Below are 54,931 nucleotides of genomic sequence, written 5' to 3' on the forward strand. Positions count from 1 at the left end.
GACGCTGGTGGTGCCGCCACAGGCGGCGGAGCGTGTGGCGGTGAACAGGTCATCCGCATTCACCACGCCGCCGCTCATTGATTGCTCGGCATGGCAATGGCTGTCGATGCCGCCGGGGATCACCAGTCTGCCGCGCGCCTCGATCTCCGTGCGGCCCGACAGGCGCGGGGCGAGGGCGGTGATGACGCCGCCATCCACGCCGATATCGGCGCCGAACATGTCGCTCGCGGTCACCACCGTGCCGTTGCGGATCACCAGCTCATGCATTGGTCGGCACCAGGCGGGTCAGCCAGTTGTCGCGGATCTCGGCCAGCAGGATGCGCCCCGCGCCGTCGCGCGCCAGCCCATGCCCGGCATTCAGCACCGGCCGGCAGCGGCCGATCAGCTTGCCCTCCGGCGAGAACATCGACAGGCGCGGGATCTGGTCGCTGACCAGGATGCGGCCCTGCGGGTCCACCACGATGCCCATGGGGTGGTACAGGTCCCCCGCCTCCCACAGGTATTTTCCGTCGATGTCGAAGGCCTGGATGCGGTTGTTCTCCCGGTCGCAGACGATCACCTCGCCCTTGATCCCGAAGGCGAGGTCGTGCGGCGTGGTGAACTGGCCAGGGCCGGCGCCTGGCTCGCCCCAGGTGACCAGAAGTTCGCCGCGCGGCGAAAAGCGATGCACCAGGGAGTTGCCGTAGCCGTCACTGACGAAGATGTCGCCATTCGGATGGATGGCCGCGCCGGTCGGGTGGCTGAAGGGCTTGCCGGGCCCGTTGCGCTGGCCGAGGCGCAGGACCGTATCGCCCTGCGGGTCCATGATGCGGATTTCGTGCCGGTCGCGGTCGGTCAGCAGGATCTCGTCGCGCGGGCCGATGGCGATGCCATGGCCGTCGCTCACCTCCGGCAGCACCAGCTCGCGCCGCACCGTGCCATCGGGCGCGACGACGACGATCACCGGCAGGCCGGTGGGATCGGAATAGCGATCGTAGCGCACCAGCACATGCGCCCCGTCCTGGCTGTCCACCGCCACATCGGTGATGCGCCCGCCGCGATAGCGGGCGCCATCCAGCGCCCAGGGGCGCTCCACGCTGTAGGTCGCGGCGCCCAAAGCGACGACCAGCCTCTCCTCGATCATGGCAGTGCTGTCCTCAGCTTTCCGTCAGCCGGCGCAGGATGCCGGCGCGGGTGTTGTCGATATGCGTGCCCATCGCCACCCGCGCGCCATCCCGGTCGCCGCTCTCCAGCGCATTCAGGATCGCAAGGTGTTCGGCGCAGACCGGCTCCAGCCGTTCCGGCAGGCGGCGCGTGGCAAACAGGAAGGTGCGGCGGCGGAGGTCGGCGATGGTGCTGGCCAGGGTGCGGTTGCCGCAGGCCTCCCCGATCAGGCGATGCAGCGCGAGGTCCACCGCCTCCCGCTCCGGGCTTCGGGGCTCGCGCGTCGCAGCCAAAGCGGAGACGCGTTCGCGGAGCTCGGCGAGGGCGGCGGGGTCGATGCGGCCGGCGGCGGTGGCGGCGGCCTCCACCTCCAGCAGCTTGCGGACCTGCAGCACCTCCAGCATCTCCTCCACATCCAGGCGGCGGACCGCCAGCGTGCCGTCGGAACGCCGGCCGAGCCAACCCTCGCCTTCAAGACGGCGCAGCGCCTCCCGCAACGGGGTGCGGGAGACGCCGAGCTCGGTCGCGAGGCGGCGTTCCGCCACGGCGGTATCGGCGGGCAGGCGGCGCGTCTCCAGCATGTCCAGCAGCCGCTCATGCACCGCATCGGCGAGGCCTCGGGGGGCGGCGGTAATCGGGTCCAAGCGGAATTCCTCAGGTGATTCGCGATGATCGCGCAGTGTCGCATGACGGCGCGGAAGCACATTGCACAAATCGGCGTGCCGGTGGTATGCCAGTTGCGCGCCAGCAACACCGCCACAGAGCGGGGGGCGGCGCGAGGGACGCTTCTGCCTTTGCCGGCAGCCACGGCTGGAACCGAGATGAGACGGGGACCGCCCATGTCGCGACGATCCTGCCTGGCCGGTTTGGCCGCCGCCTTCACGTCACTTGCCCTGCTGGCTGCCATGCCGGCCCGCGCCGCCTGGCCCGAACGACCGGTGCAGATCGTGGTGCCCTTCGGCCCCGGCGGCGGCACCGACCTGACCGCGCGGCTGCTCGGCCGCTTCCTGGAACGCCATACCGGCGGCCGCCCCGTGGTGGTGCAGAACCGCGCCGGCGCGGGCGGCGAGATCGGCATGACCGCGGTGGCCGATGCGGCGCCGGATGGCCATACGCTGGTCATCCTGAACACACCCAATGTCCTGACGATTCCGATCGAGCGCGCCGCGCGCTTCCGGCTCGACAGCTTCGTGCCCATCGCGAACATCGTCGATGACCCCGGCACGCTGTCCGTCCACAGCAGCAGCCCGATCCGCTCGATCGCGGAGCTGGTGGCAAGCGCCAAGGCGCGGCCGGGGATGCTGACCTATGGCACCGCGGGCGTCGGCTCCGCCGGGCATATCGCCATGCTGCTGGTGGGCCGCTCCGCCGGCATCAGCGGCACGCATGTGCCCTTCAACGGCTCCGCCGCCGTCGCCACCGCGCTCGCCGGCCAGCAGATCGAAGTCGCCACCGCCAATTTCGGCGAGGCCATCGGCTTCGCCGGCGCCGGCGGCAATTGGCGCATCCTCGGCGTGATGGGGCCGGCCCGCATGGCCTCCCACCCCGATATCCCGACCTTCGCCGAGGCCGGCATTCCGGTGCAGACCGGATCGCTGCGTGGCTTGGGCGCGCCGCGCGGCACGCCGCCCGAGACCATCGCCGCCATCACCACCGCGCTGGATGCGGTGATGGCCGACCCGGACTACCGCGCCGCCATGACCCAGGCGACGCAGGTCATCCGCTACGTCAAGGGCGCGGAATACCAGGCGCTGCTGCGCGGCATGGAAGCCGATCTGCGCAGCCTCTTCGCCGCCACGCCCTGGAACCGCTGAGCAAGGAACGCAGACATGACCATCACCCGTCGCGCCGCCCTCGGCGCCAGCCTCGGCCTTCTGGCCGCCCCCCGTCTTGCTCGCGCCGCCTGGCCGGAACGTGCCGTCACCATCGTCGTGCCCTTCGCGGCCGGCGGCGGCACGGACATCTCCGCCCGTGTCATGGCGCAGTATCTGGAACGCGAGCTGGGCCAGCCCTTCGTCGTGCAGAACCGCGGCGGCGCCGGTGGCGCCATCGGCCTGTCCGCCGTCGCGAACAGCGCGCCGGATGGCTACACCATCGGCATCATCAACACCCCCGGCATCGTCACCATCCCGATCGAGCGCAGCCCGGGCTGGAACATGGACAGCTTCACCTTCATCGCCGGCGTGGTCGAAGACCCCGCCACGCTGTCGGTGCATCCGGACAGCCCGATCCGCAGCATCGCCGATCTGGTGGAAACGGCGAAGCGGGAGCCGGGGCGCGTCACGGTCAGCACCCAAGGCGTCGGCTCCGCCGGCCATATCTCGACACTGCTGCTGGAACAGGCGGCGGGCATCAGCTTCGAGCCCGTGGCCTATGCCGGCGCCGCGCCGGCAGCCCTCGCCTTGATGCGCAAGGAGATCACGGTGGCGACCGCCAACCTGGGTGAGGCGCTGACCTTCGCCCGCGCGCAGCCCTGGCGGACCTTGGGCGTCATGTCGGAAAGCCGGCATCCGATGGCACCCGACGTGCCGACGCTGAAGGAATCCGGCTACGACCTGCGCGGCGGCAGCCTGCGCGGTGTCGGCGGGCCGAAGGGGATGCCGGCCGATGTGGTCGCGCGGCTTTCCGCCGCCGTGGCGCGCGTGGTCGCCAATCCGGAATTCCAGGCCACCAGCGAGCGCGCCTTCCAGCCGCTGCGCTACCTGAATTCCGCCGACTACGTCGCCTATCTGAAGGCGGCTGACGAGACGCATCGCCGGCTTTGGGCGGTGCGGCCCTGGAACCGCTGAGGCAGGCGGCGTTCTGAACGACAACGACAGCAAGAGAAGCCATCACACATGCGCACCGACCGCGTTCCCTATGCCGATGTCGCCGCCTATCTCGAAAACAAGGACACCGTCCTGATCCCCGTCGGCGCCGTCGAGTGCTACGGCCCCCACCTCGCCATGGGGACGGAGCTGCGCATGTGCGAGCAATATGCGGTGGAGGTGGCGGAACGCGCCGGCTTCGCCAGCGTGCCGATCGTGCCCTTCAACTACTCCCACATGTTCCTCGACTATCCCGGCACCTGCTCCGCCGAGATGGCGACGATCGAGGCCTATCTGACCCAGGTCTGCGACGGCCTGGCCAGCCAGGGCTTCCGGCACTTCCTGTTCATCAACATCCATGCCGGCAGCCTCGGCCCGCTGGAAAGCGTGTGCCGCTTCCTGCGCGCCAATCACGGTGCGACCGGCGCGGTGCTCGACATCTTCTCCGTCATGCGCGACGTCGGCGGCGTCACCTATGCGGCGAAGCAGGCACCGACCGGCCATGGCGGGGAGATGGTGACCAGCGTGGCGCTGCATATCTCGCCGGAACTGGTCTTCATGGACCGCGCCGTGGCGCCCGGCCCGCTGAAGGATTTTGCGGAGGGGATGAAGACCGTCTCCTCCGGCAAGGTGTCCATCGGCAAGTCCTCGATCATGCTGTTCACCGATATCTCGGACTACTCACCCTCCGGCATCCAGGGCGACCCGACCGGCGCGACGGCGGAGAAGGGCGCGCAGATCTGGGAGAATGCGGTGGCCTTCGGCGTTGATGCCGCAACGCGTCTCGCCACCGTGGAGCTGGAGGCATGAAGGCGGTCGCCGACTACCGGCCCTATGGCTGGCGCGGCAAGATCGGGTTGATCGTGCCCTCCACCAACACGATCAACGAGCCGGAATTCTGGCGGCTGGCGCCGAAGGGCGTCACCATCCACACCGCCCGCGCCACGCTGCTCGGCAAGATGACCGAGGACAGCTACATCCGCATGGCGGAGGCGGTGAAGCAGGCGGCCGACGACCTGGCGACGGCGGAGGTGGATGTGGTGGCCTATGGCTGCACCTCCGGCTCCTTCGTCTGTTCGCTTCAGGACATCGTGGCGGATCTGCACCAGCGCACCGGCGTGCCGGCCATCGCCACCTCCGGCAGCGTCGTCGCGGCGCTGCGGGCGCTGGGGGTGAAGCGCGTGGCGGTGGCCACGCCTTACGTTGATTTCGTCAATGAGGCGGAGCGCCGCTTCCTGGCCGATTACGGTTTTGAGGTGACCTCGCTGCACGGCCTCGGCATGGGCGAGACGCAGGAGGAGCGGCGCGGCATCGGCCGCGTGCCGCCCGAGCACCTGTACCGCATGGCGCGCGCCTGCGACCGGCCGGAGGCGGAGGCGATCTTCCTCTCCTGCACCAATGTGCCGACCTTCGACGTGATCGCGCAGATCGAGGCGGATCTCGGCAAGCCGGTGGTCACCAGCAACCAGTCCTGCTTCTGGGCCTGCCTGCGCATGCTCGGCCTGCCGGACCGCATCGAGGGACATGGCCGGCTGCTGAGCGACTGCGTCGCGCCGATCGGCATGGACAGTTTCGCCCTGCCGAAGTCGGTGCGCGCGGCGTAGCCTGGGATGCGTCCACGGCTTCTGAAGCCCCCCTCACCCAACCTTTGACGCATGCGTCAAACCCCCTGTCAGGGGGAGAGGGCTTTTTGACGGTGTGAGGACTCAGGCGGCCTTGCGGAAATGCGCGAGGCCGCCGCTGCGCAGCAGGGTGCTCGGCAGGCGGCGGCCGACCACCTCCTCCGCCAGCCGGCCGGCCGCGACCAGCACATCGAGGTCGATGCCGGTGGCGATGCCCATCTCCTCGCACAACAGGGCCAGCTCCTCCGTCGCGATATTGCCCGGCGCGCCGGGCTGGCCGGCGAAGGGGCAGCCGCCCAGGCCGCCCACGGTGGTGTCGAAGCGGGAAATGCCGAGACGCAGCCCGGCATGGGCATTGGCGATGCCGAGGCCGCGGGTGTCGTGCAGATGCAGGATGATGGACAGGTCCGGCCAGCGGCTGCGGACCTCGCCGATCACCCGCTCGATCCGCGCCGGGGTCGCCCAGCCCATGGTGTCGGCCAGCGTGGCTTCCGTCAGCGTCAGGCCCTGTTCGGCGCCGATGGAGAAGGCATCGGCCAGCGCCTCGACCACCTTGGCCGGCGGCACATCGCCTGAATAGTTGCAGCCGAAGGCCGCCTGCACGCTGATCCGCGGTACCGCCACGCCGGCCGCCAGATGCGCGGTGACATTGGTGCGCTGCGCCTCCAGGTTCTTGGCCCGGTCACGGTTCAGGTTCTTCAGGCTGAAGGCCTCGGACGCCACGACGGTGATGGCACCCTCCACCTTCAGCCGGTCCCGAAAAGCCAAAGCCCGGTTCAGCCCGGCGGCGTTGAACCACAGCGCGGTGTAGGTCACGCCCGGCTTCGGTGCGAAGCCGGCGACCACAGCCTCCGCATCCGCCCAGCCCGGGACCAGCTTGGGCGAGACGAAGGAGCAGACCTGGATGTGATGCAGCCCGGTGGCGGAAAGCGCGTCCACCAGTGCCACCTTGCGATCCGTGGCGATGGGGCCGGGCTCGATCTGGAAACCCTCGCGCGGGCCTTCCTCACGGATTTCGACGGATGTGGGCAGATCGGTCATGGCGCGTTCTCCTGAACCGGCAGGATAGACCCCCGCCCGGGGGATGCGGAACCCTGGCGCCGTTCCGATCAGGGTGGCGCGAAGCGCCGAGCGGCCGCCGCGGCCTATGCCGCGCAGCCAAGCCGCCGGAGGCGGCGCCCGTCACGCCTTTGGCGTGCCTACGGCACGACTGAGGGCATGAAAAATTACGCCCAGGAGGGCAGGTCGATCCACGCCAGATGCCCGCCCTTGCCGGCGCCGCAATCGAGAAAGATGCAGCGGCCGCCCAGCGCGCCCTCGGCCACGAAGGGGCGCCCGTCCAGGCTGCGCCGGTCATGGCCGCAGACCACGGTGACATCGGCCGGGATCTTGTCCACCCAGTCATGCACCCGGTCCGGGAAGCCATCATGCCGCATGCGTCCCGTCACCTGGCCGAACAGCGCCCGCGTCACCAGCCCCTGCGCCTTCTGCGTCCCCGCATCGGGCGGCGGCGCGCTGTGCAGCATGCCGGGATGGTAGCCGCCATGGACGAAGATGCGCCCGCCATCGCGGATCCAGGCCGGGGCGCGGCCGATTTCCTCGATCGCGCGCGCCTTCAGCACATCGCCATCCGGCGCGGCATCCAGCTGCGCCAGGGTCTTGCCCAGCCCATCGGCCTGGATGCGCAGCTGCGTGCCGGTCAGCGCCCGGCGCAGCTTGTGGTCGTGATTGCCGAGCAGGAACAGCCCCTGGCCGGCATCGATCAGCGCGAACATCCGGCGCAGCACCTCCGGACTGTCCGGCCCGTGATCGACCAGGTCGCCGAGCTGGATGACGAACATGTCGGCCGCCAGCGCGCCTTCCACGGCATGGATGAAGGCCGCCGCATCGCCATGCACATCGGCCACCACACGCAGCCCGGCGAAGCCGCGCCACAGATGTTCGGGGCGCGGCATCATGCGCGCAGCGCCTCGAAGGCCGCGAGCGCCCGGGCGCGGCCTTCCGCATGGTCGATCACGGGGCGGGGATAGGTCTGGCCCAGCCGCACCCCGGCGGCGGCGAGGATCTCCGGCGGCGCCTCCCAGGGCTTGTGGACATAGGCATCCGGCAGCTTCGCCAGCTCCGGCACCCAGCGGCGGACGAAGGCGCCGTCCGGGTCGAACTTCTCGCCCTGGAGCATCGGGTTGAAGACCCGGAAATAGGGCGCCGCATCCGTGCCGCAGCCCGCCACCCATTGCCAGGAGGCGCTGTTGGAGGCGAGGTCCGCATCCACCAGCGTGTCCCAGAACCAGGCCGCGCCGTCCTGCCAGGGCTGCATCAGGTGCTTCACCAGCAGGCTGGCCACGATCATCCGCACCCGGTTGTGCATCCAGCCGCTGCGCCAGAGCTGGCGCATGCCGGCATCGACGATGGGATAGCCGGTGCGCCCCTGCTGCCAGGCCGCCAGCAGCTTCGCATCCGGCTGCCAGGGAAAGCGGGCGAATTCGGCGCGCAGCGGTGCCTCCGGCATTTCGGGGCGGTGCCACAGCAGGTGATAGGCGAATTCACGCCAGAGGATTTCCTTCAGGAAGGTCTCCGTGCCCTTCGCCCCCGCCTTGGCGGCGCGCGCCGCATGCCAGACCTGGCCTGGCGAAATCTCCCCCCAGCGCAGATGCGGCGAGAGGCCGGAGGAGCTGTCGCGGCCCGGCAGGTTGCGCTCGGCATCGTAGCGGTCGAGGGCCCGGGCGGTGAAACGCGCCAGCCGCGCCGCGGCGCCATCCTCCCCCGGCTGCCAATGCGTGCCGAATTCCGCCGCCCAGTCGGGCTCGTCCGGAACGGGGTAGAGCGGCAGATCGTCCAGCGCCTCGCCGCCCGCGGGCAAAGCGGGGCAGGAGATGCGCGCGGGCGCCGGAAGGGGCGCCGCTGGCTCACCGAGCGCAAAAATCGCCTTGGCGAAAGGGCTGTAGACGGCATAGGGCGTGCCGCTGCCGGAGGTGACGAGGTGCGGTTCCCGCAGGATGGCCGTGGTGTGCAGCACCAGGCCGGCACCGGCACCCTCCAGCGCCTCATGCACCCGCCGGCTTTGCCCCCGCGCCCAGGGCTCATAGGCGCGGCCGGCATGGACCTGCCGGGCGCCGACCGCCTGGGCCAGGGCCGGAAGCACGACCTCCGCCCGGCCGCGCGCCAGCAGCAGCCCGGCGCCGCGCGCGGCCAGGGCCTCACGCAGGGAGGCCAGGCTGGCGCGCAGCCACCAGCGCGCCGCGCCGCCCAGGCCATGTGGGCCGGCGGCGTCCTCGTCCAGGATGAACACCGGCAATACGGATCGCCCCTCCGCCAGGGCGGCGGTCAAAGCGGGGTGGTCGGTCAGGCGCAGGTCCTGGCGGAACCATAGCAGCGAAGTCTCGGTCATTCCCTCCATGTAGGGGCATTCCGCCCGGAAGGCAGCCATCACTGGTTCAACAGCGAACGAACCAATCCTGAGACAGCGCGTTCTTCCCCCGACCGCTTGATACCTGTCCAACCTCGCGGGCGGGCATCGCGGGCCATTGTTGAAGGATATTCCGAATGATCCAGACCCGAATGATGCGTCGCGGCTTCCTGACGATCGGCACCATGGCCGCGGCCGGCACCATCGCCGCGCCCGCCCTCCTGCGTGCCCAGACCGTCCCGCCGACCCGCACCCTGGCCGACACCATGGCCGCCGACCCGCGCTTCGCGCGCTTTCTCGACCTGATTTCGCGCGCGGCGCTGGTGGAGGAGTTCCGCTCCGCCCAGCCGATGACGGTCTTCGCGCCGACCGATGCCGCCTTCTTCGGCGCGCCGGCCAATCTGCTTCAGCAGCTGACCGGCACCGGCGGCAGCCAGGACCAGGTGGACCGCCAGCGCCTCGCCGCGCTGATCAACTACCACGTCGTCCCGGGCGCCTTCCGCGCCTCGGAACTGATGGGCAATGACCGCCGCCTGCGCACGCGCAACGGCGCCGACATTTCCATCAACGGCACGACCGAGGGTGTGTTGGTTCGCAACCCGGCGCCGGCGCAGCAGATCGCGGGCTTCGGCGCGGCGGGTGCCAACCTCAACGCGCAGCCGGCGCGTGTGGTGGCGGCCGATATCGTGGCGAGCAACGGCGTGATTCACGCCGTCGACCAGTTGATGTGGCCGTGATTTCGGCGACTTCGGCCGGATAGCGCAGCGCGCCGCTCCTCACGGGGGCGGCGCGTTCGCCGCTTCAGGGGCCCGCGCCAGCATCCGCAGCGGCCCGGTCGGGAAGCTGTAGAGCCGGTCCGGCCCCAGCAGGAAGGCCCGCCCGCCGCGCGGGAACAGCCCGGCGATGGCCGGGTCGCGCAGGTCGAGCCCCCCCGTATAGGCGCCGAAGGCCGGCAGCATCATCCGCCGCCCATCGGTCATGAAGCAGGGCCGCGTCACCGATCCGGCGCGGGTCGGCATGCTCGCCTTGGGGTGGAAATGGCCGGAGATCTCACCCGGCGGCACCGGCTTTCCCATGGCGGCGGGCTGGGCGATGTGCCGAAAGGTGAAGGGGCCGAGGCGCCATTCCTCCGCCGCGATGCCGGCAAGACCCACCGGAGGTTCCGGATCGTGGTTGCCGAGCACCCAGACCACCTCCTCCAGCCCCGCCAGCATCCGGGTCAGCGCCGCGCAATCGGCCGGCGGCAGCCGGGCGCAGCCATGCCGGTCATGAAAGCTGTCGCCCAGCAGCACCAGGCGGCGGGGCTTCCAGCGGCGCAGGCCCAGCGCCAGCCGTTCCAGCGTTTCCCGCGTGTCATAGGGCGGCAGGAATCGGCCGGCGGCGGCGAAGCTGCTGCCCTTCTCCAGGTGCAGATCGGCGACCGCCAGCAGTTTCTCGGCAGGCCAGACCAGGAAGCCGGCGGGGTCCAGCATCAGGCGCTGGCCGGCGATATGGACGGGGGCGGCGGCGGTCACTTCGGCGCCCCATAGTTCTTCGGCGCGCTGCGGATGAAGCGGCTGTTCCGGCGCTTGGCGTCCCGGGGCTTCCGGGCACGGTCGCGATCGCCGCGTGGCGGGATGGATTCGGTCACCTCGGCCAGCAACTCCCCAAAGATCTCGGCGCCATCGGTGGCGTCCGCGACCAGCGCGGCCGCTTCCGCCAGCAGCGCATCCTCCGCCCCGCCGGCCACCCATTCGCGGCCCTCCTCGATCAATGCGGGGACGGAAAGCGGGGAGGGGCGGGGCAGGGCCATGTGGCGGATGCCGCCGGCCCGCGCGCGGGCCAGGATCAGCGCGATGCGCGCCACATCGGTGAGCCCCGCTGAGGCCTCCCGCCGCGTGGCGCGCAGCAGGATGTGGTCGGGTTCGTGCCGGCGCAGCACGTCGTAGATCAGATCGGCATTCATCGTCATCGCGCGGCCCGACTTCTCCTGCCCCGGGTGGTTCTTCTCGATCAGCCCGGCAATGGTGGCGATATTGCGGAAGGTGCGGCGGAGCATGCTGCTCTCGGCCATCCATTCCTCCAGCTCCTCGCCCAATATGTCCTCCTCGAACAGGCGCTCGATGCCCTGGGGCTCGAAGGCGCACCAGGCGGCGAGGACGTAGTCCGTGGCGAGATAGCCCAGCGGCGCCATGCCGAGATGTTCCATCCGCTTGGTCACCAGCATGCCGAGCGACTGATGCGCCAGCCGCCCCTCGAAGCAATAGGCCACCAGGAACCAGCGTTCGCCACGCGGAAAGGTCTCCACCAGCAGCCCGTCGCGCGGCGGCATGATGGAGGCGTGCTGTTGCAGCCGCAGCCATTCGCGCACCGATTCCGGCAAAGCGGGCCAGGCGGCCGGGTCGTGCAGGATGCCGCGCACCCGGGCGGCGAGATGGGTGGTCAGTGGCATCCGGCTGCCGGCATAGGCGGGCACGCGAGGCTCGCCCTCCCCACCGCGGGAGACGAGGCAGGCCAGCGCGTCCAGCCCCTCGAAGCGCAGAAGCTGCCCGGCGAAGATGAAGCAGTCGCCGGGGCTGAGGGTGGAGACGAACCATTCCTCCACCTCCCCCAGCACCGGCCCACCGCGCAGCCGCACTTTCAGCAATGGCGTCTCGACGATGGTGCCAAGATTCATCCGAAGCTGGCGCGCGGCGGCGGGGCCGCGGATGTGGATCAGGCCTTCGGAATCGCGGAACAGGCGTCGAAAGCGGTCGTAGGATTGCAGGGCATAGCCGCCGTCCTCGACGAAGCGCAGGGCGTCGTCGAAATCCTTGCGGGTGAGCTTCGCATAAGGCGCGGCACGCAGGATTTCGGCGTACAGGTCATCCGGGTGGAACGGGCCGGCGACCGCGCAGGCCAGAATGTGCTGGCAGAGCACGTCGAGGCCGCCCTCGCGCGGTGGGTCGCCATCCAGCTCATGCGCGTCGATCGCCTGGCGGGCGGCGACGCATTCGATGACCTCGAAGCGGTTGGCCGGCACCAGCACCGCCTGGCTGGCCTCGTCCATGCGATGGTTGGCGCGGCCGATGCGTTGCAGAAGTCGCGAAACGCCCTTCGGCGCGCCCACCTGCACCACCTGGTCCACCGCACCCCAGTCGATGCCGAGGTCCAGCGAGGCGGTCGCCACCACGGCGCGCAGCCGCCCATCCGCCATCGCGGCTTCGACCTTGCGGCGCTGTTCAACGGTCAGCGAGCCGTGATGCAGGCCAATGGGCAAATTGTCGTCGTTCAGCCGCCAGAGCGCCTGGAAGCACAGCTCCGCCTGGGCGCGGGTATTGACGAAGACGATGGTGACGCCGGCGCCGCGGATGCGGCGATAGACCTCCGGCATCGAGGCGAGGCCCATATGCCCGCCCCAGGGCAGGCGGCCCTCCGGCAGCAGGATGTCGAGGCTCGGCGGCGCCCCGGGCGCGCCCTGCACCAGCGCCACATCCTTTGCGAGCCCCGTGGGGGAGAGATAGGCGCGCAAAGGTCCTGGGTGGGCCACGGTGGCGGAGAGGCCGATGCGCCGCGCCTCGGGGGCCAGCGTCGCCAGCCGCGCCAGGCCGAGTGCGAGCTGGTCGCCGCGCTTGCTGCCGGCGAGCGCGTGGATCTCGTCCACGACGATGGCGTGCAATCCGGAAAACATCTCGGCCGCATCCGGCAGCGTCAGCAGCAGCGCCAGGCTTTCGGGCGTGGTCAGCAGGAAGTTGGGCGGGTCCACCCGTTGGCGGGCGCGGCGATTGGCGGGGGTGTCGCCGGTGCGGGTCTCGATGCGGATGGGCAGGCCCATGGCCTCGACCGGGGCGGTCAGGTTGCGGGCGATATCGACGGCCAGCGCCTTGAGCGGCGAGATATAGAGGGTGTGCAGGGACCCCATACCCTCGGGGCGCGGGTTCTCGTGCAAGTCGACCAGGGAGGGCAGGAAGCCCGCCAGCGTCTTGCCGCCGCCGGTCGGCGCCACCAGCAGGGCACTGGACCCGCCTTGCACGGCATCGAGCAGCGCCAACTGATGCGGCCGCGGCGACCAGCCACGCGCGGCGAACCAGTCGCGGAAAAGTTCCGGCAATGTTCCCATTCCTGGGGGAATATGCTGGCGCTTGGGCGAAAGGGGAAGGGGCGTCAGCCCAGCGCCGCGCGCAGTTCCGCCAGCGAGGCGTCGAGGCTGCGCCCGGCCGTGTCGATCCGCAGCGTCGGCCGGTCCCAGACCTCGTATTCGCGTCGTTGCACCGCGGGCCAATCCGGCGGAACCAGGCCGGCGATGTCGACCTGACGGGTTTCGACGCGGCGGCGATGCTCGTCGGGGTCGGAGCAGACCACCTCCACTTCGACGAAGCCCGCGCCTGTTGCCCGCGCCACATCGCGCCAGGCATCCCGGGTGATCCGCAGCGGGTTCACCGAATCAGCCACCACCGACAGGCCGAGCGACAGGTTCGCGCGCGCCACCACATAGCCCGCCATGTAGCCAGCCGGCCCGACCTCGGTGATGCCGCCATCGCGCATGGCCTGTTCGAGATGGTCGATGCGTATCCAGGCGGCGCCAAGCGCCTGCGCCAGTGCGCGGGAGAGGGTGGATTTGCCCGTGCCCGGAAGCCCGGCGAAGGCGATCAGCCGGCTCACACCCGCTCCAGCGCCAGATGCGGTTCCGCCGGCAGCACCACCCGCACCGCATCCCCCGCCGCCAGCTCGCCGCCCTCCAGCACCACCGCCATGATCCCGGCCCGCAGCAGCAGCGCCCCATCCGGCGCGCGTTCCAGCGTCGCCTTCATCAGGCCCTTTTGAAAACTGTCAAGCTGGTGGCAGGGGTTGCGCAGGCCGGTCACCTCGACCACGGCCGTTTCGCCCAGATGCAGCCGGGTGCCGCGCGGCAGGGCGAAGAGGTCGATGCCCTCGGTCGTCACATTCTCGCCCAGCGCGCCGGGGGCGACGCCAAAGCCCTGCGCTGCCAGGGAGTCCAGCCGCTCGGCCGGGATCAGATGGACCTGCCGCAGATTCGGCTGGTTGGGGTTCGCCTTCACGCGGGACCGGTGTTTCACCGTCACCCCGCAATGCGCGTCACCCTCCACGCCGAGGCCCGCCAGCAGCGTGATCCGCGGCACAACCGGCTTTGAAAAGTCATGGCCGGACGAAGCCGCCACCGCCACCACACGTCCGTCCATTCCGAATCTCCGCCTGAGGCGGCGATTATTGCAGGAATCCGATCCAGCGTCCCGCCAGCAGCGCGCCGAGCCACGCCGCCAGCGACACCGCCGCCGCCAGCCGCAGCCGTGCCCCCACCGGGCCGTCTGCCAAAGCCTCGCGCCAGGGCCGCCCGGCATGCAGCAGCGCCAGGTTGCCCAGCGCCAGCACCAGCAGCGCCAGCTTCGCCAGGAAGGCCGGATTTTCCAGATAGGTCCCCGGCCGCGTGCTGAACAAGGCGAGGCCGGTCACCGCCGCCAGCCCCAGCCCGGTCGCCGCCACGCGCACCAGCGGCGGCGCCAACTGCCCCAGCGCCGAGGCCCGGAACAGCCCCAGCAGCCGCAGGTCCAGCGTCGCGATGGCGCCCACCAGCAGCCCGATGCCGAGCACATGCGCGGCATTGACCAGGAGATAGAGCGTCACCGAGCCGCGCAGCGCCGCCGCGGGGGCGGAGGCCGCGATCAGGTCCAGCAAGCGGTGTCAGCCGCCCTGGATACGCTCGGGGTAGAAGTCGAAGCGGCGGTTGCCGACGGTCAGCCGCACCGCCTTCAGCCGGCGTTCCGAACTGTCGCGGGACCGGTTGCCCAGCGCCACCACCTCCTGCCCCGGACGGAGGGAGGCTTCGGTGAAGCCGGCGCGGGCGGTCTGGCGCGGATTGCCCAGCTCCACCGTCCACATCTCGCCCTCCGCCTCGACACGCAAACTGGGGTGCGGTGGGCCGACATAGACCTCCCGCACCGTGCCGGTCAGCGTGCCCTGGTCGCCCTCGGCCCAGGACCAGCCGTGATGGGCGCGGGCGCCGGTGGCGACGGCGAGGCCGCCGATCAGGCCGAGCGCGCCGCGCCGGCCCAGTGATGTGAAGCGCATGTCATCTTTCTCCGTGCCTGCCGGGCAAGTTGGGTGCCGTGCCGCCCCTGTCGAGCGCGCGGCGATGACATCCTGTTCAGCCCCCCCGGGTCAGTTCGGCTGGCGGGCGGCGACGAAGGCGACGAGGTCTCCAAAGGTGGCGCATTCGGCCAGTTGCTGGGCGTCCACCTCCGCCCCGCTGCGGCCCTCGATCTCCACGCTGATGAGGGTGTGGTTCAGGCTGTCCCAGCCTGGCACATCGGCGGCCGCCATCTCCGCCGTCAGGGCGATGTCGCGGTCGCCGATCACCTCCCGCGCAATGGCCTCAAGATCGGCGAGGGTGAAGGCGGGCATCAGCTGTGCTCCCGGAACTGGGTGAGGTAGCGGCGGCGGTTTTCGTCACGGCTGATCTTGCCGCTGGTGCTTTTCACCAGCCAGCGTTCCGCGACGATGCGGACGTCGCGCGGCTTGACCAGGAAGGTCTCGGTGACGAGGCGGCTGATGGCGGCGCGGCATTCGGCCTCCGTCACGCCGGCACCGGCGTCGTATTCGGCGACGATCACCAGCTCCTCGCTGCCGGTCATCTCGCTGCACACGCCGAAGGCGACGGCGCGGCCGGCGCGGACACCCGGGATGCCAGCCAGCAGCGCCTCCACGTCACCGCCAAAAATGTTCTTGCCGTTGACGATGATGATTTCCTTGAGCCGGCCGAAGACGAAGACCTGCCCTTCCAGCACCGCGCCGAGATCGCCGGTGCGGAAGAAGCCATCCGCGCCGATGCCGGAGGATGCGGCGTCGCGGCCGCGATAGCCGGCGAAGAGGTCGGCGCCGCGCAGCCCGATCTCGCCGTAATGGCCTTCGGGAAGGCGTTGCGCGCCATCGAACACCGCCAACTCCATCCCCGGCAGCGGCTGGCCGCTGGAGAGCACCAGGCGATGACCTTCCGGCACTTCGTCCATGACCAGCCGCGCGGAGGTCGCGGCCATCGCCGTGCCCGGCGGAATGGCCGGCGGCACGGCGAGGCCCAGGCGCGTGGCGGGCCGGCCCTGGCTGACGGCGAAGACGGTCTCCGCCATGGCGTAGCAGCCGACCACGCTGTCGGGCCGCACGCCGAAATCGGCGAAGGCCGCCTCGAAGTCCCGCGCATCCTGAAGCCGGCAGGGCTCGGAGCAATCGACCCAGAGCCGCATCGTGTTCAACTGGGCCGGCTTCAACGCCCGCCGCAGCCGGACAAAATGCCGAAAGGCGAAATTCGGCATCCAGGCGATGGTGCAGCCATCCGCCGCGATCATCTCGAAGAAGCGGCCCGGCGCGCCGATCCACTCGAAAGGGTCCATCAGCGACAGCGTATCACCGCCCAGCATCGGCAGCAGGAAGCCGGCGATCAGCCCCATGTCGTGATACAGCGGCAGCCAGGAGGCGATGGCCAGCCGTTCCGCCCCCACCTCCGCCCGCAGCCCGGGCCAATAGGCCCGGAACTGCGCGGCCAGCATCAGGCCGCTGATCTCCACCGCCTTCTTGATGCCGGTGGTGCCGGAGCTGTGCTGCACGAACAGCGGCGCGTCGCTGGCCAGCCTGTCGCGCAGCGCGCCCAAAGCCGCCACCGAGTCCCCCGTCGCCTCCGCCGGCGCCAGCCGCACGCGCGGCGTCAACGCCGGGTCGATGCGGCCCACCATCGCCGCCATCGCCGGGTCCAGCACGCAGATCGCCGCCGGGTCGATGGCGCGCAGCGCGGCGCGCTGCTGGTCGAAGAAATGCCGCTGGTCCTGGATCGGCGAGGCCGGCGGGAAGAAGGCGCCGAGCCTTCCGGCGGCGGCGATGCCGAGGAACAGGGCCATCGCCTCCACCCCCGTCGTCGCCACCACCAGCACCAGCCCGCCGGGGGGCGCCTGCCGCGCCACCCATTCGGCGCGCGCCGTCACGCGCTGCCAGAAGTCCCGCCCGGTCACATCCCGGCGCTGGCCGCCGCGCCAATGGCGCAGCACCGTCACATCGAGCAGCGAGGCGGGCAGCAGTTCCGTCACGATGCTTCGCCCGGCCGTGCGGCCAGGCCCCAGCGCATCAGGCAGCGCAGCAGGGACACGGCATAGCCATGCTCATAGGTCAGCCCCTCCGCGCTGTCGGCCTGGTCGTCATCCGCCCAGATGTAGCGCGGACGCGGATAGGGGGCGGAAATCAGCGCGGTCTCCCGATCGAGCCAGCTCACCGCGTCGCGGCCACCGCGCCGGCTCTGACTGGTCAGGATCAGGCGCGGGCGGTTCTGGCCGGTGGCGGCGGCCAGCGCGGCGCGCAGCGGGTCCAGGAAGGGGATCGGCGCGGCGGGATCGTCGATGCGGCAATCGCCCATCAGGAAGACCAGCCCCTCCGCCCGGCAGGACTGGCGGAAGGCCTCGGCTTTGGCGGCGATGGCGGCGCGCAGCCCGGCATAGTCCTGCGCCATCCAGGGCTCGCCACGATTGTGGTTCCACACCGCGCCGCCATCGCGCCGCATGGCGATGCGCTGGCCCTGCGGGGTCACCGCCTCCCGCATCTCCGCCGGATCGGCGTAATGGGCGAAATCCGTGGCGATGGTCGCGGCCACCGTCTCTGCCTTGTGGACGGCGAGGCAGAAGGGGTTGTGCAGCGTGGCGAATTGCCCGGCCTCCCGGAACCCCCAGCGGTTCACCAGGGTCCAGGGCAGGCAATGCAGGCCAAGGGAGACAAGGGTCAGCGGCCCCCGCCGCAGCCCATGCAACCGCCCGCGAAACACCTGCCGCCGCGCCACTGCCTGCCAGACCGGCCGCAGCGCATCATCCGCCATGGCGCGTGGGCGAAGTTGGCTCAGCACCTGCTCGATCGCCGATGGCGGCAGGCAGGCACGCTCCCCGAAGCGCAGCAGGAACAGCAGATAGGCCTGGCTGGGCTCGGCGATCTCCGCCAGCCGCGCGCCCGCCTCGGCGATCAGCGCGTGGAATTCGCCATAGGCTTCGATATGGAACAGATGCCGCAGACGCGGGCCGATGGCGGATTCCCGCGTGAAATCCAGTGGCGCGGGCAGCGGTCGGGGCGCGAGCAGCGACACTCAGCCCGCCTCCGGCATGGCCGTGTCTCGCACCAGGCCCCAGCCGGCCAGTGCTTCCAGCAGCGCCTCTACATAGGCGCCCTCGAAGGCGAGGCCGGCCTCGCTGTCGGCATAGTCGTCGTCATGCCAGACGTAGTCGGCGGCGGGGTAGGGGCAGTAGTGGAAGCTGGTGCTGGCATCGACCACATGGCGCCCGGGTGGATGCCGGCGGGCGGTCTGGTTGGTGATGACGATGCGGTTGCCTTGGCGGCCGGTGTACCGCGCCAGGGCGGCGTCCAGCCGTGGCAGGAAATCCAGTGGCTCCTCCGGATAGGCCACCTGGCAGCCGGCCAGCAGGAACACCGCATCCGGGCGGCGGCAGGCGGTGGCGAAGGCCGCCGCCTTCACGGCCAGGCCGGCGCGCAGCGGCGCCAGGTCCTGGCCCAGCCAATAGGCGCCGCGATTGTGGTTCCAGTGCGCCGAGCGGTCGGTGCGCATCGCCAGTTCATGCCCGCGCTGGGTCTTCACCAGCCGCACCGCCTGGGGTGCGCAGAAGGCCTCGAACCCGCCTTCCAGCGCGGTGATGACGCCGGGGATGGTATGGCCGGCCAGGGAGAAGGGGCCGAACAGCGGCGTGAAATCCGCCATCGCGCGCAGCCCCCAGCGCGCCGGCAGGGTCCAGGGCAGGCAGTTCAGGCCGAGGGAGAGGATGGCGCCGCCGCCGGTCACGCGACGGGGCAGGGCCTCCCGCCAGGCCTGCCGCTGCCGCACGGCCTTCCAGGCGAAGAGCAAAGCGGGGTCGGCCTGCGCGGCGGTTTCCGTGGCGGCGAGGCCGGCCGCGATCTCCGCCGCCGGCAGGCAGCAGCGTTCGGCGAAATGCAGGATGGTGGTCAGGCACTGGGTGCCGGCCCGCGCGGCAAGGGTGGTGTCCAGCCGGTTCAGCGCGGCGCGCGTCTCGGCCTGGAGGAGCGGATAGTCCTGCACCTCGAACAGGTAGCGCAGCAGCAGGAAGGTCGCCTGCGGATCGGTCGCCGCCGCGCCGCGCAGCACGGCCACCGCCCCCGGCAGGTCGCCCGATTCCCGAAGTCGCATGGCCTGGCGGCTGAGGTTGGCGTCCGTATTCGTCATGTCTGGCGGTTCAATGCGACCCCGATTCCTGACGCCTGCAGGGCTTCACTCCGATGCGCAGGAAGGCCCGGTGCGGGCGGAAGCTGGCCCGGCGGGGGCCTTGTGGAGCGTAATCCCCATCTCGGCAAGGTCACGCAGCAACTGCCGGCCGAGCCTGACATAGTCACGCCGGTTCTCCGCCCAGCCCGTCGGCCGGCCATCCGCCGCCAGCCCGGGCACGCCCTGGCGCTGCAGTTGCCGCCATACCGCCTGGCCGAGGATGCGGGCGAATTCGCCGCCCTCATCTCCCCCCAGCCCGGCCAGCGGCTCCATCGGTGGCTCCGCCTCCTCCGCACCGCTTTCGAAGCGCGGGCCGGCGAGGCCGATGCTGATATGGCCGCGCAGCGCCTCGGCCGCTTCCGGCCGGACGAGCTGCGCCACGATGAACAGGTCCCGCCCGCCGGACGCCGTGGGCGTGGCCTGCCAGTGGCCGGCACAGGTGATGTCGAAGCCGAAACGCTCCAGCAGCGGCCGCAGCAGGCCAAAGCTGTGATATTCCAGCCGCGTGCCGACCTGGCCGGGGCCGGCCACCGCCTCGGGCAGGTCGTGCAGCAGGCGGGCGAAGCCCTCCGCCGTGGTCGGATCGGCCAGGCTGAACGCCAGCCAGCCGCCTGGCTTCAACAGCAGCGCCGCGTTCAGCCAATAACCGACGAGATATTGCAGATCGACATGCATCAGCGCGTCGATGCTGACCACCGCATCGACCGTCCGCGCCAGATGCTCCCGCTCGAAGGCCGCGAGCATGCCATCGGGATGCAGGGGATCGATCGGCAGGAAGCCGAGCCGCCCTTCCTCCACATGCAGCGACAGCTTTGCCGCCGCCGCCTGCATCACCCGGTCGCTGACATCGAAGACGGTCAGCCGCAGCCGTGGCTGGCTGCGCAGCAGCGCCGCCGTGTAGCGCGCATCGCCCGGCCCGATCTCGATGGCATGACGCCAGGTCTCGACCTCCGCCGGCACCAGGAGTTGCGCCAGCAATGCTTCCGCCGGCGGGCGACCGGCATGGCCGGCCAGGGCGCGCGGCACCTCCCGGTCCCACCATTCGGCGTAGGAGGCAGGCGGGCCGGCGGGTGCCGCCGCCGGGCGCAGCGCCGCGCGGAAGGCCGCGGCGCGGTCCGGAAAGACGAGGCGGGCCGACAGGTAAAGGTCGCGCGGTGGCCGGCCCTCATGGTTCGACCAGGATTCCAGCAGATCCACCACGAAGCCCAGCCGGTCGAGCACGGCGCGCACCATGTCGGTGGCGACATAGCCGAAGCGGTCGCAGGGGCGGCCCTGGAAGCGATGGAATCGCCGGATGTCGCGCAGGATCTTCTGGAAGCCGCTGGGGGTATTGGGGTCGGCCAGCGTCATCAGCAGCCGGCCGCCTGGTTTCAGCATCAGCGCCGCGTTCAGCCAGCAGGCGGTCAGCAGGCTGAGATCGGCCTGCAGCAGGCCGTCGATGGCGAGCACCGCGTCCACCTCGCCGGCCTGCCCGGCCGCGGCCAGCGTTTCCGCCATCAGCCCCGGTGCCGCCGTGTCCAGCGCTCGCACCGTGACCCGCCCGGCGGCGGCCAGGGGGGCGAGGCGCGTGGCGGTGGTGGCGCGGGTCGCCTCCCAGGCCTCGAAACACCAGCCGCGTGCCTTGGGGTTGAGGGCCAGAAGGCGTTCGGTGAAGCGGCCGCCGCCGCCGATCTCCACCACCCTGTGCCAGGTTGCGGGCTGGGCAGGGGCGAAGAGCTTGTCGAAGACGCGCTGCGCACCGGCATCACCTCTCCATTCGGGGGCGCCCGTCCGGTTCGGCGCCGGATCGGCGATCCGCCCAAGGCTCTGCTGCGTCATCGCGCCTCGCTGTTGCCGGCCGGAAGAAGGACCGGTGCCGCGGCTGCATGGACAAGGTGTTAAGCATAGAGGGCCGGGCTGTCGCGAGGGAAGTGTTGCGGTGCAGCGCATCGGCGGGCGCTAACGGGTCAGCGAAACCGTCGTGGTGGCAACAACTTTGCCATAGGCGCCGCCTATCTCGCCCAGAGGTTGATACCGCTTCCGCCCGCCCGTCTGGACGCTTAGGGTGCCGCTATCGGAACCAACACAGGGAAGACGCAGATGCCCAACAAGATCGAAGACGCGGAACTGAACAAGGTTGTCGGTGGGGCCTTCCAGCAGGGCACGGCCGGCAACGACACCCTGCTGGGAACCCCCCAGGCCGATGTGATCTTTGCCGGCGGCGGCAACGACCAGATCAACTCCGGCGCCGGCAACGACCAGGTCTATGGCGAGGCCGGCAGCGACTTCATCCACACCGGCGGGGGCAATGACCTGGCCTTCGGTGGCACCGGCAACGACACCATCAATGGCGGGGCGGGCCAGGACCAGTTGTATGGCGAGGACGGCAACGACTACCTGGATGGCGGCGCGGGCGATGGCGCGGCCGACCTGGCCTTCGGCGGCGCGGGCAATGACACCTTCATCTGGGCGCCGGGCGATGGCAACGACCAGTTCGTCGGTGGCGCGGGCAATGACACGCTGAATGTCGTCGGCATGAGCCTGCATCAGCTCCAGTCGGCCCTGACGCTGGAAGGCAACACCAACCTGCAGATGCATGTGAACAACAACATCGTCACCTTCACCGATGCGCAGGGCAACCCGGCGACCTTCGGCGGCGTGATCAACTTCGGTGGCGAGACGATGCGCTTCTCCGAGATCGAGCAGATCCGCATCGGCTGATCCGGAACGGCCAGGCCGCCTCGGCGGCCTGGCTTGAGAATGGCCGGCATCGCCACCCCCTGATGCCGGCTGGCAGGAAGGGCCTCCGCCCCCCCGCGATCCTGGCCCTTCCTGCCCCCCCAACCCGCGGCATGTATCGAACCTCTTGATCTCGCAGGGCTCCGCGCGATCTAGCAGGACATGCCCCACCCCCAGACCTGGATGCGCGTGACGCCGCAGGGCCTGTACTGCGTGCCCGGCGACTTCTTCATCGACCCGGCCCGCGCCGTGCCGCGCGCCATCGTCACCCATGGCCATGCCGACCACGCCCGCCCCGACCACGACCACGTGCTGGCCAGCGACGCGACGCTGGCGATCATGCGCACCCGGATGGGCGAGGGCCGCGCCGGCCGGACGCAGCAGGTGGCGCCGATGGGGGAGGTCATCCACCACAATGGCGTGGACATCCGCCTGGTGCCGGCCGGGCATGTGCTCGGCTCCTGCCAGGTGGTGCTGGACTGGCAGGGCAGCCGCATCGTCATCTCCGGCGACTACAAGCGCCGCCCCGATCCCACCTGCCTGCCCTTCGAGCCGGTCACCTGCGATGTCTTCGTCACCGAGGCGACCTTCGGCCTGCCGGTCTTCCGGCACCCGGACCCGGCCGACGAGATCGCCCGCCTGCTGCACAGCCTGCGGCTGTTCCCCGACCGCGCGCATCTGATCGGCGCCTATGCGCTGGGCAAGGCGCAGCGGTTGATTGCGCTGCTGCGCCAGGCGGGCTGGGACCGGCCGATTTTCCTTCACGGCGCGCTGCTGGCGCTGTGCGGATTGTACGAAGGGTTCGGTGTGAAGCTCGGCCCGCTGGAGCCGGTGCCGCTTCCACAGAAACGCGGCGCCGGCGGGCTGCTGGCCGGGGAGGTGGTGCTGGCGCCACCGGGGGCGGAGGCCACCGCCTGGGTGCGGCGCCTCGCCGATCCGGTGATCTGCGCCGCTTCCGGCTGGATGCGGGTGCGGCAGCGTGCCAAGGCCAGGGGCGTGGAACTGCCGCTGATCCTCTCCGACCACGCCGATTGGGACGAGCTTCTGGCCACGACGGCGGAGGTGCAGGCGCCGGAGATCTGGGTGACGCATGGCCGCGACGATGCGCTGGTGCATGCGCTGGCGCTGCGCGGCATCAAGGGCCGCGCGCTGTATCTGCTGGGACGGGGCGAGGAGGATGAGGAGCCGGCGGCCGAGCCCGTGGCCGAGGCCTCCGCATGAGCCTTCCCGCCTTCGCGACATTGCTGGAACGGCTGACCTTCACCCCCGGCCGCAATGCCAAGCTCGCCTTGCTGCGCGAATGGTTCGCCACCCAGCCCGACCCCGATCGCGGCATCGGCCTCGCCGCGCTGACGGGCGAACTGGTGTTCCGCGCCGCCAAGCCGGGCATGGTGCGGGAGCTGGTGGCGGCGCGCAGCGACCCGGTGCTGTTCGCACTCTCCTACGACTATGTCGGCGATCTCGCCGAGACGGTCGCCCTGATCTGGCCGGCCCGCGCCGGCATCAACGCGCCGCCGCCGGGCCTGGCCGAGGTGGTTGAAGCCATGGAGGCGACGCCCAAGGCGGAACTTCCGGCGCTGATCGCCGGCTGGCTGGATGCGCTGGATGCCAATGGCCGTCTGGCACTGATAAAACTGGTCACCGGCGGGCTGCGCGTCGGCGTTTCCGCCCGTCTCGCCAAGACGGCCCTGGCCGATTGGGCGGGGCAGGAGGTGGCGGAGGTGGAGGAGGTCTGGCACGGCCTGGCCCCGCCCTATCTCGACCTTTTCGCCTGGCTGGAAAAGCAGGGGCCGCGCCCCTCCGCCGAGGACCGGCCGGTGTTCCGGCCGCTGATGCTCGCCCATCCGCTGGAAGCGCCGGACTACGCCGGCATCAGCGGCGCGACGCATCGCGCCGAGTGGAAATGGGACGGCATCCGCGTGCAGCTTTGCGCCGCGCCGAGCGGCCGCGCGCTGTTCTCCCGCGGGGCGGAGGAGATTTCGGGCGGCTTTCCGGAAATCCTGGAGGCGATGGATTTCCACGCCGTGCTGGACGGCGAATTGCTGGTGATGCGGGCCAATGGGGAGGGGATCGAGGTGGCGCCCTTCGCTGACCTCCAGCAGCGGCTGAACCGCAAGCTGGTCAGCGCGAAGATGCAGGCGGCCTATCCCATCGGCGTGCGGCTGTACGACATCCTGTTCGACGGCGCGGAGGATCTGCGCGCATTGCCTTTCGATGCGCGCCGCGCCCGGCTGGAGGCCTGGTTCGCGCGCACCCGCCCCGCCCGGATGGACCTATCCGAAGTCATCCCCTTCACCGAATTGACCGAGCTGGAACTGCTGCGCGCCGGGGCGCGGGCGGCGGCGATCGAGGGGCTGATGCTGAAGCGCGCCGACAGCCCCTATCTCGCCGGGCGGCAGAAGGGCGCCTGGTGGAAGTGGAAGCGCGCGCCGCTCGGCATCGATGCGGTGCTGATGTACGCCCAGCGCGGGCACGGCAAGCGCAGCAGCTTCTATTCCGACTTCACCTTCGGTCTCTGGCGACCCGATGGGGAAGGGGGGCGGGAGCTGGTGCCGGTCGGCAAGGCCTATTCAGGCTATACGGACCAGGAACTGCTGTGGATCGACCGCTGGATCCGCAACAACACCACTGCCCGCTTCGGCCCGGTGCGGGAGGTGGCGAAGTCCCTGGTGCTGGAAGTGATCTTCGACGCCGCCCAGCGTTCCGGCCGCCACAAATCCGGCGTCGCCCTTCGCTTCCCCCGCATCGCCCGCCTGCGCACCGACAAGCCGGTGGAGGAGGCGGATGAGCTGGCGACGCTGGAGGCGCTGATCGTGGGGGAGGAGGCGTAGCGGCCCTCCTCCCGGCTGCCTGCCTACGCCGCCGCGGCCAGCGCCTCGCGCCGCAGCAGCGCCGTCAGATGCGCGGCGATGGCGCCCATGCCGGTCTGCGCGCCGCTGCGGCCGGCGCGGGCCTCGGCCTCGGGGTTGTAGTTGGTGTTGGTGTTGACGTCGTAGGCGAAGCTGTTGCCCTGCCGGTCGGTGATGAATTCGATGGCGCCCACGCCGATCTGGTTGGCCAGCAGGAAGGCCTCCATCCGGTGGATCAGCGGATGCTGGAAGCCTTCCTGGATGACGAACTTCTGGCTTGGCGCGACCGCCGGGCAGACCTCGCCCTCCGCGACATCGCAGGCATCCGCAGGGCAGAGCTGGAAGCCCTCCGAAGTATCGACGCGCACGGCATAGAGAAACCGCCCGCCGACGAATTCGGCGCGGGTGATGAAGGGCTCCGCCGCCTCGATGTAGCGCTGCACCAGCCAGATGCCGTCGCGCGGATGCGCCTCCGGGTCATCCGTCACCTCCAGCAGCGACAGCGCCTCATGCAGCGCCGCCTCGCTCTTCAGCAGGCGGACGCCGAGGCCCTTGCCGGCGCGGTTGTGCTTCAGGATGATCGGATAGCCGAGCTTGGCGGCGGCCTCCGGGATGTTCTCCCGCCCCACCACGGCCAGCGTCGCCGGCACCGGGATGCCGTGGATCGCCAGCGCCTGGTATTGCGCGACCTTGGAGAGTTCGAGCTGCAGCGCGCGGCGGCCATTCACCAGCGGGCGGTTGTGCCGTTCCAGCACCTCGATCACCGCGCCCGCATATTCCGGCGCATAGACATGGCCGCGGGTGTGGGAGGAGGCGCTCATCCGGTTGTAGAAAACGCCCTGCGGCGGCGGCCGCGTCAGGTCGATCACGCCCCGATCCAGGAACCACTCCTCATAGGACGTGCCGAGCGCGGCGAAGGCGCTGCGCAGCGGCGCCACCCAGGCGTCGTTCTCGTGGATGACATGGACCTTGGTCATGGTCGGGACCCTCTCGGCGGCAATTTCACGCCGAGAGAAGAGGATTTTTCTGCGACAAGGCAATAGCGGCGGAAGAGAAAGATTTTTATTCCTCTCTGCGCCGCTATCTCGGAAGAATCCCGCCTTACTCCGCTGCGTCGTCGAGCACGGTCTGCTCCGCCGGCGGCGGGCAGGGCGGCATGTCGCGCAGGAACTTGTAGCGGCCATGCTCCTTCAGCACGGCCAGGTCATGCGCCACGGCGCCCGGCATGGGCAGCTCCGTCACCACCGCCTCCGGACCCGAGAAATCGACCGCCAGCGCACCGATGGCGGGTGTGCCGCCATGGCTGGCGGAGCCCAGGAAGGCCAGAGCCGGCAGCCAGAGGTGGCGGATGCCGTCCACCACCCGGTCGCGGCTGGCATGCAGATGGCCGCTGATGACCATCTTCACCCCGCCCGCCTCCAGCAGCGGCAGCAGCGCCGCGCGGGGCGCCGGGTTGATGGAGCTGGCGGTGGGCTGGTCCTCCGCCGCCGTCTCGATGAACAGCGGCTTGTGCAGCACCAGCGCCACGGGGCGGCCCTCGGCGCCGTCGATATGCTGCGTCATCCAGGCCATCTGCTCCACCTCCTGCGGCAGGGAGGAGCCGAGAAGCTGCGCATTCAGGCCGATCAGCCGCCAGGCGCCGACATCCAGCGCGAAGCGGTCGGCGCCGAAGGCCTCGTCCCAGCGCGCCAGGCGCGGGCCGTCGACGATCTGCGCCGGGTCCTGGCCGGGCGGCTCGTCGCCCACGTCATGGTTGCCGGGGATGGCCAGCACCTGGCCGCGCAGGCGGGACAGGGCGCGGGCGGCGAAGTCCATCTCCTCGTCGCTGTCCGGGCCGTTGATGCAGAGGTCACCCGTGACGATCACCGCCTCCGCCATCGCATCATTGGCGGCATCGCAGGCGATCCGGAAATTGTCCCAGAAGAAGCCATGGGTGGGGGAGAGATGCAGGTCGGAGAGGAAGACGATCTTGCTCATCGTTGGGCGGCCCTTCAGGAGAAGCGAAGCTGCGAGGCGCGGAAGTCCATGTAGTACAGCGGCGGATGCTGCCACTGGATGGCGCGGCGCTTCGCGAAATATTCGCGCACGGGATAGAGGATCAGCGCGGGGGCTTCGGCCTCGAACTCATCCAGCAGCGCCAGCCAAAGGCGCTTGCGCTCGGCGGGGTCATTGGCCAGGCGCAGGGCGCGGACCAGCTCGTTGAAGCGCACCGGCTGCCAGAAGCCGTTCTTCTGAAGCGAGTAATCCTCCGCCAGATGCACGGCGAGGCCACCGCCCAGCGGGTCCGGGAAGCGGAAGGCGATGGAGGTGGGGCGGATATCGGCGCCGGGCTGGGTGATGAGGGAGAGGTTCTCCCGCGTTTCCAGCCGCGTATTGATGCCGACGGCCTGCCACATCTGCTGCACGATCTGCACCGCCTGCAGCATCTGCAGGTAGTAGCCGGGGGCGATGCGGATGACGATTTCCTCGCCCCTGTAGCCGGCCTCCCGCAGCAGGCGGCGCGACCGGTCCGGGTCGAAGGCGAAGCCGACGCGGTCCGCGTCGTACAACTCGCCGAAGGCCGGGATCTGCAGCGCGCGCATCGGCCGGAAGGCCGGCCCCCAGAGGCTGCGGCCCAGCAATTCCGTGTCCACCGCATGGTTCAGCGCGCGCCGCACGCGCGGATCGCGCAGCGCCGGGCGGCTGGTGTCGTAATAAAGGATATGCGCGAAATCGAGCGCCACATCGACGCCTTCCAGCGTCGGATGCTGGGCCAGCCCCTCCACCTGTTCCGGAAGCAGGTTGGTCACCAGGTCGTAGTCGCCCGCCTGCAGGCCGGCGAGGCGGGAGGAGGCCTCCGGCACCACGGTGAACACCACCTGCTTCGCCGGCGGCCGACCCTGCCAGTAGTCGTCATGGCTTTCCAGCACCGCGCGCTGGTCCCGCTGGAAGCTGGCGACGCGATAGGGGCCGCTGCCGACCGGTTTTGCCCGCAATCCGTCCCGGCCGCTCTCCGCATAGGCCTTGGCGGAATGGATCCAGCCGCCATAGGCGGCCAGACGCTGCGCCATCACCGGGTCCGGCGTCTTGGTGCGGAACACCACGCGCCGCGGCCCCTCGGCCTCGACGCCCGCGAGATGGCCGAAATTCACCCTTCCCTCGAAGGTCTGCACCGGGTCGCCCCACATCCGCTCGGCGGAGAAGGTGGAGAGCACGTCATCGGAGGTCATCTCCGTGCCATCCTGCATCCGCACGCCTTCGCGCAGCGTGGCCACCCAGCTCAGCGGGTCGCGCTGTTCCAGGCTGGTGGCGAGGAAGGGGGTCAGGTGCTGCCCGCCCTGCGCGGCCTCGGCCCGGAAATCCCGGCGCCAGAGGGTGTCGAAGACATTGGTGGTGATGCGCAGCCCGACATTGGAGATCGCCTCCAGCGGCTCCAGCGTCGGCGGCAGCGCCTGCACGGCGATGCGCAGCACCGGCCGTGTATCGGCCTGGGCGCCGGCCACGCGCGGCAGCAAGGCAGGGGTGGCGAGCGATACGCCGAGCAGGCTGCGGCGGCTGAGGGTCACGGCAGAAGGCCTCCTTCGTCGCGGCGCAACCTAGGCGCGGGCGACGACAGGGCGATGACAGGCCGATGTGGGCTGCGTGACGGTCGGCGCGGGTTTCATGGCCGCGCCGGGCGGCCTATATCCATGCTGTGAACATACCCTTCCGCAAGATGCACGGCCTGGGCAACGACTTCGTCGTGCTGGATGCGCGTGCCCAACCGCTGGCCATCACCCCCGCCGGCGCTGCCGCCATCGCCGACCGGCATTTCGGCATCGGCTGCGACCAGTTCATCGTCATGGAGCCGGGCAGGGACGGCGCGGATGTCTTCATGCGCATCCGCAACCCGGATGGCTCGGAGGCCGGCGCCTGCGGCAATGCCACGCGTTGCATCGCCGCTTTGGTGGCGGATGAGGCGGGCAAGGACCTGGTGGTGGTTCGCACCATCGCCGGCGACCTGCCGGTGGAGCGCCTGCCGGGCGGGCTCTGGCGCGCTGATATGGGCGTGGCGCGGCTCGGCTGGCAGGATGTGCCGCTGGCCTGGGATGTCGACACGCTGCACCTGCCGCTGGCGCGCGGCGCGGTGGCCGACCCGGCCGCCTGCTCCATGGGCAATCCGCACGCCACCTTCTTCGTGCGCGACCTGGACCAGGTGCCGGTGGCGGAGATCGGGCCGGGGCTGGAACACGACCCGATTTTTCCGGATCGCGCCAATATCGGCTTCGCGCAGATTCTCTCGCCGGAGCATATGCGGCTGGTGATCTGGGAGCGTGGGGCGGGCATTACCCTGGCCTGCGGCTCCGGCGCCTGTGCGGCCATGGTGAACGCGCATCGCCGGGGGCTGACCGGCCGGCGCGCCACCATCACCATGCCCGGCGGCGACCTTCAGATGGAATGGCGCGAGGATGGGCATGTGCTGATGACCGGCCCGGTCGCCACAGCTTTCACGGGTACGCTTGATCTCTCGACCTTCGCCGGATGAGCGTGCGGACGCTGAATTTCGGCTGCCGCCTGAATGCCTATGAGACCGAGGCGATGCGGACGCTGGCCGCACAAGCCGGCCACGACGCCACGACGCTGATCGTCAATACCTGCGCCGTGACGGCCGAGGCCGAGGCGCAGGCGCGCCAGGCGATCCGCCGCGCGGCGCGCGAAAACCCCGGCACGCGCATCCTGGTCACCGGCTGCGCCGCGCAGATCGCGCCCGAGGCCTGGGTGGCGCTGCCCGGCGTGGCGCGGGTGATCGGCAATGCAGACAAGCTGCGCCCCGAATCCTGGGACCCGGCGGCGCCTGCCGCGCCGGTGCCGGACATCATGCTGGCCGAATCCGCTCCGCCGCTGCCGGTGACGGAATTCGCCGGCCGCGCGCGGGCGCTGGTCCAGGTGCAGCAGGGCTGCGACCATCGCTGCACCTTCTGCGTCATCCCCTATGGCCGCGGCCCCTCCCGCTCCGTTCCGCTCGGCGTGGTGGTGGACCAGGTCCGCGCCCTGGTGGCGCGCGGGTATCGGGAAGTGGTGCTGACCGGCGTAGATATCGCCAGCTACGGCCCGGACCTGCCCGGCCGGCCGCGCCTCGGCCAGATGGTGCGGCGGCTGCTGGCGCTGGTGCCGGAATTGCCGCGGCTGCGGCTGTCCTCGCTCGATCCGGCCGGGATGGATGACGACCTCTGGCGGCTGCTGGCGGAGGAGCCCCGGCTGATGCCGCATCTGCACCTGTCCCTGCAGCATGGCGACGACCTGATGCTGAAGCGCATGAAGCGCCGCCATTCCCGCGCCGAGGCGCTGGAACTGGCCCGCCGCGCCCGCGCCCTGCGGCCGGACATCGCGCTCGGCGCCGACCTGATCGCCGGCTTCCCGACGGAGGCGGAGGATCATTTCCAGCGGATGCTGGAGATGGTGGCGGAGGCCGGGCTGAGCTTCCTGCACGTCTTCCCCTTCTCCGCCCGCCCGGGAACCCCGGCCGCGCGCATGCCGCAACTGCCGGTGCCGCTGCGGCGCGAACGCGCGGCGCGGCTGCGCCAGGCCGGCGCCGACGCACGCCAGGCCTTCTTCGCCGGCCGTCTCGGCCGGGTGGAATCGGTGCTGCTGGAACAGGGTGGCCGCGGCCATACCGAACACTTCGCCCCGGTCCGGGTGGCGGGCGCCGCGCCCGCCCCTGGCAGCCTGCGCCCCATGCGGGTGCTGGCCGCCGATGACCAGGGCCTGATCGCGGAGGCAGCCTGAGCCATGGCACTCAAGGGATTCTGGGACCGGCTGCGCGGCCGCGAACCGGAGGCGCCGCCCGCGCCCGTCACCCCACCGCCGGCCCAGCCGCCCACCCCCGCCGCCCCGGGGCTGGAGACGCCACCCGCACCGCCACCGCCGCCGGTCGCGCCCTTGCCGCCGCTGCCTGCGATTCAGGTGCCCTTCACCGCCCCGCCCATGGCCGAGGTGGCCCCGCCTGCGCCACCGCCGCCCGAACCCCCCCCGCCCCGCGACCCCGAGGCGGCCCTGGCCGAGGCGCTCGCCAGCAGCGAGCCCGAGCCCGAATCAGCCACGGGCGGTGGCTGGTTCTCCCGCCTCAAGACCGGCCTGTCGCGTTCCACCGCCCGGCTGACGGACGCCATCACCACCGTCTTCCGCAAGCGCCGCCTGGATGAGGCGGCGCTGGAGGAGCTGGAGGAGACGCTGATCGCCGCCGATCTCGGCGTCGCCGCCGCGCATCGGATCGTCGAGGGCTTCCGCAAGACCCGCTTCGGCAAGGAGGTCTCGGATGAGGAGGTGAAGGCCGCGCTGGCCGAGGCGATCGCCGAAATCCTCGCCCCGGTGGCCAAGCCGCTGGAAATCCAGCCGCAACGCGCCCCGCATGTGGTGCTGGTGGTGGGCGTGAATGGCACCGGCAAGACCACCACCATCGCCAAGCTCGGCCAGCAATATCGCGGGCAGGGGCTGAAGGTGATGTTCGCCGCCGGGGACACCTTCCGGGCCGCCGCCGTCGAACAGCTTCAGATCTGGGGCGATCGCACCGGCTGCGCCGTGGTCGCGCCGGCGAAGATGGGCGCGGACGCCGCTGGCCTGGCGCATGACGCCCTGGCCCGGGCGCGGGCGGAGGGGATGGATGTTCTGCTGATCGACACCGCCGGGCGGCTGCACAACAAATCCGCCCTGATGGAAGAACTGGCCAAGATCATCCGGGTCATCCGCAAGCTGGACCCCAGCGCGCCGCATTCGGTCCTGCTGACCCTGGATGCAACCACAGGTCAGAACGCCCTGCAGCAGGTGCGTATTTTCAAGGAAATGGTCTCGGTTTCCGGTCTCGCGGTCACCAAGCTGGACGGCAGCGCCAAGGGCGGCGTGGTTGTGGCCCTGGCGCAGGAGATCGGCCTGCCCGTGCATATGGTCGGCGTCGGGGAAAAAGCGGGCGATCTGCGGCCCTTCACGGCCCGCGATTTCGCGCGGGGGTTGGTGGGGCTGGGCGAATGACAACCCGCTCGGGCAATTGAGGACGCTTTCCTGCAGCTTCCGACACATTGGTCACGGTTTCGCGATCACATTTATTGTTTTGTAAATTCCCTGTCGGGGGCGATGAAGCCGGACTAGTTTCGATACGGTGCACGCAAATGGTTGGCCTGCACCATATCGGAGACGATGCCGACGATGCGCCGCATCCTGCTTGCCCTCGCCTCCCTGGTCGCCTTGCCCATCGCGGCCCAGGCCCAGACGGGCAACCCGCTCCATGACCAGCTTTCCGCCCTGAACGAACCGACCCGGCGGGCGGAGGTGTTTCGCGCCATCACCGGCAGCGGTGCCTCCTGCCAGGCGATCATCGCCACCTATTTCGCGGGCTTCGACCAGGGGCGCACCGCCTATTGGGACATGCGCTGCCGGGAGGGTTCGCTCTACCGCATGTCGCTGCCGCCGCAGCGATTCGCGCGGCTTGGCCTCAGCGTCTGCGGCGCCCTCGGCGGCGGCATCGCGGCCGGGCCCTGCTTCCAGGCGGTCGGCACCACGGCCACGGCGCAGGCCGGCACCGGCATGGGCGTTCAACTGGCCGGCGGCGCGGCCAGCGCCGCGCCGCCGCCGAACAGCCGCTTCGGCGCCATCTACGCCACCGATGCGCCGATGGCGGCCCATGGCTTCGGCAATGGCGCCACGGACCGGCTGGCGGTGAACACCGCCGCGGTGCGGTCCTGCCAGTCCATGGCCGGGCGCGTGCCCTGCAAGTTCCTGGGTGAGATCGTCAACCGCTGTGCTGTCCTGGTGCAGGCGGTCAGCCGCCATCCCAATGCGCTGGTGATGACCAGCGACCTCAGCACCATGGTGCTGAACCGCAACTTCTCCGCCACCGGCGCCACGGTGCGGGAGGCGGAGGCGGAGGCCATGCAGGCCTGCCGAGGGGTTGCTGGCGCGACATGCCGCGTCGTGGCCTCGGGCTGCTAGGGCGGGACAGGAAGATGAACATGCGATCCCTTTGCGCGGCCGCGGCCGCGCTGCTGCTTTCCGTCCCCGCCTTGGCCCAGCCCGCCACCAATGGCCTGGCCGCCCTGCGCGCCCGTGGCGAATTGATCTGTGGGGTGGCCGGCACGCTGCCCGGCTTCGCCGCCCCCGACGCGCAGGGCGTGATGCGTGGCTTCGACGCGGATTTCTGCCGCGCCGTCGCCGCCGCCGCGCTGGGTGATCCGGCCAAGGTGCGCTTCGTCCCGATCGACACCCCGGATGCCGGGATGACGGCGCTGGGCGAGCGCCGCATCGACCTGCTGGCCCGCAACACCACCTTCACTTATTCGCGGGAGGCCGGCCGCCCCGTGGCCTTCGCCGGCATCACCTTCTTCGATGGCCAGGGCCTGCTGGTCAGCCGCGCCTCCGGCATCGCCAGCTTCCGGCACCTCGATGGCCGGCGTGTCTGTGTCACCGGCATCGCCGGCACCACGGGGCGGGAGGTGGTGGAAAGCGAGGCGGCCCGCCTTGGCATCAATGTCACCATCGTCGAGGCCGGTGGCGGCACGGCGCTGCTCCAGGCGCTGACCGATGGGCGCTGCGATGCGGCGTCCACCGATGCCTCCCAGCTTGCCATCCGTCGGGTGACGGAAATGCCGAACCCCGACAGCTTCGTTGTCCTGCACGACATGCTGAGCCGCGAGCCGCTCGGCCTGCTGGTGCGGGAGGATGAGGAAGCGCTGCGCCAGGTGGTGTTCTGGGTGGTGCAGGCGATGCTGGAGGCCGATGAGTTCGGCGTCACCAGCGCGAATCTGGTCGCCGCCCTGCAATCCAACGACCCTGTCCTGCGCCGCCTGATCGGCGTCGATGTCGGGCTCGGCAAGTCCATCGGCCTGGATGACGACTGGTCTCAGCGGGTGCTGGCGCGCGTCGGCTCCTATGCCGAGGTCTTCGACCGCAACCTCGGCGCCGGCAGCCGCTTCGGGCTGGATCGCGGGCCGAATGACAATTGGCAACGCGGGGGGCTGATGTTCCCCCTGCCGCTGCGCTGAGGGCCGGATGATGCGCATGAAGCTTCTCGCCAGCCTCGCCGGCGGCCTTGCCGTCCTCGCCACCGGCGCCTTGCCGGCCTTGGCGCAATCCACCCTGGCGCAGGTGCGCGCCCGCGGCGCGGTGATCTGCGGCACCAATACCGGCCTGACCGGCTTCGCCCAGGCGGACGCCCAGGGCCGGCTGCGCGGGCTGGATGCCGATACCTGCCGCGCCATCGCCGCCGCCACGCTCGGCGATGCGGAGAAGGTGCGCTTCGTGCAGGGCACCACGCCCGAGATCATCGCCGCGCTGCGGGAAGGGCGGGTCGACGTCGCGTCCCGCAACCTGACACAGACCATGGCGCGCGATGCCGAACTCGGCCTGTCGCCCGCAGGCATCAATTTCTACGATGGCCAGGGATTCCTGGTGCCCAGCGCCGCGCGCCTCACCGATGCGCGCGGCCTGGACGGAAAGCGCATCTGCGTCGTCACCGGCACGTCCAACGAACTGGCCATGGCCGATTCGGCACGCCGGCTCGGCATCCGCTACACGCCTGTCGCGGCCCCGGGCTTCGCCGGCATGCGCGATGCCTATGGCGCCGGGCAATGCGATGCGGTCAGCGCCGACATGTCGAGCCTGGTCGCGCTGCGCCAGACCGGCACGTCCAACCCCACCGCCCATGTCCTGCTGCCCGACATCATCAGCCGTGAACCGCTTGGCCCCCTGGTGCGGGATGGCGATTCGCAGTGGCGCAGCCTGGTCTTCTGGGTGGTGAATGTGATGCTGGAAGGCGAGGCGCGGGAGATCGGCATGAGCAATGCCGAGGCGCGTCGCGCCGATCCCTCGCCGCTGGTGCGCCGCATCCTGGGTGCCGAGCCGGGCCTTGGCGCACCGCTCGGCCTGTCGGATGACTGGGCCTTCCAGGTGCTGCGGCAGGTCGGCCATTACGGCGAGGTCTATGAGCGCAACCTGGGTCGCGGCAGCGTGCTGGGGCTGGAGCGGGGCCTGAACGCGCTTTGGAACCGCGGCGGGCTGATGTATCCGATCCCGATGCGCTGACATCGCCGCTGCCGGCCGCTGGTTCTATTCCAGCGGAATCCGCAGCCGTGCGCCGGGCGCGAGGTCCCTCAGGATCACGTCCTGCCGTTCGGACAGATGCTCGCGGCCGAAGGTGAAACCGCGCGCCCTTTCCCGTTCATCGATGATCATCGGTTCCAGCGTCGGCGCGTCGGGCCGGGCGAAGATGTCCGGCGGGGCCTCGATGTTCCGGTTCGGCATGGGGGCGAGTTCGCCGCCGCCACGCGGCCGGGCGATGCGCGGCAGCGGCAGGGGGGTCAGGGTGGAGGGCGCCGGGATGTCCAGCGACATGCGTCGGCCATTGCCCTGCGCCAATGCCGCGCCCGGCAGCGCCGCTGCGAGGGTGGACAGCAGAAGGAAGCGGCGGTTCATGCGGACCTCAATGGCGTGATGCCGCGCCGATCCTCGGCCGGGTTGCCGCGCGGCGCGCCGAGCGGCCCGGACCCTGCCTCCCGCCACGCTTCCAGCACCCAATGGACGGAGGGGAAGGCGAGCGAGTCCCAGGGGATCTCGTCCCAGTCGAATAGCCGGACCTCCAGGCTTTCCGGGCCGGGGGCGAAGCCGGGGGAGGCGAGGCGGGCGCGGAACAGGATCTGCACCTGGCCGATCCTGGCGATGGAATAGACGGCCAGCACCCCGTCCAGCACGAGGTCGACGCAGGCTTCCTCCTGCGCTTCGCGACGGGCGCCTTCCTCGACGGTTTCGCCGAGTTCCATATAGCCGGCGGGGATGGTCCAGAAGCCATGCCGCGGCTGGATGGCGCGGCGGCAGAGCAGAACCTTGCCGTCCACTTCGACCACTGAACCCACCACGATCTTGGGGTTCTCATAGGCGATGTAGCCGCAGTCGTTACAGGTCAACCGTTCCCGGTCTTCCCCATCGGGAATGCGCCGGACGAAGCGGGACGTTTCTGTCGACATAGGTCAAGGGTGGCGCCGAAGCGCCGGAATCGCAAGGCGTGGCGGATCACGCCAGGGACAGATTCCGTGAAATTGCGCGCCGCCGGCCGTTCAATGCGGCGGCGGCCCGGCCTTTGTCAGACCCGCAGGTCGAGCAGGGAGCCGCGCGGCGGCGGGCTGCCCGGCATGCTGGGCATGGCGTCCAGCGTGCGCTGCTGTGGCGCCTGCAGGGGCTGCAGCGCCTGGGGTGTGGGGCCGGCGCCACGGGTTTTCGTGGCGCCCTGCGTCCGGGAGACTTCCGCCGTGAAGGCGGAGAGGGAGTTCATGGCGATCATGCGGACGACCATGAACCGCAGATCTGAATCGGCGGTAAACCGATAGGCGGATTTCTGAGAGGTCGGTCGGATGGGGCGCATGAGGGCAGGGTGCCCTCATCCGCCGTTAAGAATCCAGCAACCAATGGTGGAAAGCGTGAATGGATTGAGAAAACGTGAATCACGCCGCCGTGAGCGCCGCCACCCCCGGCAGGGTCTTGCCCTCCAGCCATTCCAGGAAGGCGCCGCCGGCGGAGGAGACATAGGTCAGCCGGTCCATCACCCCCGCATGCCGCAGGGCCGAGACGGTGTCGCCACCGCCCGCGATGGATTTCAGGCCGGAGGAGGCGGTGAAGCCCGCCACGGACTGCGCCACGGCCACGGTCGCCGTATCGAAGGGCGGGATCTCGAAGGCGCCGAAGGGGCCGTTCCAGACCAGGGTCGAAGCCTGGCGCAGGCGATTCTCCACCAGCTCCACCGTCTCCGGCCCCACATCCAGCGCCATCATATCCTCGGGCACCCGGTCGATCGCCACGGTGCGGTGTGGCGCCTGGGCGGCGAATTCGCCGGCGACCACCAGGTCGACCGGCAGGAGGATCTCGCAATTGGCGGCCTTGGCCTCGGCCATGATGGTCCGCGCCGTGTCATGCATCTCCGCTTCCTGGAGCGACCGGCCCATGGCGTGGCCCTGGGCGGCCAGGAAGGTATTGGCCATGGCGCCGCCGATCACCAGCACATTGACCTTGCGGGTCAGGTTGCCCAGCAGTTCCAGCTTGGTAGAGATCTTGGCCCCGCCGACGATGGCGACCACCGGCCGCGCCGGATTGCCGAGCGCCGCATCCAGCGCTTTCAACTCGGCCTCCATCAGCCGGCCGGCATAGGCGGGCAGCAGATGGGCCACGCCTTCGGTGCTCGCATGGGCGCGATGGGCGGCGGAGAAGGCGTCGTTCACATAGACATCGGCCAGCCTGGCCAGGCCGGCGGCCAGTGCCGGGTCGTTCTTCTCCTCACCCGCATGGTAGCGGGTGTTTTCCAGCAGCAGCACCTCGCCATCGGCCAGGGCGGCGGCGGCGGCCTCGGCCTCCGGCCCGACGCAATCCTCGGCCCAGGCCACCGGGCGGCCGAGCGCCGTGGCCAGCGCCGCCACCATCGGCTTCAGCGACATCTCCGGCACCCGCTTGCCCTTGGGCCGGTCGAAATGGCTGCAGATGATGACGCGCGCGCCCTTCTCGGCCAGTTCGCGGATGGTGGGCGCCAGGCGGTCGATGCGGGTGTTGTCGGTGATGACGCCGTCGCGGACGGGCACATTCAGGTCGGCGCGCAGCAGAACGCGCTTGCCTTGGGCGTCCAGCGAATCAATCTTCCGGAACGACATCGCTTCGGCTCTCCTCAACCTGTGGTGGTGAACAACGGTTCGGTCATGAAAGGACAGACGATGCGCTGGCTGATCGCTGCCGCCACTTTCACCCTGCTCGGCCAACCGGTCGTAGCATCGGCTCAGCAGGGCTTCCAGTTGCCCTCGGGCAACGTGCTCTGCGAGGTGATGGAGAATGCGTTGCGCTGCGAGATCATCGAATTCCGCTTCGCCCGGCCGGCCGCGCCGAAGGATTGCGATTCGGACTGGGGCCATGCCTATGGCATCGCGGCCCGCGGCAGGGCGCAGGTGCTGTGCGCCGGGGATCTGGTGGTGAATCGCGGCCTGCCCCGGCTGAACTATGGCCAGCGCTGGGACGGGACAGGCGTGACCTGCCAGGCGGAGCGCAGCGGCCTGCGCTGCGTCAATGCGGAGGGGGGTGGCCTGGAATTGTCCCGCAGCCGCCTTGGCCTGTTCTGAGGCCTGTCGCAGAACCCGCTTGCACCGCTGTCCGGCACCACAATGTTCCGTGCAGGCATCTCTTCGACCCGCCCCAGCCGGGGAGGTCGGATAGGGATGTCACCACGAAGGACACATAATGCGCTGGCCCCTCGCTGCCGCCACCCTTGCCCTGCTCGCCCTTCCGGTTGCCGCATTGGCCCAGGAGGGGTTCCAGATGCCCTCCGGCAACGTCTTCTGCGAGGTGGAGGAGAATGCGCTGCGCTGCGATCTCGTCGATTTCACCTTCGCCAGGCCGCCGCAGCCGGCGGATTGCGAAACCGACTGGGGCCATGCCTATAGCCTGGCCGCGCGCGGCACCTCTCGCGTGTTGTGTGCCGGTGACACGGTGGTGAACCGTGGGGCGCGCCGGCTTCGCTATGGCGACCGCTGGGATGGCGTCGGCGTGACCTGTCACGCCGAACGCACGGGCCTCAAATGCATCAACGCCGAGGGCCGCGGCTTCGAGCTGTCCCGAACGCGCCTCAGCCGGTTCTGAGGCGCCAGTTCGCCCGGCGCCAGGCGCCGGGCGGCAGGCTCACAGGCTGCCGAACAGCGCTGCCGTGTCCGACATGCGATTGGAAAAGCCCCACTCATTGTCGTACCAGGACATCACGCGGACCAGCCCGCCATCGACCACCTGGGTCTGGGTGGCGTCGAAGGTGGAGCTGTGCGGGTCATGGTTGAAGTCGATCGAGACCAGCGGCGCCGTGTTGTAGCCGAGGATGCCCTTCAGCGGGCCGCTCTCGGAGGCCGCCTTCATCACCGCGTTGATCGCCTCCTTCGTCAGGCCCTCGGTCTTGGCCGGCACGAAGTCGAGCGAAACCAGGGAGACGTTGGGGGTCGGGATGCGGATGGCGGTTCCGTCCAGCTTGCCCTTCAGTTCCGGCATCACCAGGCCCACGGCCTTGGCGGCGCCGGTGCTCGTCGGGATGGCGGAGACCGCCGCGGCGCGGGCGCGGTGCAGGTCCTTGTGCAGCGTGTCGACGGTGTTCTGGTCGCCGGTATAGGCGTGGATGGTGACCATGTAGCCGCGGACGATGCCGAAATTGTCATGCAGCACCTTGGCGATCGGCGCCAGGCAGTTGGTGGTGCAGGAGGCGTTGGAGACGACCGTCATCTCCTTCGTCAGCACCTGGTGGTTCACGCCGTAGACGATGGTTGCATCGGCATTCTCGCCAGGCGCCGAAATCAGCACCTTGCGCGCACCCGCGGTGATCAGGGCGCTCGCCTTGTCCTTGGCGGTGAAGATGCCGGTGCATTCCATGGCGACGTCGACGCCCTGGAATGGCACCTTGGTCGGGTCCCGCTCGGCGCTGACGACGATCGGCGCATAGGTGCGGCCATTGGCCGTGATGATCAGCTTGTTGCCGTCCACAGCCACTTCGCCGGGGAAGCGGCCATGGACGCTGTCATAGCGGAACAGATGGGCATTCGCCTCGACGCTGCCGAGGTCGTTGATCGCGACGCATTCCACGTCGGTGCGGTTGCTCTCGATCATGGCGCGCAGCACCAGGCGGCCGATGCGCCCGAAGCCGTTGATGGCAACCTTCACCGTCATCGTCGTCTATCCCCTTATTGTCAGCCCAAACGCTTCTTCACGGCGGCCACGGTGGCCTCCGCGGTAATGCCGAAATGGCGGAAAAGTTCATCGGCCGGCGCGCTGGCGCCGAAGCCCTGCATGCCGATGAAGATACCCTCCGGCCCCAGCCAGCGGTCCCAGCCGAAGGGCAGCGCCGCCTCGATGCCGACGCGCAGCACATCGCCCAGTACCTGGGTGCGGTAGCCCTCATCCTGCAAGGCGAAAAGCTCCCAGCTCGGCAGGGAGACGACGGCGGTGGGAATGCCCTCGGCTTCAAGTGTCGCCCGTGCGGCGATGGCCAGATGCACCTCGGATCCGGTGGCGATCAGCGTCGCGCGGCGTGGGCCGGAGGATTCCGCCAGCACATAGCCGCCGCGGGCGCAGCGATTCTCGCCATGGTCGCTGCGCAGCGCCGGCAGGTTCTGGCGCGACAGCGCGAGGACGGAGGGACCATCGGCCCGCTTCACCGCCAGCTCCCAGCACTCCGCCGTCTCCATCGCATCGGCCGGGCGGAAGGTGACGAGGTTCGGGATGATGCGCAGCGAGGCCAGCGTTTCCACCGGCTGGTGCGTCGGGCCATCCTCGCCGAGGCCGATGCTGTCATGCGTCAGCACATGGATGACGCGCTGGTGCATCAGCGCGGCCAGCCGCAGGGCAGGGCGCAGGTAGTCGGCGAAGACCAGGAAGGTGCCGGAATAGGGGATCAGCCCGCCATGCAGCGCCATGCCGTTCATCGCCGCCGCCATGGCATGCTCGCGCACGCCGTAATGGATGTAGCGGCCGGCATAATTGCCCGGGGAGACGGCGGGGATGCCCTTGACGTTGGTATTGTTCGACCCCGTCAGGTCGGCCGAGCCGCCCACCATCTCCGGCACCGCCGGCACCAGGGCTTCCAGCGCGCGCTGGCTGGCGATGCGGGTGGCGATCTTCGGCTGGTCCTCGGCATGCTTCGCCCGCAGCGCGGCCAGCGGCTCGTGCCAGGATTCCGGCAGGCGGCCGGAGATCGCGCGGTCGAACTCGTCCTTCTGCGCATGGTTGGCCAGGCGCTTCAGCCAGGAGCGGCGGGTGCCGGCGCCACGGCGGCCGGCATCTTCCCAGCGCGCCTTCAGCCCTTCCGGCACCTCGAAGGGGCCGTGGTTCCAGCCCATCGCGGCCTTGGCCGCATCCGCCTCCGCCTTGCCGAGCGGGGCGCCGTGGCTGGCCGCGGTGCCGGCCTTGGTGGGCGCGGCGAAGCCGATGATGGTGCGGCAGGCGATCAGCGTCGGCTTGCGGTTGCGCATCGCCCAGGCCATCGCGGCCGCGACCTGTTCGTGGTCGTGCCCATCGACGCGGCGGGTCGCCCAGCCATAGGCCTGGAAGCGCTTCAGCGCATCGTCCGACAGTGAGATCGCCGTATCGCCGTCGATCGAGATGTTGTTGTCGTCATACAGCACGCAAAGCCGTTCCAGCTTCATGTGCCCGGCGAAGGAGGCCGCCTCGTGGCTGATGCCCTCCATCAGGTCACCGTCGGAGGCGATGACCCAGGTGCGGTGATCGACCAGCGACTTGCCGAAGCGCGCCGCCAGCATCCGCTCCGCCAGCGCCATGCCGACGGCGGTGGCGATGCCCTGGCCGAGCGGGCCGGTGGTGGTCTCGATGCCCGGATGCTCGCCATATTCCGGATGGCCGGCGGCCGGGGAGTGCAATTGCCGGAAGTTCTTGATGTCCTCGATGGACATCCCCTCCTGCCCCGTCAGGTGCAGCAGGGAATAGAGCAGCATCGAGCCATGGCCGGCCGAGAGCACGAAGCGGTCGCGATCCGGCCAGCGCGGATCGGCGGCATCGTATTTCAGGAAGCGGCTGAACAGCACGGTGGCCACATCGGCCATGCCCATCGGCATGCCGGGATGGCCGGATTTGGCCTGCTCCACCGCATCGATGGCGAGCGCGCGGATGGCATCGGCCATCCGGCGTTCCTCGCTGGCGGGGCGGGCAAGCAGTAAAGCCTGTGCCGCCTGGGCGGGTGTTGGCTCGGTACGGGGCTGGGTATCGGGTTCGGTGGTGGCCAAGATCGTCCTCCGGCTGCGTCGCTATAGACAGGGCCAGCGGCCGCGACAACCCGAGCAGCCGTGCCCTTGCGGGGACGGCGGACGGAAGCACCCGGCCGGGCGCGATCGAGACGCGCTGAGGATGCGTCGCATTCCCGATTTCTCCTTTATTCCCAGGATCTTGAGGGCTGCAAGACACGTGACATGGCGGCTTCGGCGCCGCTAATGTCCCGCCATGCTGACCGCACCCACCGCCGAGGCGTCGCGCCACGAGCCCAGCCGCGATGGCCTGCCCCCCATGCCGCCCGGCCCGCCGCATGAGGAAGGCCATGTGCTGGCCGGCGCCCTGGCGCGGGGGGTGACGGAGGCTGCGATGGCGGGGCTGGTCCTTCCAGTGGCGCTCGGTGCGGCCTTGACGGCGCTCGGCGTGGCGCCCGCGGTGACGGGCGCGGCCGGGGTGGCGCTGGCGCTGGCCTGCGGCCTCGGCGCCGGCCTGTCCGGCAGCTTCGCGTCGCGTGACGCCGCCGCGCATTATCAGGCGGAGCGGCTGCGGGAGGAGCAGGAGAGCCACCTCTACCCGGATCGGGAACGTTGGGAGGTCGCGGCGATCCTGCACCGCTACGGCGTGCGCGGCGATATTTTGCGCGATGCGGTGGAGGCGATCGCCAGTGACCGCCGCCGCTGGGTTGATTTCATGATGCGCTTCGAGCTGGACCTGTCGGAGCCCGATCCGATCCGCGCCGACCGGACGGCCCTGGCCGGCGGCGCCGCCATGGTCCTGGCCGGGCTGCTGGTGATGCTGCCCTATCTGCTGGGATGGCAGGGCGCGCTCGCCTGGTCCTGGGGCCTCGGCGGGCTGGCGCTCTGCGCGCTGGGCGGGCTGCGAGCCGCCGCGCAGGGCCTGCCGCCACTGGGCGGCGCCGCGCGGGCCCTGGCCATCGGCGCCGCCGCGACGGGCGGCGCCTGGGTGCTGGCGAAGCTGGTAGGCTAGGGTCGTGGACCGTTGGGGCCGTTATGCGGCCAGCGCGGAAAAGCACCGCCGGACGCGCCCGCAGCTCAACAGTCCACAGGCCTAGGCGTGACGACCGAAGGGGGCAGGGACCGACGAAACGGTTAGGCCCCCTTCACGCAACCCTCTCCCCCGCCGGGGGGAGAGGGCTTTTGGGCCGCCAGTCAGTTCGCCGGTCGGGGCGCCGGCTCCGGGGCCGGCTGGGCGGCACGCTGTTGCTCAGCCGCCGTCTCGCGCAGCCGGGCGAGGGTGGCCTCCGCCTGGCGCACCTGTTCGCCCAGCGCCGTCACCTGCCGTGCCGCCTCGGCGGCCGCGCGCTGGCGCTCGGCCAGGGCCGTGCCGGCCTGTTCCGTCTGCTGGCGCAGTTCGGCCAGGCGGCGGGTCTGTGTTTCCACATTGGCGGTCAGGCCGGTCAGGCGCTGTTCCTCGGCGCGCAGGCGGGTGGACGCCTCCTCCAGCCGGCGCTCGGCCTGCTCGGCATTGCGCGTGGCGGTGTCGCGCGTCTCGTTCAGGCGGCTGGCCTCGGCCTCGGCGCGCTGCGCGCCCTGGCGGGCCTGGTCGCGGGTGGTCTCGGCGGTCGTGGTCTCCTGGCGCAGGGTGGCCAGGCGCTGGCGGGCCTCCCCGGCCTCCCGCGTCACGGCGGCCAGCTCCTCACGCGCGGAGGACAGGCGGCTGGCCGTCTGCTCGGCGCCCTGGGTGGCCTGGTCCAGCCGGCTCTGCACCTCGGAAAGCGCCGAGCGGCGGGCGCCCAGGTCGGTTTCCAGCAGCGCCGCCTGGTCGCGCAGGCCGCTCAGACGCTGCTCGGCGCCGGCAAGTTCCGCGTTGTTGGTGGTCAGGGCCTCCTGCGCCCGGCCGGCCTCCGCGGCGAGCTCGGTGAGGCGAGCCTCGGCGGATTGCACGCCGGCGGTCAGCTCGGCCTGCCGGGCCTCCAGCGCGCGCAAAGCCTCGGTGGTGGAGTCACGGCCGGCGGCGGCCTGCTGCTGCGCCGTCTCCGCCTGTTCCACCTGGCGGGTCAGCTCGGCGAGGCGGGTTTCGGCGGTGGTGACGGATTGCGTCAGCTCGGTGCCGCGCGCCTGAAGCTGCTCGACCTCCTGCGCCGCGGTGGCGCGGGCCTGCTGGGCCTGTTCCAGAGCCTGGGTGGCGGCGGCGCGGCCCTGCTCGGCCGCCTCGGCCTCCTGGCGCAGCGTGGTCAGGCGCTGCTCGGCCTCATTGGCCTCGGTGGTGAGCTGGCGCGCGCGGGCCTCGGCAGCGGTGCGGGCTTCCTCCGCCTGGCGGCTCTGCGCCTGGATGGCGGGCAGGCCGCCGCTGGCGCGGCGCTCGGCATTCAGCGCCGTCTCCAGCTCGCCGCGGCGGGTCTCGCTGCGCTCGGAGGCCTGGCGCGCGGCGCGGAGATCGGCACTGACGGTGGTCACGGTGATCCAGCCGATCAGGCCGAACAGCAGCAGGAGGCCCGAGACGATCTGGGCCGGGCGGGGCCACGTGGTGGGATTCATAAGGGTCCGGCTCTCCACGGAATGAGCCCCAGCACATGGCCGCCTCCGGCGTCGCGATCACGTGAAGTTTGCGCGAGGGCGGCAGAAAAAAGGCACTACGCGCCGGGGCGATTGGCCCGCGCCACCACCGCCTCGAACAGCACCTGGCAGCCAGCCTCGGCCTCCTCCGGTTCGATGCTCTCCATCTCGTTGTGGCTGAGGCCGTCCTTGCAGGGGCAGAAGATCATCGCCGCCGGCATGCGCCGCGCGACATAGACGGCATCATGCCCGGCGCCGGAGACCATGCGCCGCGCGGGGTAGCCGCAGCGCCGCGCGGCCTGTTCCACCAGGGCGACGCAGTCCGCGTCGAAGGGCTGCGCGTCGTAATGCAGCACCTGGGTGAGTTCCAGCCTGCAGCCGGTCTCTGCTACCACCGCCGCGGCCATGGTCGGAAAATCGCGGGCGAGGCCGGCGATATCGGCGCTGTCCGGGTGACGGAATTCGATGGAGAAGCTGACCTCGCCGGGGATGACGTTGCGGCTGTTGGGCTCGACCTTCAGGAAGCCCACCGTGCCGCGGCCATCCTCGCCCCTGTCGCGCATCAGCCCATCGACCAGGGAAATCACCTGCGCGGCGGCGACCAGCGCATCGCGCCGGGCGGAGGGCGGCGTGGTGCCGGCATGGCTGTCCTGGCCGATGATGCGCGCATCCCACCAGACCTGAGCCTGGGCGCCGGTGACGATGCCGATCTGGCGGCCTTCCTTCTCCAGGATCGGGCCCTGTTCGATATGCAGTTCGAAATAGGCATCGGCCGGGAAGGGGGCGGCGGGGTGCTCGCCCTGGTAGCCGATTTCCTTCAGCGCCTGTTCCACGGTGACGCCCTGCTGGTCGGGCAGGGCGTAGCTGCGTGCGATGGGATAGATTCCGGCCCAGGTGCCGCTGCCCATCAGCGACAGGCCGAAGCGGCTGCCTTCCTCATCGGTCCAGTTCACCAGCTCCAGCGGCGCCTCGGTGGTGATGTTGAGGTCGTGCAGCGTGCGCATCACCTCCATCCCCGCCATCACGCCGAGCGCGCCGTCGTATTTTCCGCCCGAGGGCTGGCTGTCCAGGTGGCTGCCGAACAGCACGGGCAGGCGGTTGGGGTCGCGGCCCTCGCGGCGGGCGAACATGTTGCCGATGGCGTCCACCCGCACCGTCAGGCCCAGCGCCTCGCATTGCGCGCGAAAATCGTCGCGGGCGGCCTTGTCGATGGCGGTCAGAGTCAGCCGCCGGACCCCGCCCTTGGGCGTCGCGCCGTGGCGGGCCATGGCCATCAGGCTGTCCCAGAGGCGCTTGCCGTCGATCCGCTGGTTGGTGCCGCTCATCGCCCTGTCTCCCGTCTGCCACCCCTGATCTGCGACGGAATGCCGCGCTTGGCCAGATCACGGGCTTGCGGGGCATCGCGGGTCCTGCGAATCATCACGGCCTCACCTGGAAAGGGCCTCCGCCATGGCGCATGCGCTGAACGCCGCCCCCGCCATCCTGCGCAATTCGGAGCTTGATGCCGATGCGGTGCGCGCCGCGCGGGTCGATCTCGCCGCCTGCTTCCGCATGGCCGCGCGCCTCGGCATGCATGAGGGCATCTGCAACCACTTTTCCCTGGTCGTGCCGGGGCGGGACGACCTGTTCCTGGTGAACCCCTATGGCTGGGCCTTTGCCGAGGTCACCGCCTCCCGCCTTCTGGTCTGCGACTACCAGGGCAATGTGGTGGCCGGCGATGGCGTGCCGGAGGCCACCGCCTTCTACATCCATGCCCGGGTCCACAAGAACCTGCCGCGCGCCAAGGCGGCCTTCCACACCCATATGCCGAATGCGACGGCGCTCGCCATGCTGGAAGGCCCGCCGCTGGCCTGGGCCGGACAATCCGCGCTGAAATTCTACGGCCGCACCGTGGTGGATGAGGAATATAACGGCCTCGCTTTGGATGAGACGGAGGGCGACCGCATCGCCGCCTCCATCGGCGATGCCGACATCGTCTTCATGAAGAACCACGGCGTGATGGTGGTCGGCGCCACCGCTGCCGAGGCCTGGGACGACCTGTACTATCTGGAACGCGCGGCGGAGGCGCAGCGCCTGGCGCTGTCCACCGGCCGGCCGCTGAAGCCGGTGCCGCCGGAGCTCGCGCGGAAGACCTATGACCAGATGCGCCTCGGCGACCGGGAAAGCGCCATGCTGCACCTGGAGAGCATCAAGCGCCGGCTGGCGAAAGAGGAGCCGGACTACCTCGATTGACCACCCCCCTGGCGCAGAGGCTCGATCCGCGCGGGCTCGCGCTGCTGCTGGTGACCGTCATCGGCTGGGGCTTCAACTGGCCCTCGATGAAGCTGCTGCTGGGCGTGCTGCCGCCCTTTTCGATGCGCGTGGTCTGCGCCGTGCTCGGCATTTCTCTTCTGTTCGCCATCGCGGCGGTGAAGGGGGAGAGGCTTGCCGTGCCGCGGGCGCTCTGGCCGCGGCTGGTGGCGGCGAGCCTGCTCAATGTCACCGCCTGGATGGGCATGGCCACCTTCTCCCTGCTCTGGCTCGCGGCGGGGGAGGCGACGATCGTCTGCTACACCATGCCGGTCTGGACCTCCCTGCTCGCCTGGCTGGTGCTGGGGGAACCGCCGAGCCGGCGGCGCCTCGCGGCCCTGGCCTTGGGCTTTTGCGGGCTGGTGGTGCTGGTGGTGGGGCCGGGGCTGGATGTGGGGCTGGCCAAGCTGCCCGGCGTGGCGGCGGCGCTGGCGGGGGCGGTGCTGTTCTCGCTCGGCACGGTCGTCACCAAGCGCTGGCCGCTGGCGCTGCCGCCCACCACCTCCGTCGCCTGGCAGCTTCTGGTCGGCTGCACGCCGCTGCTGGCCGGCGCGCTGATCTTCGAGACGCCGGATTTTTCCGGGTTGTCCGGTTGGGACTGGGCGGTGATGGTCTATGGCGGGGTGGGGCCGCTGGGGCTGTGCTACCTGGCCTGGTTCGCGGCGCTGCGGCGCCTGCCGGCGGCGGCGGCTTCCTCCGGCACCCTGCTGACCCCGGTGATCGGCGTGGCCAGCGCCGCGCTGCTGCTGGGGGAGCCGCTGGGGCTGCGGGAGGTGGCGGCGCTGTCGCTGACCATCGGGGGTGTCATACTGGCAGTCCGCGGCTGATCGGGGCATAGGCGGGGCATGACCGACACCCCCCTGATCCACCTGGCCCCCGGCGGCGACCGCCGCGTGAAGGCCGGCCACCCCTGGGCCTTCTCCAATGAGATCGCCATGACCCCGGCGCTGCGCGCTTTGCCGCCCGGCACCCCGGCGCGGCTGGAAGGCGATGACGGCGTGAAGCACGGCGTCTGGCACTTCAACCCGCACAGCCTGATCGCCGCCCGCCGGCTGGATGCCAACCCTGCCGCCAACATCGACGCCGCCTGGTTCCAGGCGCGGCTGGCGGCCTGCCTGGCGCTGCGGGAACGGCTGTTCGACACGCCCTTCTACCGGCTGGTCCATGCCGAGGCCGATGGCCTGCCGGGCCTCATCATCGACCGCTACGGCGATGCGGTGGCGATCCAGGCCAATACCGCCGGGATGGACGCCGCTACGCCGCACCTCGTCGCCGCGCTGAACGCCCTGTTCGCGCCGCGCCTGATCGTCGCCCGCAACGACAGCGCCGTGCGGAAGTTGGAGGGGCTGGCCGAATCGGTCACCGCCTTGCAGGGGGAGGGGACGGCGACCGTCGAGGACTCCGGCCTGCGCTTTCCGGTGGACCTGCTGGGCGGCCAGAAGACCGGCTGGTTCTTCGACCAGCGCGCCAATCGCGCCATGGTGGCGCGGCTTTGCGCCGGGCGCAGCATGCTGGACGCCTTCTGCCACACCGGCGGCTTCGGCCTGGCGGCGGCCGCGGCCGGGGCGCGGGAGGTCACGCTGCTCGATCGCAGCGAACACGCGCTGGACCACGCCATGCAGGCCGCCCGCCTGGCCGGCCTCGCCGAGCGCGTCACGCCCCTGAAGGCGGAGGCCTTGGAACACCTGGAAAAAATGGCCGCCAGCGGCCGGAAATTCGAGGTGGTGGTGGCCGACCCGCCAGCCTTTGCCAAGACCCGCAAGGACCAGCCGGCGGCGCTGCGTGGCTATGGCAAGCTGGCGCGGCTGGCGGCGGGGCTGGTGGCGCCGGACGGCATCCTGTTCATCGCCTCCTGCTCCCACCACGTCTCGCCCGGGGATTTCACCGATGCGGTGGGCTGGGGCGTCCATAAGGCGAAGCGGGAGGCGCGGCTGCTGGCCACCGTCGGCGCCGGGCCGGACCATCCCGTGCATCCGGGCCTGCCGGAAAGCGCCTATCTCAAGGGCCTGCTGCTGCACCTGACATGACGCCCCGGCTGCTGCGCGCCTTTCGGGCCACAAGCTATGAGGCCGCCGGCGTCGTGGCGCGGGTCGGCCGGCGCAGCCGCGGGATCGATTCGCTGCTGGCCAGCGCCAGGGCAGGCGAGGCCGCCTTCATCACCGCCTGGAACCCACGCAGCCGGCGCATGCCGCCGGGCTGGAACCGGCGGATGCAGGACCGGCTGCGTCAGGCGTCGCACGGCCCGGTTTTGGCCGAGGGCTTCGGCCGTGCCGGGCGCTGGGCGGAGCACCATCTGTTGCTGGCGGGCGATCCGCGCCGCCTGCTTGTGCTCGCCCGGCGCTTCCGCCAGCACGCCATCCTGCTGGTGCGGCGGGGGCGGCCGGCGCGCCTGCTGGCGGTTCAGGCCGACCGGGTCGGATAGGCGCTGTAGCCGCCGATCACCACGCGCTGGATGCCGGCGAAGCGGATGATCTCCTCCCCAAGCTCGATCCGGCCCTTCACCCCCTCCATCACGATCTCGCCCAGCATCAGCCGCGGGGCGGCGGAACCGGGTTCGGTCCTGATGGCCTCCAGGATCTGCTGGAGCGTGCGGTCGGTATCCTCCAGCCGCAGGGTGCGCACCCCGTCCACCGCGCGGATGAGCAGGTCACCCTCGCCGGGGTGCCAGACCTGGGTCTCGCTGCCCGGCCGCAGCCGGTGGTTCACCGGCCCGCCACGCCAGCGTCCCTGCGCCGGAAGCTCCGGCATCAGCATGTCCAGGTCCCAATGTCCGGAGCGGTTGTTGGTGTCGTTCACTGCCTGATCTCCCAAGCCATTTGCTGGGTGGATCAAGCGCTTCGCCGCGCCTTGCCTCCAATCCGAAGGCCCTTTCGGCTCCATAGGCGGAGCCGATAGGGCCGGCGACCGTAACGGCGCGCGCCGCGGCCAGATCATGGCCGCGCGGTCGCCGGCACGGGCAGGGTGACTCTGGGCATGGGCTGCTCCGGTCGTTCACGCGCGACCGGAGAATAGGGGTGCAGCGGGGGTGATTCCCAGCCTGAAAAGTATACTTTATGTCAATCCGGTGGGGGTTTGGGGTGCTACAGGAACCGTTCCCGGATATCGACGCTGCTTTCCTTGCCCAGCTTGTCGAAATGGTCGCGCAGCCAGCCATCCGCGGCTTCCCGGCCATAGCGCTTCAGCGTGGTCAGGAACTCCCAGTCCCCGTTCAGCTTGGTGCTGAGCTTGAAGTCGCGCATCCGCGCCTCGTCCTCGATGCAATGGACGAACAGCTTGCGGTAGCGCGGCTGCTCCAGCCGCCCGGCCTCCAGCAGCCGCTGCACGAAGTCGATGGCGCGCATTTCCGCCATCAGGGAGGCATTGAAGCTGATCTCGTTCAGCCGGTTGACGATCTCGGTCGGCCGGGTCGGCAGCTCGTCCCGCACGATGGGGTTGAGCTGCACCAGCACGATGTCCGGCGGCCCGCCCTGTTCATAGAGCGGCCAGAGCGCCGGATTGCCGAGATAGCCGCCATCCCAGAAGGGCTCGCCATCGATCTCCACCGCCTTGAAGAATTGCGGCAGGCAGGCGGAGGCGAGCAGCGTATCGACCGTCACCTCCTCCCGCGCGAAGACCCGGGGCTTGCCGGTGCGGACGGAGGTGGCGGAGATGAACAGCTTCGGCCCCTTTCCGTGCCGCAGGATGTCCGGCTTGATCTCCTCGTCCAGCACCTGCCGCAGCGGGTTGAATTCATAGGGGGTGGGGTTGAGCTGGTAGGGCGACATAACGCGGGTCAGCGTCTCGAAGGCCTGGTAGGCGAAGGACCAGGTCAGGTCATGGCCCCAGATCGCCTTTTCCAGCGGCGTGTTCTGCAAGGGGCTGTTGGCCATGCGCCCGGCGGCATTGCGCCAGAAGCGGTCGAGCGCCTGGCGCGCGCCATCGCGGCCGCCCTCGCAAAGGCCCTGGACGAAGATGGCCGCATTCATGGCGCCGGCGGAGGTGCCGGAGACCGCCTCGAATTCCAGCCGCTCATCCTCCAGCAGCCGCTCCAGCACCCCCCAGGTGAAGGCGCCATGGGTGCCGCCGCCCTGCAAAGCGAGGTTGATGCGGCGGGTCGTCGGGGCGGGGCGGGACGGGCGCGGCGTGGGGGCAGGGGTGGCGCCGGCCGCACCGAGCGTATCGGCCGCCTCCGCGCGGAACTCGTTCTCGATCATGGGGCGGTGTTCCGGCCGTGCGAACAGGCCCCCTCCACCCGAAGGGGGGGTCGGACGCATGCGTCCGACGTTGGGTGAGGGGGGCTTTGCCGCGGGTGCGCGTTGGGAAGATGGCGCCGAAGCCCGCAATAAATCCTTGCTGCCGCGGTCCCCTTAACAATCACTGCGCCGTCCAGCCGCCATCGATGGACAGCGCCGTGCCGTTCACGCTGCCGCTGTTTGGGCCGCACAGATAAAGCGCCATCTCCGCCACTTCCTCGACCTCCACCCAGCGCTTGGTCGGCTGGCGGTCGAGCAGGTAGTCGGTCAGGGCCTTGTCCTCCGACACGCCATGCTTCTCGGCCAGCGGCTTCACCTGCGCCTCGGCCAGCGGGGTGCGGACGAAGCCGGGGCAGATGGCGTTGCAGGTGACGGGGCTGCGCGCGATTTCCAGCGCCACCGACTTGGTCAGCCCGACCACCGCATGCTTGGCGGCGACATAGGCCGTCTTGAAGGGGCTGGCGACCAGCCCGTGGGCGGAGGCGACATTGACGATGCGCCCGAAGCCCCGCGCCTTCATCCCCGGCAGCGCCGCCTTGATGGCGTGGAAGTTGGAGACGAAGTTGATGGCGATGATCCGGTCGAACTTGTCGTCTGGAAACTCCTCCACCGGCGAGACGAACTGGATACCGGCATTGTTCACCAGGATGTCGCAGGCGCCGAGCTCCGCCTCGCAGGCGGCGACCATGGCGCGGATTTCCTCCGGCTTCGACATGTCGGCCGGGGAATAGGGCGACTCCGCCACGCCCATCGCGGCGCCGACCTTGGCGCGGGCGGCGGCGATCTCCTCGGGCTTGCCGAAGCCGTTCAGCATCACCTTGGCGCCGGATTCGGCAAAACCCAGCGCGATCGCCAGCCCGATGCCGGAGGTCGAGCCCGTCACCAGGGCCGTCCGGCCCTCCAGCTTCCGTGTCATGGTCATCATGGGTTCTTCCCGCATTGCAGCATCTTGGGGGCCAGGGTCGCTCACGGCAGGCGCCGGAGCAAGCCGACAACGCGCTTGACCAGGGGCGAGAGCAGTTTCGGCGTGTAGAAATCGCTGGCGGCGCGTTTCGCCGCCTCGGCTAGGGTCGGATAGGGCAGCACCAGCCCGGCGAGCGCGGAAAGCGGCAGCTTGCGGCCGATCATCAGCCCGAAGGTGCCGGCCATCTCCCCCGCATGCGGCGCCAGGATGCCCGCGCCCAGCAGCTTGCCCTTGGGCGTCACCACCAGCTTGGCGAGGCCCGCCTCGATGCCCTCCGCCACCGCGCGGTCGGTCTCGGCGACGGGGAAGCGCAGGATGCGGATGTCGTGGCCGGCGGCGCGCGCCTCCTCCTCCGTCATGCCCACCTGGGCCAGTTCCGGATCGGTATAGGTGACGCGGGGCAGGGCGGCGTAGTCCACCTTGGCGGGCAGCCGGAACATCACCCGCCGTGCCAGGATGCCGGCATGCTGGGACGCCACATGGGTGAAGGCGCGCGGGCCGATGCCCTGCGGGTTGGCGATGTCGCCCGCCGCGAAGACGCGGCGATTGGTGGTGGAGCGCAGCCCGGCATCGGTGGTGATGCCGAGCTTCGTCGAGGCCACCTGCCCGGCGGCAAGGTCCAGCCCGGCCAGACGTGGCGCGCGGCCGACGGCCAGCAGCAGATGGGTGCCGCCGATCTCCTGCCCATCCTCCAGCACAGCGATCAGGCCCGGCCCGCCATCCGCAGCGCGGTCGACGGCGAGGCGGGTCAGCTTGCGGCCCTCCAGCAGCGTTACGCCATCGGCGGTGAGCGACCGGCGCAGGCCATCGGCCAGTTCCGCATCGTCCCGCCCGGCGATCCGCCCGGCCTCGATCACGGTCACCAGGCAGCCGAGCCGGGCATGGGCCTGGGCCATCTCCAGCCCGATCGGGCCGCCGCCGAGGATAATCAGATGCCCCGGCGGTTCTTCCAGCTCGAAGATCGTCTCATTGGTCAGCCAGGGCACCGGGCCGAGGCCGGGGATGTCGGGAACGATGGCCTGGCTGCCGGCGGCGATGACGCAGCGGCGGAAGCTCAGCCTGCGGCCGGCGGCCTCGATGGTGTCGGGGGCGACGAAATGGGCGGAGGCGTGGATCACCTCCACCCCCATGCCGCGGAAGCGCGCCTCCGAGTCGATGGGGGCGATATGGTCGATGGCGCCCCTCACATGGGCGCGGATCGCCTTCCAGTCGATCTCGGGCTCCGGCAGGCGGATGCCGAATCGGCCGGCGCGGCGGGCGCTGGCGGCGGCATGGGCGGCGGCGAGCAGGGCCTTGGAGGGGACGCAGCCAAAATTCAGGCAGTCGCCGCCCATCCGGCCACGCTCGATCAGCGCCACCTTCAGGCCGAGTCCGGCGCCGATGGCCGCCACGGACAGGCCCGCGGCGCCGGCGCCGATCACCACCAGGTCGAAATCGGGCATGGGCGAGGGGCCTCCTTATGTATCGTGTGATGTATCGTCTGGTCCGGTTGCGCCTTGTGCCCGATCCGCGTGGTTGACGGCAGGGGTGGCGCTTCCCTATACGTCCGGGCCTTCGCCGGGGCAGCTTCCGAGGTTCCTCCAGAATCCTCCAGCCGCCGCCGGCCATTCGTTTTTCTGAGATCAGCCGGTCAGCCGGGCCAGGGACGTCCCTGGCCAACTGGGCCGGAGCCCGCGGGAGTGTGTCGTGAAGCGTACTTATCAGCCCTCGAAGCTCGTCCGGAAGCGCCGTCATGGTTTCCGCGCCCGCACGGCGACGGTCGGCGGGCGCAATGTGCTGGCGAATCGGCGGTCCAAGGGCCGCAAGAAGCTCTCGGCCTGAGCGCCGGGCGGGCCCGATCTGTGCCATGCCGGCGCGCCCGCCTCGTCTGAAAATTCGCCGCGAGTTCAAGCTGGTGGCCTCGCGCGGACAGCGCGCGGCCAGGCCTGGGCTGGTGTTGCAGGTGCTGCGGGGGACCGAGGGTCCGCTGCGCGTCGGCTTCACCGCGACCAAGAAGATCGGCAACGCCGTGATCCGCAACCGCACCAAAAGGCGGCTGCGGGAAGCGGCGCGGCTGCTGTTGGGCGAAGGCGCGCCACCGGGCTTCGACCTGGTGCTGATCGGGCGGGAAGCGACGGCGGAACGCAACTTCGCCCAGCTTGTCGGCGACCTGCGCGGCGCCCTGCGCCAAGGCGGCGTTACTGGTGGTGTGACGCCGGCCGAGACCGCGAAGCCGCCCGAATGACCCCGCAGCAGCATCTGTTGCGCGGCGCGATCCGCACCTATCAGCTCACCTTGCGGCCGATCATCGGCTGCAATTGCCGTTTCTACCCGCATTGCAGCGAATACGGGCTGGAAGCGGTGGCCGAACACGGCGCCCTGCGCGGTAGCTGGTTGACCGCCCGCCGCATTCTGCGCTGCAACCCCTGGCATCCGGGTGGCTATGACCCGGTCCCGCCCCCCACTCCGAAGGGCACCGAGGCGTCGCACGCCGTCCCGGACCCGACGAAAGGCTGAATCAGGCCGTCATGGATCAGAAGCGTCTCCTCGCCGCCATCGCCCTGTCGGTCGGCATCCTGCTGTTGTTCGACCTGTGGAACCGTCCGCAGCGCGAGGCGGAACAGCGCCGCCAGGCCGAGATCGCCGCCCAGGCCCCGGCCGCCACCCCGGCCTCCCCCGACGCGGCCGTGCCGCTGCCGGTGCCGGCCGGTGGCGCGGCACTCGTCCAGCCCGGCGCACCCGGCGCGGCCCAGGCCACGGCGACGCCGGGCCTGCCGGCCGAACAGCGCATCCGCATCGAGAATCCGCGCCTGGAAGGCAGCATCAGCCTGCGCGGCGCGCGGCTGGATGACGCCGTGCTGCGCGGATATCGGGAAACGGTCGAAGCCGGCAGCCCGCTGGTGCGCCTGCTGGCGCCGCGCAGCGATGCCAACCCCTATTTCGCCCAGTGGGGCTGGACCGCCGCCGATGGCCGCACCGCCGTGCCCGGCCCGGACACCGACTGGACCGCCGACGGCACCAACCTGACGCCCGCCACCCCCGTCACCCTGCGCTGGAACAACGGCCAGGGCCAGGAATTCAGCATCCGCCTCGGCATCGATGAGGATTTCATGCTCACCGCCGAGCAGAGCCTACGCAACAGCGCGGCCGAGCCCGTACAGGTGCTGCCCTGGGCCCGGGTGCGGCGTGAGCGCACGCCGGCCACCGCCGGCTTCTTAATCCTTCACGAAGGCTTCACGGGCGTGCTCGGTGAACGCCTGATCGAGTGGAAGTACAGCGACGCGAAGTCGGAGGCGGAGCGCCGCCGTGGCCCGGCCATGGAGCAGGAAAGCACCGGTGGCTGGATCGGCTTCACCGACAAGTACTGGCTGACCGCGCTGACGCCGATGAGCCAGGCGACCCCGATCCGCGCCGCCTACCGCCATTCGGCGGAAGGTGGCCAGGATCGCT

The 54,931-nt window shown here is 70.5% G+C and carries 57 protein-coding genes (2 of these 57 running past the window's edge); 25 read left to right on the top strand and 32 right to left on the bottom strand.

Annotation, left to right across the window (positions count from 1 at the left end):
* The 3 genes in view from hydA to JJQ90_RS16865 are tightly spaced (at most 13 nt apart) and all read right to left on the bottom strand, a layout consistent with a single transcriptional unit that may run on beyond the window.
* Positions 1–267 carry the beginning of a dihydropyrimidinase gene (gene hydA / locus JJQ90_RS16855; protein WP_216877410.1) on the bottom strand. 1,194 nt of this gene lie to the left of the window's left edge, so the window shows 267 of its 1,461 coding nt (coding positions 1–267); the start codon lies at positions 265–267; its stop codon lies off the left edge, out of view.
* A complete protein-coding gene (locus tag JJQ90_RS16860) occupies positions 260–1,123 on the bottom strand; it encodes an NHL repeat-containing protein (protein WP_216877411.1) in 864 nt (287 codons plus the stop codon). The genes hydA and JJQ90_RS16860 overlap by 8 nt, the downstream gene beginning before the upstream one ends.
* Positions 1,124–1,136: 13 nt before the next feature.
* Positions 1,137–1,787, bottom strand: coding sequence for a GntR family transcriptional regulator (locus JJQ90_RS16865; RefSeq protein WP_216877412.1), 651 nt, complete (start codon positions 1,785–1,787; stop codon positions 1,137–1,139).
* A gap of 195 nt (positions 1,788–1,982) precedes the next feature.
* Between JJQ90_RS16865 and JJQ90_RS16870 the strand changes: the two genes are divergently transcribed.
* Genes JJQ90_RS16870 through JJQ90_RS16885 form a run of 4 tightly spaced genes read left to right on the top strand, consistent with a single transcriptional unit; the run spans position 1,983 to position 5,554 of the window.
* On the top strand, positions 1,983–2,957 hold the full coding sequence (locus JJQ90_RS16870; RefSeq protein ID WP_216877413.1) for a Bug family tripartite tricarboxylate transporter substrate binding protein: 975 nt from the start codon (positions 1,983–1,985) through the stop codon (positions 2,955–2,957).
* Positions 2,958–2,972: 15 nt separating this feature from the next.
* Positions 2,973–3,932, top strand: a complete 960-nt coding sequence (locus tag JJQ90_RS16875; protein WP_216877414.1) for a tripartite tricarboxylate transporter substrate binding protein — start codon at positions 2,973–2,975, stop codon at positions 3,930–3,932.
* 48 nt (positions 3,933–3,980) lie between these two features.
* Complete coding sequence (locus JJQ90_RS16880) at positions 3,981–4,760, top strand: creatininase family protein (protein WP_216877415.1); 780 nt, start codon at positions 3,981–3,983, stop codon at positions 4,758–4,760.
* Positions 4,757–5,554 (top strand): maleate cis-trans isomerase family protein, encoded by a 798-nt coding sequence (locus tag JJQ90_RS16885; RefSeq protein ID WP_216877416.1) that lies wholly within the window; start codon positions 4,757–4,759, stop codon positions 5,552–5,554. Before JJQ90_RS16880 ends, JJQ90_RS16885 begins: the two co-directional genes overlap by 4 nt.
* A gap of 102 nt (positions 5,555–5,656) precedes the next feature.
* Here the strand turns inward: JJQ90_RS16885 and JJQ90_RS16890 are convergent, their stop codons facing one another.
* From JJQ90_RS16890 to JJQ90_RS16900, 3 genes are all read right to left on the bottom strand, one after another.
* Entirely contained in the window at positions 5,657–6,613 is a 957-nt protein-coding gene (locus tag JJQ90_RS16890; RefSeq protein WP_216877417.1) for a hydroxymethylglutaryl-CoA lyase, read from the bottom strand.
* 185 nt (positions 6,614–6,798) lie between these two features.
* On the bottom strand, positions 6,799–7,530 hold the full coding sequence (locus JJQ90_RS16895; RefSeq protein ID WP_216877418.1) for a metallophosphoesterase: 732 nt from the start codon (positions 7,528–7,530) through the stop codon (positions 6,799–6,801).
* A complete protein-coding gene (locus JJQ90_RS16900) occupies positions 7,527–8,960 on the bottom strand; it encodes a cryptochrome/photolyase family protein (RefSeq protein ID WP_216877419.1) in 1,434 nt (477 codons plus the stop codon). The genes JJQ90_RS16895 and JJQ90_RS16900 overlap by 4 nt, the downstream gene beginning before the upstream one ends.
* Before the next feature lie 155 nt (positions 8,961–9,115).
* Here JJQ90_RS16900 and JJQ90_RS16905 point away from each other — a divergent pair, with 155 nt between their 5' ends.
* Positions 9,116–9,715, top strand: a complete 600-nt coding sequence (locus JJQ90_RS16905; RefSeq protein WP_216877420.1) for a fasciclin domain-containing protein — start codon at positions 9,116–9,118, stop codon at positions 9,713–9,715.
* A gap of 39 nt (positions 9,716–9,754) precedes the next feature.
* Here JJQ90_RS16905 and pdeM read toward each other — a convergent pair whose 3' ends face one another.
* From pdeM to JJQ90_RS16960, 11 genes are all read right to left on the bottom strand, one after another.
* The gene (gene pdeM, locus JJQ90_RS16910) at positions 9,755–10,492 is read right to left on the bottom strand and encodes a ligase-associated DNA damage response endonuclease PdeM (RefSeq protein WP_329959460.1); all 738 of its coding nucleotides are present in this window, start codon (positions 10,490–10,492) and stop codon (positions 9,755–9,757) included.
* Positions 10,489–13,056, bottom strand: coding sequence for a ligase-associated DNA damage response DEXH box helicase (locus JJQ90_RS16915; protein ID WP_216877421.1), 2,568 nt, complete (start codon positions 13,054–13,056; stop codon positions 10,489–10,491). Before JJQ90_RS16915 ends, pdeM begins: the two co-directional genes overlap by 4 nt.
* 44 nt (positions 13,057–13,100) lie before the next feature.
* Positions 13,101–13,598 carry an AAA family ATPase gene (locus JJQ90_RS16920; protein WP_329959461.1) on the bottom strand — a complete coding sequence of 166 codons (498 nt, stop codon included), beginning with the start codon at positions 13,596–13,598 and terminating at the stop codon, positions 13,101–13,103.
* Positions 13,595–14,137: an MOSC domain-containing protein gene (locus JJQ90_RS16925; protein WP_216877422.1), complete on the bottom strand. Its 543-nt coding sequence runs from the start codon at positions 14,135–14,137 to the stop codon at positions 13,595–13,597. Before JJQ90_RS16925 ends, JJQ90_RS16920 begins: the two co-directional genes overlap by 4 nt.
* A 25-nt stretch (positions 14,138–14,162) precedes the next feature.
* A complete protein-coding gene (locus tag JJQ90_RS16930) occupies positions 14,163–14,630 on the bottom strand; it encodes a DUF2214 domain-containing protein (protein ID WP_230410761.1) in 468 nt (155 codons plus the stop codon).
* 6 nt (positions 14,631–14,636) lie between these two features.
* Positions 14,637–15,023 carry a DUF6152 family protein gene (locus tag JJQ90_RS16935; protein ID WP_216877423.1) on the bottom strand — a complete coding sequence of 129 codons (387 nt, stop codon included), beginning with the start codon at positions 15,021–15,023 and terminating at the stop codon, positions 14,637–14,639.
* A 90-nt stretch (positions 15,024–15,113) separates the two neighbouring features.
* Positions 15,114–15,356 (bottom strand): acyl carrier protein, encoded by a 243-nt coding sequence (locus JJQ90_RS16940; protein WP_216877424.1) that lies wholly within the window; start codon positions 15,354–15,356, stop codon positions 15,114–15,116.
* Entirely contained in the window at positions 15,356–17,026 is a 1,671-nt protein-coding gene (locus JJQ90_RS16945) for an AMP-binding protein (RefSeq protein WP_216877425.1), read from the bottom strand. Before JJQ90_RS16945 ends, JJQ90_RS16940 begins: the two co-directional genes overlap by 1 nt.
* Positions 17,023–18,063: a hypothetical protein gene (locus tag JJQ90_RS16950; protein WP_216877426.1), complete on the bottom strand. Its 1,041-nt coding sequence runs from the start codon at positions 18,061–18,063 to the stop codon at positions 17,023–17,025. The genes JJQ90_RS16945 and JJQ90_RS16950 overlap by 4 nt, the downstream gene beginning before the upstream one ends.
* Positions 18,064–19,170 carry a hypothetical protein gene (locus tag JJQ90_RS16955; RefSeq protein WP_216877427.1) on the bottom strand — a complete coding sequence of 369 codons (1,107 nt, stop codon included), beginning with the start codon at positions 19,168–19,170 and terminating at the stop codon, positions 18,064–18,066. It lies immediately after the preceding gene.
* Between the two features lie 45 nt (positions 19,171–19,215).
* Positions 19,216–21,027 (bottom strand): methyltransferase, encoded by a 1,812-nt coding sequence (locus JJQ90_RS16960; protein ID WP_216877428.1) that lies wholly within the window; start codon positions 21,025–21,027, stop codon positions 19,216–19,218.
* Between the two features lie 261 nt (positions 21,028–21,288).
* Here JJQ90_RS16960 and JJQ90_RS16965 point away from each other — a divergent pair, with 261 nt between their 5' ends.
* From JJQ90_RS16965 to JJQ90_RS16975, 3 genes are all read left to right on the top strand, one after another.
* Entirely contained in the window at positions 21,289–21,909 is a 621-nt protein-coding gene (locus JJQ90_RS16965; RefSeq protein WP_216877429.1) for a calcium-binding protein, read from the top strand.
* Between the two features lie 180 nt (positions 21,910–22,089).
* Positions 22,090–23,148 (top strand): ligase-associated DNA damage response exonuclease, encoded by a 1,059-nt coding sequence (locus tag JJQ90_RS16970; RefSeq protein ID WP_230410762.1) that lies wholly within the window; start codon positions 22,090–22,092, stop codon positions 23,146–23,148.
* Positions 23,145–24,758: a cisplatin damage response ATP-dependent DNA ligase gene (locus tag JJQ90_RS16975; RefSeq protein WP_216877430.1), complete on the top strand. Its 1,614-nt coding sequence runs from the start codon at positions 23,145–23,147 to the stop codon at positions 24,756–24,758. Before JJQ90_RS16970 ends, JJQ90_RS16975 begins: the two co-directional genes overlap by 4 nt.
* A 23-nt stretch (positions 24,759–24,781) precedes the next feature.
* Here JJQ90_RS16975 and JJQ90_RS16980 read toward each other — a convergent pair whose 3' ends face one another.
* From JJQ90_RS16980 to JJQ90_RS16990, 3 genes are all read right to left on the bottom strand, one after another.
* The gene (locus tag JJQ90_RS16980) at positions 24,782–25,753 is read right to left on the bottom strand and encodes an ATP-grasp domain-containing protein (RefSeq protein WP_216877431.1); all 972 of its coding nucleotides are present in this window, start codon (positions 25,751–25,753) and stop codon (positions 24,782–24,784) included.
* A 124-nt stretch (positions 25,754–25,877) separates the two neighbouring features.
* Positions 25,878–26,753: a metallophosphoesterase family protein gene (locus JJQ90_RS16985; RefSeq protein ID WP_216877432.1), complete on the bottom strand. Its 876-nt coding sequence runs from the start codon at positions 26,751–26,753 to the stop codon at positions 25,878–25,880.
* A gap of 14 nt (positions 26,754–26,767) precedes the next feature.
* Positions 26,768–28,321 (bottom strand): ABC transporter substrate-binding protein, encoded by a 1,554-nt coding sequence (locus JJQ90_RS16990; protein ID WP_216877433.1) that lies wholly within the window; start codon positions 28,319–28,321, stop codon positions 26,768–26,770.
* A 149-nt stretch (positions 28,322–28,470) separates the two neighbouring features.
* On the opposite strand from JJQ90_RS16990, the gene dapF reads away from it, so the two are divergent.
* The 6 genes from dapF to JJQ90_RS17020 all read left to right on the top strand — a co-directional run bounded on the left by dapF (position 28,471) and on the right by JJQ90_RS17020 (position 34,805).
* Complete coding sequence (gene dapF / locus JJQ90_RS16995) at positions 28,471–29,280, top strand: diaminopimelate epimerase (RefSeq protein ID WP_216877795.1); 810 nt, start codon at positions 28,471–28,473, stop codon at positions 29,278–29,280.
* On the top strand, positions 29,277–30,521 hold the full coding sequence (gene mtaB, locus JJQ90_RS17000; protein ID WP_216877434.1) for a tRNA (N(6)-L-threonylcarbamoyladenosine(37)-C(2))-methylthiotransferase MtaB: 1,245 nt from the start codon (positions 29,277–29,279) through the stop codon (positions 30,519–30,521). Before dapF ends, mtaB begins: the two co-directional genes overlap by 4 nt.
* A gap of 198 nt (positions 30,522–30,719) precedes the next feature.
* A complete protein-coding gene (gene ftsY / locus JJQ90_RS17005; RefSeq protein ID WP_457851889.1) occupies positions 30,720–31,760 on the top strand; it encodes a signal recognition particle-docking protein FtsY in 1,041 nt (346 codons plus the stop codon).
* A gap of 165 nt (positions 31,761–31,925) precedes the next feature.
* On the top strand, positions 31,926–32,717 hold the full coding sequence (locus tag JJQ90_RS17010; protein WP_216877436.1) for a DUF4189 domain-containing protein: 792 nt from the start codon (positions 31,926–31,928) through the stop codon (positions 32,715–32,717).
* A 20-nt stretch (positions 32,718–32,737) separates the two neighbouring features.
* Positions 32,738–33,766 carry a transporter substrate-binding domain-containing protein gene (locus JJQ90_RS17015; RefSeq protein ID WP_216877437.1) on the top strand — a complete coding sequence of 343 codons (1,029 nt, stop codon included), beginning with the start codon at positions 32,738–32,740 and terminating at the stop codon, positions 33,764–33,766.
* 16 nt (positions 33,767–33,782) lie between these two features.
* A complete protein-coding gene (locus tag JJQ90_RS17020) occupies positions 33,783–34,805 on the top strand; it encodes an amino acid ABC transporter substrate-binding protein (protein ID WP_216877438.1) in 1,023 nt (340 codons plus the stop codon).
* A gap of 24 nt (positions 34,806–34,829) precedes the next feature.
* On the opposite strand, the gene JJQ90_RS17025 is transcribed toward JJQ90_RS17020, so the two are convergent.
* The 4 genes from JJQ90_RS17025 to JJQ90_RS17040 all read right to left on the bottom strand — a co-directional run bounded on the left by JJQ90_RS17025 (position 34,830) and on the right by JJQ90_RS17040 (position 37,411).
* Entirely contained in the window at positions 34,830–35,195 is a 366-nt protein-coding gene (locus JJQ90_RS17025) for a hypothetical protein (protein WP_216877439.1), read from the bottom strand.
* Complete coding sequence (locus JJQ90_RS17030) at positions 35,192–35,743, bottom strand: NUDIX hydrolase (protein ID WP_216877440.1); 552 nt, start codon at positions 35,741–35,743, stop codon at positions 35,192–35,194. Before JJQ90_RS17030 ends, JJQ90_RS17025 begins: the two co-directional genes overlap by 4 nt.
* 116 nt (positions 35,744–35,859) lie before the next feature.
* Positions 35,860–36,057: a hypothetical protein gene (locus tag JJQ90_RS17035; RefSeq protein WP_216877441.1), complete on the bottom strand. Its 198-nt coding sequence runs from the start codon at positions 36,055–36,057 to the stop codon at positions 35,860–35,862.
* 160 nt (positions 36,058–36,217) lie between these two features.
* The gene (locus tag JJQ90_RS17040) at positions 36,218–37,411 is read right to left on the bottom strand and encodes a phosphoglycerate kinase (RefSeq protein ID WP_216877442.1); all 1,194 of its coding nucleotides are present in this window, start codon (positions 37,409–37,411) and stop codon (positions 36,218–36,220) included.
* Between the two features lie 60 nt (positions 37,412–37,471).
* Between JJQ90_RS17040 and JJQ90_RS17045 the strand changes: the two genes are divergently transcribed.
* Complete coding sequence (locus tag JJQ90_RS17045; protein ID WP_216877443.1) at positions 37,472–37,870, top strand: DUF6636 domain-containing protein; 399 nt, start codon at positions 37,472–37,474, stop codon at positions 37,868–37,870.
* Between the two features lie 118 nt (positions 37,871–37,988).
* Positions 37,989–38,387: a DUF6636 domain-containing protein gene (locus tag JJQ90_RS17050; protein ID WP_216877444.1), complete on the top strand. Its 399-nt coding sequence runs from the start codon at positions 37,989–37,991 to the stop codon at positions 38,385–38,387.
* Between the two features lie 39 nt (positions 38,388–38,426).
* On the opposite strand, the gene gap is transcribed toward JJQ90_RS17050, so the two are convergent.
* Entirely contained in the window at positions 38,427–39,449 is a 1,023-nt protein-coding gene (gene gap, locus JJQ90_RS17055) for a type I glyceraldehyde-3-phosphate dehydrogenase (protein ID WP_216877445.1), read from the bottom strand.
* 20 nt (positions 39,450–39,469) lie between these two features.
* Positions 39,470–41,518 carry a transketolase gene (tkt, locus tag JJQ90_RS17060; protein WP_409349079.1) on the bottom strand — a complete coding sequence of 683 codons (2,049 nt, stop codon included), beginning with the start codon at positions 41,516–41,518 and terminating at the stop codon, positions 39,470–39,472.
* 214 nt (positions 41,519–41,732) lie between these two features.
* Between tkt and JJQ90_RS17065 the strand changes: the two genes are divergently transcribed.
* Positions 41,733–42,488, top strand: coding sequence for a VIT1/CCC1 transporter family protein (locus JJQ90_RS17065; protein ID WP_216877446.1), 756 nt, complete (start codon positions 41,733–41,735; stop codon positions 42,486–42,488).
* Between the two features lie 182 nt (positions 42,489–42,670).
* Here JJQ90_RS17065 and JJQ90_RS17070 read toward each other — a convergent pair whose 3' ends face one another.
* Together JJQ90_RS17070 and JJQ90_RS17075 are read right to left on the bottom strand one after the other, a co-directional pair.
* A complete protein-coding gene (locus tag JJQ90_RS17070; RefSeq protein ID WP_216877447.1) occupies positions 42,671–43,999 on the bottom strand; it encodes a coiled-coil domain-containing protein in 1,329 nt (442 codons plus the stop codon).
* Between the two features lie 95 nt (positions 44,000–44,094).
* Entirely contained in the window at positions 44,095–45,342 is a 1,248-nt protein-coding gene (locus JJQ90_RS17075) for a Zn-dependent hydrolase (protein WP_216877448.1), read from the bottom strand.
* A 124-nt stretch (positions 45,343–45,466) separates the two neighbouring features.
* Here JJQ90_RS17075 and JJQ90_RS17080 point away from each other — a divergent pair, with 124 nt between their 5' ends.
* From JJQ90_RS17080 to JJQ90_RS17095, 4 genes are read left to right on the top strand one after another with little or no spacing between them, the layout of a single operon-like run.
* Entirely contained in the window at positions 45,467–46,249 is a 783-nt protein-coding gene (locus JJQ90_RS17080; protein ID WP_216877449.1) for an aldolase, read from the top strand.
* Complete coding sequence (locus JJQ90_RS17085) at positions 46,246–47,133, top strand: DMT family transporter (protein WP_230410763.1); 888 nt, start codon at positions 46,246–46,248, stop codon at positions 47,131–47,133. Before JJQ90_RS17080 ends, JJQ90_RS17085 begins: the two co-directional genes overlap by 4 nt.
* A gap of 18 nt (positions 47,134–47,151) precedes the next feature.
* Entirely contained in the window at positions 47,152–48,333 is a 1,182-nt protein-coding gene (locus JJQ90_RS17090; RefSeq protein ID WP_216877450.1) for a class I SAM-dependent rRNA methyltransferase, read from the top strand.
* Positions 48,330–48,728, top strand: coding sequence for a DUF3293 domain-containing protein (locus JJQ90_RS17095; RefSeq protein WP_216877451.1), 399 nt, complete (start codon positions 48,330–48,332; stop codon positions 48,726–48,728). Before JJQ90_RS17090 ends, JJQ90_RS17095 begins: the two co-directional genes overlap by 4 nt.
* Here JJQ90_RS17095 and JJQ90_RS17100 read toward each other — a convergent pair.
* From JJQ90_RS17100 to JJQ90_RS17115, 4 genes are all read right to left on the bottom strand, one after another.
* Complete coding sequence (locus tag JJQ90_RS17100) at positions 48,707–49,102, bottom strand: hypothetical protein (protein ID WP_216877452.1); 396 nt, start codon at positions 49,100–49,102, stop codon at positions 48,707–48,709. The genes JJQ90_RS17095 and JJQ90_RS17100 overlap by 22 nt on opposite strands.
* 284 nt (positions 49,103–49,386) lie before the next feature.
* Entirely contained in the window at positions 49,387–50,499 is a 1,113-nt protein-coding gene (locus JJQ90_RS17105) for a patatin-like phospholipase family protein (protein ID WP_216877453.1), read from the bottom strand.
* A 160-nt stretch (positions 50,500–50,659) separates the two neighbouring features.
* Entirely contained in the window at positions 50,660–51,463 is an 804-nt protein-coding gene (locus JJQ90_RS17110; protein WP_329959464.1) for a 3-hydroxybutyrate dehydrogenase, read from the bottom strand.
* 41 nt (positions 51,464–51,504) lie between these two features.
* Positions 51,505–52,944, bottom strand: a complete 1,440-nt coding sequence (locus JJQ90_RS17115) for a dihydrolipoyl dehydrogenase family protein (protein WP_216877454.1) — start codon at positions 52,942–52,944, stop codon at positions 51,505–51,507.
* Positions 52,945–53,188: 244 nt separating this feature from the next.
* Between JJQ90_RS17115 and rpmH the strand changes: the two genes are divergently transcribed.
* The 4 genes in view from rpmH to yidC are tightly spaced (at most 25 nt apart) and all read left to right on the top strand, a layout consistent with a single transcriptional unit that may run on beyond the window.
* Positions 53,189–53,323 carry a 50S ribosomal protein L34 gene (rpmH, locus tag JJQ90_RS17120; RefSeq protein ID WP_168054392.1) on the top strand — a complete coding sequence of 45 codons (135 nt, stop codon included), beginning with the start codon at positions 53,189–53,191 and terminating at the stop codon, positions 53,321–53,323.
* 25 nt (positions 53,324–53,348) lie between these two features.
* Positions 53,349–53,726: a ribonuclease P protein component gene (gene rnpA / locus JJQ90_RS17125; protein WP_216877455.1), complete on the top strand. Its 378-nt coding sequence runs from the start codon at positions 53,349–53,351 to the stop codon at positions 53,724–53,726.
* Positions 53,723–53,998 (top strand): membrane protein insertion efficiency factor YidD, encoded by a 276-nt coding sequence (yidD, locus tag JJQ90_RS17130; RefSeq protein WP_216877456.1) that lies wholly within the window; start codon positions 53,723–53,725, stop codon positions 53,996–53,998. The genes rnpA and yidD overlap by 4 nt, the downstream gene beginning before the upstream one ends.
* An 11-nt stretch (positions 53,999–54,009) precedes the next feature.
* On the top strand, positions 54,010–54,931 hold the beginning of the coding sequence (gene yidC, locus JJQ90_RS17135; protein ID WP_216877457.1) for a membrane protein insertase YidC. It continues 929 nt past the right edge of the window; the window shows 922 of its 1,851 coding nt (coding positions 1–922); its start codon is at positions 54,010–54,012; its stop codon lies beyond the right edge, outside the window.

Origin of the sequence: Falsiroseomonas oleicola, assembly GCF_019029495.1 — a bacterium.
Lineage (GTDB): Bacteria > Pseudomonadota > Alphaproteobacteria > Acetobacterales > Acetobacteraceae > Falsiroseomonas > Falsiroseomonas oleicola.

Bases quoted from the DNA above. Each gene is read 5' to 3' on its own strand.
- JJQ90_RS16860 (WP_216877411.1), bottom strand. From the start codon at position 1,123: ATGATCGAGGAGAGGCTGGTCGTCGCTTTGGGCGCCGCGACCTACAGC.
- JJQ90_RS16870 (WP_216877413.1), top strand. From the start codon at position 1,983: ATGTCGCGACGATCCTGCCTGGCCGGTTTGGCCGCCGCCTTCACGTCA.
- JJQ90_RS16875 (WP_216877414.1), top strand. From the start codon at position 2,973: ATGACCATCACCCGTCGCGCCGCCCTCGGCGCCAGCCTCGGCCTTCTG.
- JJQ90_RS16880 (WP_216877415.1), top strand. From the start codon at position 3,981: ATGCGCACCGACCGCGTTCCCTATGCCGATGTCGCCGCCTATCTCGAA.
- JJQ90_RS16885 (WP_216877416.1), top strand. From the start codon at position 4,757: ATGAAGGCGGTCGCCGACTACCGGCCCTATGGCTGGCGCGGCAAGATC.
- JJQ90_RS16890 (WP_216877417.1), bottom strand. From the start codon at position 6,613: ATGACCGATCTGCCCACATCCGTCGAAATCCGTGAGGAAGGCCCGCGC.
- JJQ90_RS16895 (WP_216877418.1), bottom strand. From the start codon at position 7,530: ATGATGCCGCGCCCCGAACATCTGTGGCGCGGCTTCGCCGGGCTGCGT.
- JJQ90_RS16900 (WP_216877419.1), bottom strand. From the start codon at position 8,960: ATGACCGAGACTTCGCTGCTATGGTTCCGCCAGGACCTGCGCCTGACC.
- JJQ90_RS16905 (WP_216877420.1), top strand. From the start codon at position 9,116: ATGATCCAGACCCGAATGATGCGTCGCGGCTTCCTGACGATCGGCACC.
- JJQ90_RS16915 (WP_216877421.1), bottom strand. From the start codon at position 13,056: ATGGGAACATTGCCGGAACTTTTCCGCGACTGGTTCGCCGCGCGTGGC.
- JJQ90_RS16925 (WP_216877422.1), bottom strand. From the start codon at position 14,137: ATGGACGGACGTGTGGTGGCGGTGGCGGCTTCGTCCGGCCATGACTTT.
- JJQ90_RS16935 (WP_216877423.1), bottom strand. From the start codon at position 15,023: ATGCGCTTCACATCACTGGGCCGGCGCGGCGCGCTCGGCCTGATCGGC.
- JJQ90_RS16940 (WP_216877424.1), bottom strand. From the start codon at position 15,356: ATGCCCGCCTTCACCCTCGCCGATCTTGAGGCCATTGCGCGGGAGGTG.
- JJQ90_RS16955 (WP_216877427.1), bottom strand. From the start codon at position 19,170: ATGACGAATACGGACGCCAACCTCAGCCGCCAGGCCATGCGACTTCGG.
- JJQ90_RS16960 (WP_216877428.1), bottom strand. From the start codon at position 21,027: ATGACGCAGCAGAGCCTTGGGCGGATCGCCGATCCGGCGCCGAACCGG.
- JJQ90_RS16965 (WP_216877429.1), top strand. From the start codon at position 21,289: ATGCCCAACAAGATCGAAGACGCGGAACTGAACAAGGTTGTCGGTGGG.
- JJQ90_RS16970 (WP_230410762.1), top strand. From the start codon at position 22,090: ATGCCCCACCCCCAGACCTGGATGCGCGTGACGCCGCAGGGCCTGTAC.
- JJQ90_RS16975 (WP_216877430.1), top strand. From the start codon at position 23,145: ATGAGCCTTCCCGCCTTCGCGACATTGCTGGAACGGCTGACCTTCACC.
- JJQ90_RS16980 (WP_216877431.1), bottom strand. From the start codon at position 25,753: ATGACCAAGGTCCATGTCATCCACGAGAACGACGCCTGGGTGGCGCCG.
- JJQ90_RS16985 (WP_216877432.1), bottom strand. From the start codon at position 26,753: ATGAGCAAGATCGTCTTCCTCTCCGACCTGCATCTCTCCCCCACCCAT.
- dapF (WP_216877795.1), top strand. From the start codon at position 28,471: ATGCACGGCCTGGGCAACGACTTCGTCGTGCTGGATGCGCGTGCCCAA.
- mtaB (WP_216877434.1), top strand. From the start codon at position 29,277: ATGAGCGTGCGGACGCTGAATTTCGGCTGCCGCCTGAATGCCTATGAG.
- ftsY (WP_457851889.1), top strand. From the start codon at position 30,720: ATGGCCGAGGTGGCCCCGCCTGCGCCACCGCCGCCCGAACCCCCCCCG.
- JJQ90_RS17010 (WP_216877436.1), top strand. From the start codon at position 31,926: ATGCCGACGATGCGCCGCATCCTGCTTGCCCTCGCCTCCCTGGTCGCC.
- JJQ90_RS17015 (WP_216877437.1), top strand. From the start codon at position 32,738: ATGCGATCCCTTTGCGCGGCCGCGGCCGCGCTGCTGCTTTCCGTCCCC.
- JJQ90_RS17020 (WP_216877438.1), top strand. From the start codon at position 33,783: ATGAAGCTTCTCGCCAGCCTCGCCGGCGGCCTTGCCGTCCTCGCCACC.
- JJQ90_RS17025 (WP_216877439.1), bottom strand. From the start codon at position 35,195: ATGAACCGCCGCTTCCTTCTGCTGTCCACCCTCGCAGCGGCGCTGCCG.
- JJQ90_RS17030 (WP_216877440.1), bottom strand. From the start codon at position 35,743: ATGTCGACAGAAACGTCCCGCTTCGTCCGGCGCATTCCCGATGGGGAA.
- JJQ90_RS17035 (WP_216877441.1), bottom strand. From the start codon at position 36,057: ATGATCGCCATGAACTCCCTCTCCGCCTTCACGGCGGAAGTCTCCCGG.
- JJQ90_RS17040 (WP_216877442.1), bottom strand. From the start codon at position 37,411: ATGTCGTTCCGGAAGATTGATTCGCTGGACGCCCAAGGCAAGCGCGTT.
- JJQ90_RS17045 (WP_216877443.1), top strand. From the start codon at position 37,472: ATGCGCTGGCTGATCGCTGCCGCCACTTTCACCCTGCTCGGCCAACCG.
- JJQ90_RS17050 (WP_216877444.1), top strand. From the start codon at position 37,989: ATGCGCTGGCCCCTCGCTGCCGCCACCCTTGCCCTGCTCGCCCTTCCG.
- gap (WP_216877445.1), bottom strand. From the start codon at position 39,449: ATGACGGTGAAGGTTGCCATCAACGGCTTCGGGCGCATCGGCCGCCTG.
- JJQ90_RS17065 (WP_216877446.1), top strand. From the start codon at position 41,733: ATGCTGACCGCACCCACCGCCGAGGCGTCGCGCCACGAGCCCAGCCGC.
- JJQ90_RS17070 (WP_216877447.1), bottom strand. From the start codon at position 43,999: ATGAATCCCACCACGTGGCCCCGCCCGGCCCAGATCGTCTCGGGCCTC.
- JJQ90_RS17075 (WP_216877448.1), bottom strand. From the start codon at position 45,342: ATGAGCGGCACCAACCAGCGGATCGACGGCAAGCGCCTCTGGGACAGC.
- JJQ90_RS17080 (WP_216877449.1), top strand. From the start codon at position 45,467: ATGGCGCATGCGCTGAACGCCGCCCCCGCCATCCTGCGCAATTCGGAG.
- JJQ90_RS17090 (WP_216877450.1), top strand. From the start codon at position 47,152: ATGACCGACACCCCCCTGATCCACCTGGCCCCCGGCGGCGACCGCCGC.
- JJQ90_RS17095 (WP_216877451.1), top strand. From the start codon at position 48,330: ATGACGCCCCGGCTGCTGCGCGCCTTTCGGGCCACAAGCTATGAGGCC.
- JJQ90_RS17105 (WP_216877453.1), bottom strand. From the start codon at position 50,499: ATGATCGAGAACGAGTTCCGCGCGGAGGCGGCCGATACGCTCGGTGCG.
- JJQ90_RS17110 (WP_329959464.1), bottom strand. From the start codon at position 51,463: ATGATGACCATGACACGGAAGCTGGAGGGCCGGACGGCCCTGGTGACG.
- JJQ90_RS17115 (WP_216877454.1), bottom strand. From the start codon at position 52,944: ATGCCCGATTTCGACCTGGTGGTGATCGGCGCCGGCGCCGCGGGCCTG.
- rnpA (WP_216877455.1), top strand. From the start codon at position 53,349: ATGCCGGCGCGCCCGCCTCGTCTGAAAATTCGCCGCGAGTTCAAGCTG.
- yidD (WP_216877456.1), top strand. From the start codon at position 53,723: ATGACCCCGCAGCAGCATCTGTTGCGCGGCGCGATCCGCACCTATCAG.